Source organism: Halobacillus sp. Cin3, from assembly GCF_947311855.1.
Lineage (GTDB): Bacteria > Bacillota > Bacilli > Bacillales > Halobacillaceae > Halobacillus > Halobacillus kuroshimensis.
In genome coordinates, this window is the sequence record NZ_CAMZMV010000011.1 from 1 (window position 1) to 50,696 (window position 50,696).

Annotated in this window: 53 protein-coding genes, 2 tRNA genes and 1 rRNA gene; 52 read left to right on the plus strand and 4 right to left on the minus strand. The window is 48.2% G+C overall.

Going from position 1 to position 50,696, the window contains the following annotated elements; all coding sequences use genetic code 11:
- The first annotated feature begins 152 nt into the window (after positions 1–152).
- The 12 genes from rrf (at position 153) to rsmI (ending at position 7,983) form a co-directional block, all read left to right on the plus strand.
- Positions 153–266 (plus strand): 5S ribosomal RNA (rrf, locus tag QMA39_RS19075).
- Positions 267–406: 140 nt separating this feature from the next.
- Entirely contained in the window at positions 407–589 is a 183-nt protein-coding gene (locus QMA39_RS19080; protein ID WP_035531108.1) for a sigma factor G inhibitor Gin, read from the plus strand.
- A 361-nt stretch (positions 590–950) separates the two neighbouring features.
- Complete coding sequence (locus QMA39_RS19085; RefSeq protein WP_281659551.1) at positions 951–2,366, plus strand: aminotransferase class I/II-fold pyridoxal phosphate-dependent enzyme; 1,416 nt, start codon at positions 951–953, stop codon at positions 2,364–2,366.
- A 2-nt stretch (positions 2,367–2,368) separates the two neighbouring features.
- Positions 2,369–2,998 carry a dTMP kinase gene (tmk, locus tag QMA39_RS19090; protein WP_281659552.1) on the plus strand — a complete coding sequence of 210 codons (630 nt, stop codon included), beginning with the start codon at positions 2,369–2,371 and terminating at the stop codon, positions 2,996–2,998.
- 55 nt (positions 2,999–3,053) lie between these two features.
- On the plus strand, positions 3,054–3,383 hold the full coding sequence (locus QMA39_RS19095; RefSeq protein WP_027953503.1) for a cyclic-di-AMP receptor: 330 nt from the start codon (positions 3,054–3,056) through the stop codon (positions 3,381–3,383).
- 9 nt (positions 3,384–3,392) lie between these two features.
- Positions 3,393–3,833, plus strand: coding sequence for a YaaR family protein (locus QMA39_RS19100; RefSeq protein WP_027953502.1), 441 nt, complete (start codon positions 3,393–3,395; stop codon positions 3,831–3,833).
- A 13-nt stretch (positions 3,834–3,846) separates the two neighbouring features.
- Positions 3,847–4,833 (plus strand): DNA polymerase III subunit delta', encoded by a 987-nt coding sequence (holB, locus tag QMA39_RS19105; protein ID WP_027953501.1) that lies wholly within the window; start codon positions 3,847–3,849, stop codon positions 4,831–4,833.
- Positions 4,834–4,840: 7 nt separating this feature from the next.
- The gene (locus QMA39_RS19110) at positions 4,841–5,668 is read left to right on the plus strand and encodes a stage 0 sporulation family protein (RefSeq protein ID WP_027953500.1); all 828 of its coding nucleotides are present in this window, start codon (positions 4,841–4,843) and stop codon (positions 5,666–5,668) included.
- Between the two features lie 16 nt (positions 5,669–5,684).
- Complete coding sequence (gene yabA, locus QMA39_RS19115) at positions 5,685–6,035, plus strand: DNA replication initiation control protein YabA (RefSeq protein WP_027953499.1); 351 nt, start codon at positions 5,685–5,687, stop codon at positions 6,033–6,035.
- 74 nt (positions 6,036–6,109) lie between these two features.
- Positions 6,110–6,853: a tRNA1(Val) (adenine(37)-N6)-methyltransferase gene (locus tag QMA39_RS19120; RefSeq protein ID WP_206936269.1), complete on the plus strand. Its 744-nt coding sequence runs from the start codon at positions 6,110–6,112 to the stop codon at positions 6,851–6,853.
- Complete coding sequence (locus QMA39_RS19125; protein WP_281659553.1) at positions 6,843–7,127, plus strand: GIY-YIG nuclease family protein; 285 nt, start codon at positions 6,843–6,845, stop codon at positions 7,125–7,127. The genes QMA39_RS19120 and QMA39_RS19125 overlap by 11 nt, the downstream gene beginning before the upstream one ends.
- A complete protein-coding gene (rsmI, locus tag QMA39_RS19130; RefSeq protein WP_281659566.1) occupies positions 7,102–7,983 on the plus strand; it encodes a 16S rRNA (cytidine(1402)-2'-O)-methyltransferase in 882 nt (293 codons plus the stop codon). Before QMA39_RS19125 ends, rsmI begins: the two co-directional genes overlap by 26 nt.
- 124 nt (positions 7,984–8,107) lie before the next feature.
- On the opposite strand, the gene QMA39_RS19135 is transcribed toward rsmI, so the two are convergent.
- Positions 8,108–8,383: an AbrB/MazE/SpoVT family DNA-binding domain-containing protein gene (locus QMA39_RS19135; protein WP_027953495.1), complete on the minus strand. Its 276-nt coding sequence runs from the start codon at positions 8,381–8,383 to the stop codon at positions 8,108–8,110.
- Between the two features lie 414 nt (positions 8,384–8,797).
- Between QMA39_RS19135 and metG the strand changes: the two genes are divergently transcribed.
- From metG to QMA39_RS19270, 27 genes are all read left to right on the plus strand, one after another.
- Positions 8,798–10,753: a methionine--tRNA ligase gene (gene metG, locus QMA39_RS19140; RefSeq protein WP_027953494.1), complete on the plus strand. Its 1,956-nt coding sequence runs from the start codon at positions 8,798–8,800 to the stop codon at positions 10,751–10,753.
- Between the two features lie 72 nt (positions 10,754–10,825).
- A complete protein-coding gene (locus QMA39_RS19145; RefSeq protein WP_281659554.1) occupies positions 10,826–11,599 on the plus strand; it encodes a TatD family hydrolase in 774 nt (257 codons plus the stop codon).
- A gap of 210 nt (positions 11,600–11,809) precedes the next feature.
- Positions 11,810–13,102 carry a G5 and 3D domain-containing protein gene (locus tag QMA39_RS19150; RefSeq protein WP_206936274.1) on the plus strand — a complete coding sequence of 431 codons (1,293 nt, stop codon included), beginning with the start codon at positions 11,810–11,812 and terminating at the stop codon, positions 13,100–13,102.
- 97 nt (positions 13,103–13,199) lie between these two features.
- The gene (gene rnmV, locus QMA39_RS19155; RefSeq protein ID WP_281659555.1) at positions 13,200–13,763 is read left to right on the plus strand and encodes a ribonuclease M5; all 564 of its coding nucleotides are present in this window, start codon (positions 13,200–13,202) and stop codon (positions 13,761–13,763) included.
- Positions 13,753–14,622, plus strand: a complete 870-nt coding sequence (gene rsmA, locus QMA39_RS19160) for a 16S rRNA (adenine(1518)-N(6)/adenine(1519)-N(6))-dimethyltransferase RsmA (RefSeq protein ID WP_281659556.1) — start codon at positions 13,753–13,755, stop codon at positions 14,620–14,622. The genes rnmV and rsmA overlap by 11 nt, the downstream gene beginning before the upstream one ends.
- Before the next feature lie 60 nt (positions 14,623–14,682).
- Positions 14,683–15,555, plus strand: coding sequence for a sporulation peptidase YabG (gene yabG, locus QMA39_RS19165; protein WP_027953489.1), 873 nt, complete (start codon positions 14,683–14,685; stop codon positions 15,553–15,555).
- Between the two features lie 276 nt (positions 15,556–15,831).
- Positions 15,832–16,092, plus strand: coding sequence for a Veg family protein (locus tag QMA39_RS19170; protein ID WP_027953488.1), 261 nt, complete (start codon positions 15,832–15,834; stop codon positions 16,090–16,092).
- A 182-nt stretch (positions 16,093–16,274) separates the two neighbouring features.
- Positions 16,275–16,454, plus strand: coding sequence for a small, acid-soluble spore protein, alpha/beta type (locus QMA39_RS19175; RefSeq protein ID WP_027953487.1), 180 nt, complete (start codon positions 16,275–16,277; stop codon positions 16,452–16,454).
- A gap of 126 nt (positions 16,455–16,580) precedes the next feature.
- The gene (gene ispE / locus QMA39_RS19180; protein ID WP_027953486.1) at positions 16,581–17,447 is read left to right on the plus strand and encodes a 4-(cytidine 5'-diphospho)-2-C-methyl-D-erythritol kinase; all 867 of its coding nucleotides are present in this window, start codon (positions 16,581–16,583) and stop codon (positions 17,445–17,447) included.
- 61 nt (positions 17,448–17,508) lie between these two features.
- Positions 17,509–18,327: a pur operon repressor gene (gene purR, locus QMA39_RS19185; protein ID WP_027953485.1), complete on the plus strand. Its 819-nt coding sequence runs from the start codon at positions 17,509–17,511 to the stop codon at positions 18,325–18,327.
- A 175-nt stretch (positions 18,328–18,502) separates the two neighbouring features.
- A complete protein-coding gene (spoVG, locus tag QMA39_RS19190; protein WP_027953484.1) occupies positions 18,503–18,802 on the plus strand; it encodes a septation regulator SpoVG in 300 nt (99 codons plus the stop codon).
- 146 nt (positions 18,803–18,948) lie between these two features.
- Positions 18,949–20,328, plus strand: a complete 1,380-nt coding sequence (glmU, locus tag QMA39_RS19195) for a bifunctional UDP-N-acetylglucosamine diphosphorylase/glucosamine-1-phosphate N-acetyltransferase GlmU (protein WP_206936278.1) — start codon at positions 18,949–18,951, stop codon at positions 20,326–20,328.
- Between the two features lie 15 nt (positions 20,329–20,343).
- Positions 20,344–21,297: a ribose-phosphate diphosphokinase gene (locus QMA39_RS19200; protein ID WP_027953482.1), complete on the plus strand. Its 954-nt coding sequence runs from the start codon at positions 20,344–20,346 to the stop codon at positions 21,295–21,297.
- A gap of 79 nt (positions 21,298–21,376) precedes the next feature.
- Positions 21,377–22,033: a 50S ribosomal protein L25/general stress protein Ctc gene (locus QMA39_RS19205; RefSeq protein WP_027953481.1), complete on the plus strand. Its 657-nt coding sequence runs from the start codon at positions 21,377–21,379 to the stop codon at positions 22,031–22,033.
- A 173-nt stretch (positions 22,034–22,206) separates the two neighbouring features.
- The gene (gene pth, locus QMA39_RS19210) at positions 22,207–22,770 is read left to right on the plus strand and encodes an aminoacyl-tRNA hydrolase (protein ID WP_206936282.1); all 564 of its coding nucleotides are present in this window, start codon (positions 22,207–22,209) and stop codon (positions 22,768–22,770) included.
- 81 nt (positions 22,771–22,851) lie between these two features.
- Positions 22,852–23,082 (plus strand): anti-sigma-F factor Fin family protein, encoded by a 231-nt coding sequence (locus QMA39_RS19215; protein WP_027953479.1) that lies wholly within the window; start codon positions 22,852–22,854, stop codon positions 23,080–23,082.
- 50 nt (positions 23,083–23,132) lie between these two features.
- Positions 23,133–26,669, plus strand: coding sequence for a transcription-repair coupling factor (gene mfd, locus QMA39_RS19220; protein WP_281659557.1), 3,537 nt, complete (start codon positions 23,133–23,135; stop codon positions 26,667–26,669).
- 328 nt (positions 26,670–26,997) lie between these two features.
- Entirely contained in the window at positions 26,998–27,534 is a 537-nt protein-coding gene (gene spoVT / locus QMA39_RS19225; RefSeq protein ID WP_027953477.1) for a stage V sporulation protein T, read from the plus strand.
- Positions 27,535–27,618: 84 nt separating this feature from the next.
- Positions 27,619–29,196 carry a polysaccharide biosynthesis protein gene (locus QMA39_RS19230; RefSeq protein ID WP_281659558.1) on the plus strand — a complete coding sequence of 526 codons (1,578 nt, stop codon included), beginning with the start codon at positions 27,619–27,621 and terminating at the stop codon, positions 29,194–29,196.
- A gap of 5 nt (positions 29,197–29,201) precedes the next feature.
- Positions 29,202–30,665, plus strand: a complete 1,464-nt coding sequence (mazG, locus tag QMA39_RS19235; protein WP_281659559.1) for a nucleoside triphosphate pyrophosphohydrolase — start codon at positions 29,202–29,204, stop codon at positions 30,663–30,665.
- 3 nt (positions 30,666–30,668) lie between these two features.
- A complete protein-coding gene (locus QMA39_RS19240; RefSeq protein ID WP_027953474.1) occupies positions 30,669–30,932 on the plus strand; it encodes an RNA-binding S4 domain-containing protein in 264 nt (87 codons plus the stop codon).
- A gap of 157 nt (positions 30,933–31,089) precedes the next feature.
- Complete coding sequence (gene yabP / locus QMA39_RS19245; RefSeq protein WP_027953473.1) at positions 31,090–31,395, plus strand: sporulation protein YabP; 306 nt, start codon at positions 31,090–31,092, stop codon at positions 31,393–31,395.
- Complete coding sequence (gene yabQ, locus QMA39_RS19250) at positions 31,392–31,982, plus strand: spore cortex biosynthesis protein YabQ (protein WP_206936289.1); 591 nt, start codon at positions 31,392–31,394, stop codon at positions 31,980–31,982. The genes yabP and yabQ overlap by 4 nt, the downstream gene beginning before the upstream one ends.
- Positions 31,983–31,998: 16 nt before the next feature.
- Positions 31,999–32,382 (plus strand): septum formation initiator family protein, encoded by a 384-nt coding sequence (locus tag QMA39_RS19255; RefSeq protein WP_281659560.1) that lies wholly within the window; start codon positions 31,999–32,001, stop codon positions 32,380–32,382.
- 76 nt (positions 32,383–32,458) lie between these two features.
- A complete protein-coding gene (locus tag QMA39_RS19260; RefSeq protein ID WP_027953470.1) occupies positions 32,459–32,845 on the plus strand; it encodes a S1 domain-containing RNA-binding protein in 387 nt (128 codons plus the stop codon).
- A gap of 198 nt (positions 32,846–33,043) precedes the next feature.
- The gene (locus tag QMA39_RS19265) at positions 33,044–34,411 is read left to right on the plus strand and encodes an aspartate aminotransferase family protein (protein ID WP_348646639.1); all 1,368 of its coding nucleotides are present in this window, start codon (positions 33,044–33,046) and stop codon (positions 34,409–34,411) included.
- Positions 34,412–34,419: 8 nt separating this feature from the next.
- Positions 34,420–35,262 carry a MurR/RpiR family transcriptional regulator gene (locus tag QMA39_RS19270; protein ID WP_281659561.1) on the plus strand — a complete coding sequence of 281 codons (843 nt, stop codon included), beginning with the start codon at positions 34,420–34,422 and terminating at the stop codon, positions 35,260–35,262.
- Between the two features lie 77 nt (positions 35,263–35,339).
- On the opposite strand, the gene QMA39_RS19275 is transcribed toward QMA39_RS19270, so the two are convergent.
- Together QMA39_RS19275 and QMA39_RS19280 are read right to left on the minus strand one after the other, a co-directional pair.
- A tRNA-Glu gene (locus tag QMA39_RS19275) sits at positions 35,340–35,411 on the minus strand.
- A 24-nt stretch (positions 35,412–35,435) separates the two neighbouring features.
- Positions 35,436–35,509, minus strand: a tRNA-Met gene (locus QMA39_RS19280).
- Between the two features lie 283 nt (positions 35,510–35,792).
- On the opposite strand from QMA39_RS19280, the gene spoIIE reads away from it, so the two are divergent.
- The 13 genes from spoIIE to lysS all read left to right on the plus strand — a co-directional run bounded on the left by spoIIE (position 35,793) and on the right by lysS (position 50,483).
- Positions 35,793–38,240, plus strand: coding sequence for a stage II sporulation protein E (gene spoIIE / locus QMA39_RS19285; RefSeq protein WP_027953467.1), 2,448 nt, complete (start codon positions 35,793–35,795; stop codon positions 38,238–38,240).
- Positions 38,241–38,303: 63 nt separating this feature from the next.
- The gene (locus QMA39_RS19290) at positions 38,304–39,041 is read left to right on the plus strand and encodes a VWA domain-containing protein (RefSeq protein ID WP_206936291.1); all 738 of its coding nucleotides are present in this window, start codon (positions 38,304–38,306) and stop codon (positions 39,039–39,041) included.
- Positions 39,022–39,945: a protein kinase gene (locus QMA39_RS19295; RefSeq protein WP_281659562.1), complete on the plus strand. Its 924-nt coding sequence runs from the start codon at positions 39,022–39,024 to the stop codon at positions 39,943–39,945. Before QMA39_RS19290 ends, QMA39_RS19295 begins: the two co-directional genes overlap by 20 nt.
- A 73-nt stretch (positions 39,946–40,018) precedes the next feature.
- A complete protein-coding gene (gene tilS, locus QMA39_RS19300; protein WP_206936293.1) occupies positions 40,019–41,416 on the plus strand; it encodes a tRNA lysidine(34) synthetase TilS in 1,398 nt (465 codons plus the stop codon).
- Positions 41,417–41,427: 11 nt separating this feature from the next.
- Positions 41,428–41,967 carry a hypoxanthine phosphoribosyltransferase gene (hpt, locus tag QMA39_RS19305; protein ID WP_281659563.1) on the plus strand — a complete coding sequence of 180 codons (540 nt, stop codon included), beginning with the start codon at positions 41,428–41,430 and terminating at the stop codon, positions 41,965–41,967.
- A 117-nt stretch (positions 41,968–42,084) separates the two neighbouring features.
- Positions 42,085–44,115: an ATP-dependent zinc metalloprotease FtsH gene (gene ftsH, locus QMA39_RS19310; RefSeq protein WP_027953462.1), complete on the plus strand. Its 2,031-nt coding sequence runs from the start codon at positions 42,085–42,087 to the stop codon at positions 44,113–44,115.
- A gap of 118 nt (positions 44,116–44,233) precedes the next feature.
- Positions 44,234–45,025 (plus strand): type III pantothenate kinase, encoded by a 792-nt coding sequence (locus QMA39_RS19315; protein WP_027953461.1) that lies wholly within the window; start codon positions 44,234–44,236, stop codon positions 45,023–45,025.
- 6 nt (positions 45,026–45,031) lie between these two features.
- Positions 45,032–45,913 (plus strand): Hsp33 family molecular chaperone HslO, encoded by an 882-nt coding sequence (hslO, locus tag QMA39_RS19320; RefSeq protein ID WP_027953460.1) that lies wholly within the window; start codon positions 45,032–45,034, stop codon positions 45,911–45,913.
- A 154-nt stretch (positions 45,914–46,067) separates the two neighbouring features.
- Positions 46,068–47,000 (plus strand): cysteine synthase A, encoded by a 933-nt coding sequence (gene cysK / locus QMA39_RS19325; protein ID WP_277988145.1) that lies wholly within the window; start codon positions 46,068–46,070, stop codon positions 46,998–47,000.
- Positions 47,001–47,123: 123 nt separating this feature from the next.
- Positions 47,124–47,957 carry a dihydropteroate synthase gene (gene folP, locus QMA39_RS19330; RefSeq protein ID WP_281659564.1) on the plus strand — a complete coding sequence of 278 codons (834 nt, stop codon included), beginning with the start codon at positions 47,124–47,126 and terminating at the stop codon, positions 47,955–47,957.
- The gene (gene folB, locus QMA39_RS19335; RefSeq protein ID WP_027953457.1) at positions 47,950–48,318 is read left to right on the plus strand and encodes a dihydroneopterin aldolase; all 369 of its coding nucleotides are present in this window, start codon (positions 47,950–47,952) and stop codon (positions 48,316–48,318) included. Before folP ends, folB begins: the two co-directional genes overlap by 8 nt.
- Positions 48,311–48,808, plus strand: a complete 498-nt coding sequence (gene folK, locus QMA39_RS19340) for a 2-amino-4-hydroxy-6-hydroxymethyldihydropteridine diphosphokinase (RefSeq protein WP_206936301.1) — start codon at positions 48,311–48,313, stop codon at positions 48,806–48,808. Before folB ends, folK begins: the two co-directional genes overlap by 8 nt.
- Positions 48,809–48,992: 184 nt before the next feature.
- Positions 48,993–50,483 (plus strand): lysine--tRNA ligase, encoded by a 1,491-nt coding sequence (gene lysS, locus QMA39_RS19345; RefSeq protein WP_027953455.1) that lies wholly within the window; start codon positions 48,993–48,995, stop codon positions 50,481–50,483.
- A gap of 5 nt (positions 50,484–50,488) precedes the next feature.
- On the opposite strand, the gene QMA39_RS19350 is transcribed toward lysS, so the two are convergent.
- On the minus strand, positions 50,489–50,696 hold a 208-nt coding region (locus tag QMA39_RS19350), incomplete at its 5' end, for a hypothetical protein (RefSeq protein ID WP_281659565.1).

Sequence of the window (50,696 nt, forward strand, 5' to 3'; positions counted from 1 at the left end):
AGGTTGATAGGTCCGAGGTGGAAGCGTGGTGACACGTGGAGCTGACGGATACTAATGGATCGATGACTTATCTATATATACTTCGTGAATGATGTTTAATCAATAATGTTTCCTTATCCAGTTTTGAGGGTTCACCTCAAACTTTATATTGATGTGGTGGTGAAGGCGAAGAGGTCACACCTGTTCCCATGCCGAACACAGTAGTTAAGCTCTTCAGCGCCGATGGTAGTCGGGTTTACCCCCGTGAGAGTAGGACGCTGCCACGTCACACAAAACCTTCAGGATTGTCCTGGAGGTTTTTTTCTATCTTTTTTTAAACGTACATAGATCTTGAAAGTATAAGATTCATAGTTTTGGACATACTAAGGCTGTAGCATATAAATCGCACGGAAAGAGGGGGATAGCGATGAGTAGGAAAGATCGATGCAGCATTTGTGAGAGGGAAACCGATCAGGGATTGTATCTATTGAAAATCTATATCTGCGAAGCCTGTGAATCAGAAATAAAAGACACACCGGCGGATGATCCGAAGTATGTGCATTTCGTGAAGAAAATGGCAGAGGCACAGAAGTCCATGATTCCCTCCTGACGATTGATGACTTGTGCCAACAATGAACCTCGAGCGGTTTGTCTTTACCAGTAGAAAAAGAATTTGAATTCTCAAGCCGTGCGCCGGTAGATATCAGTCCTGCGCTTATCCGGCAGACATCGCTGGTGCTCGGAACATTACCAAAGGATCATCTAAAAAGGAAGATTCTCTGTTAAACAGAGAATCTTCCTTTTTTCTACTTCAAAATCATAAAGGAAAAGATCAGACTTGCTTCTGAGACCACTCCTGGTTCACAGAACAGCCGTCAGTAAAAAGACCTGAAGGGATCACGAAACTTCGGTGGATTGCCTGAGGAGGCGATCTCCGGTAGTGTGGAGGAGAAAGAAAGGATGGAGTGCACGTGAATATAAAATCGACGCCTCTTTATGAGGCGCTGAAAAAAAATAGAGAGAAAGAACCGATTTCTTTTCATGTTCCAGGTCATAAATATGGGCAGATATATAAGGGGGAGGATACCGGCTTTCTTGGACTGGATGCGACAGAAATCAGTGGATTGGACGATCTGCATGCTCCGGAAGGCGTCATCCGCCAGGCGCAGGAGCAAGCGGCTGATTTTTTTGGAAGTGAAGAGACGTTTTTTCTGGTGAATGGTACGACGGTTGGAAACATGGCGCTCCTCTTAACGGTCTGCGGGCCGGGAGATGAAATCATCGTACAGCGGAACTGTCATAAATCTGTCCTGAATGGTATAGAACTGGCGGGAGCAAAACCGGTATTTATTTCCCCTGAATTTGAGGAGGATACGAGTCGCTACAGCCGGGTCACACCATCGTCTATCCAAAAAGCGCTCGACCAATATCCGGAAAGCCGTGCTGTTTTTTTAACCTACCCCGATTACTTCGGCCGGGCGTATCCCTTAAGAGAGATCGCTTCCGTTGTCCACAGCCGGGATATTCCTCTGCTGATTGATGAAGCTCATGGTGTTCATTTTCATTTAGGACCTCCATTCCCGGAGCCGGCCTTAAAAGCGGGGGCCGACGCCGTCGTCCAGTCGGCCCATAAAATGGCCCCGGCGATGACGATGGCTTCATACCTGCATATAAAGAGCTGCCGCGTCTCTTCTTCCCGTCTGCGTCACTACCTGCAGATGCTTCAGTCAAGCAGTCCTTCCTATCCATTGATGGCGAGTCTTGATCTGGCAAGGGATTATTTACAGCAGTGGTCTAAAGAGGATCGGGATACGCTCGTATCTTTCATTAAGGATGTGCGGGCTGTATTTGAACATTATCCGGAGCACTGGCGTGTTCTTCCCGTCACCCCTATGGACGATACACTGAAGATTGTACTTGAGCCTGAGACGAACACAGGCTTTGATGTAGCTGATGTGTTGGAAAAGCAGGGACTGGTCCCTGAGATGGCTTCAACGGACCAGGTGCTGCTCGTGTTAGGGTTGGAGCCTTATTTTTCCTTGGCTAACTTAAAGAAACAACTGGCTTTCGTCGATAACAAATTAAAAAAGACGGAAAACCATGCTACAATAAAGCAAGATCAAATATCGTTTCCACCTATTCAAACATTGGAATGGAGTTATTCGGAGATGAGGGACAAACCGGTCGTTCTTATGGACTGGAACGAAGCGGAAGGACAGGCAGCCGCCGAAGCCATCATCCCTTATCCACCCGGAATCCCTTTGGTACTCAAAGGGGAACGTCTTTCCAGTACACATATCCAGGCCGTCCACTCTTTGGTGGAGAAGGGCGCACGTTTTCAGAACTTAGATATGGCAACAGGGGTGCGAGTGTTTAAAGGAGAATGATTGTGAAGGGATTGTTTGTAACATTTGAAGGCGGCGATGGGGCTGGAAAGTCATCCATGCTGAAAGAAATGGCCGCTGAGCTTCGGAGTGAGGGATACCCGGTCATGGAAACAAGGGAACCGGGTGGAATCCGTATTGCAGAAAAAATTAGAGAAGTCATCCTGAATCCGGATCATACAGAAATGGATGCACGGACAGAGGCACTGTTGTATGCAGCAGCCCGGAGGCAGCACCTTGTGGAAAAGGTTTTACCTGCTTTAGAGAAAGGGACCATTGTCTTGTGTGACCGTTTCGTCGATTCCAGTCTGGCCTACCAGGGTGCCGCCCGGGGGCTGGGTATGGATGAGGTCTATCAAATCAATGAATTTGCGATAGAAGACTGCATGCCGGATCTGACTCTGCTGTTTGATATAAAGCCGGAAGATGGTCTCGACCGGATTGCACAGAACAAAGGACGGGAACAGAACCGTCTCGATCTAGAACATCTTGCTTTTCATAAAAAAGTCCACAAGGCTTATGAGGAACTTGCCGCACGCAGTAAAGACCGTATTCAAGTCGTTGATGCCGGCCGGTCGTTCGACGAAGTGAAAAAGGACGCATCAAGAATTCTGCGCGCGTCCTTACCCTCATAAACCTTCCGCGATTTGTTATAATAGGAGAAAACACCCAAACAGGAGGGCTGTTCTCATGAAAATGATTATTGCGGTCGTCCAGGATAAGGACAGTAGCCGTTTAAACGATGCGTTATCCAAAAATGACTTTAAAACAACTAAACTGTCGACCACCGGTGGTTTTCTCAGGGAAGGAAATACGACATTCATGATTGGCTGTGGCGATGATCACGTCGATCATGCCCTCGATATCATCAGGGAAAATTGCAGCCAGCGCGAACAGATGGTGGCACCGATTTCTCCAATGGGGGGGAATGCCGACTCGTACATTCCGAAACCTGTGAAGGTGGAAGTCGGAGGAGCGACGGTGTTCATCTTACCTGTCGATTCCTTTTTCCAGTTTTAAGAGGGCCTTATGAAAATCAATCAGGATATAAGAGCAAATGTGGAAGGCCCAATTAAAAATACAGGAAAAATCCCACAGGGAAACCGGACGTTCGGTACGATGATCCAGACCCAGACTCAGCAGCTGCAGCAGAATCAGCTGGACCGGCTCGTGGAGACGATCACGGCCCAGGGGGAACGCGTTGCACGCTCCCGGTCCTTCAGGGATCTTGCTAAATATAAGCGTCTCATCAAGGATTTCATTAAAGAATCTGTTCAGTACGGCACAAACCTCAAGCCGTCCCAGCATTGGAGTCCGAATGGACAGACGCGCAGGCTTACGCTTATTGAAACCATTGATGAGCGGCTGCTGGAACTTACGGAAATGGTAATGGATCAGGAGAAGCGTTCGGTCGACCTGCTTGGATTGATGGGTGAAATGAAAGGTCTGCTGATTAATCTTTACACATAAGGACGGTATTTACATGCAGACGTGGCAGGACATGAAACATTTACAGCCGTTAGCGGCCCAGATGCTGGTCAACAGCTTCAAGAAAGACCGCATATCCCACGCCTATCTATTTCAGGGAGATCGCGGCACTGGAAAAAAAGAAATGAGTTTACTATTTGCGAAAAGTATTTTCTGTAAAAATAAAGACGGGGCGGAACCGTGTCAGAACTGCCGGGACTGCCACCGTATCGATTCGGGGAACCACCCCGATCTGCACTGGATAGAACCGGATGGACAGTCTATTAAGAAAGACCAGATCCTTCATCTGCAGAAGGAATTCACATACACAGGACTGGAGTCCAACCGTAAAGTCTATATCATTGTGGATGCAGAAAAAATGACCGTCAACGCGGCGAACCGCCTGCTGAAGTTCCTCGAGGAGCCGAGCCGGCAGACGACCGCGATGCTGTTAACGGAAAACGGCGCCACGATTCTGGATACCATCCGATCCAGGTGCCAGCTGCTGGCTTTTCAACCACTCCAGGCGCATATCATGGAGAAAAAATTAATTGAAGAAGGCGTTTCCAACTCAAACGCCCGCCTGCTTGCGGCTTTGACGAATAACATAACGGAAGCACTGGAGATGAATGAGGATGAGTGGTTTGCGAATGCTAGAAAATTAGTGATACAATTAATTGAAGTGCTTCAAAATAAACCAAATGAAGGACTTTTGTTTATCAACCATCAATGGATGCCTCACTTTAAGGAACGCACCCAGCTGCAGCGCGGTCTTGACGTGCTCATACTCTGGTTTCAGGATATGATCCATCAACTTTTGGACCGGGAAGATTCGATCGTTTTCATTTCAGAGAAAGAGAAATTGAACCAGTCGGTCATGAGATGGTCACGACAGTCGGCAGCCAGAGGTCTTTCCAGCATTCTTGAGGCAAAACGAAAGATAAATCAAAATGTCCATCCTAATTTAGTGATGGAACAACTTACCCTTCAACTACAGAGGTGATGATCGTATGATCGAAGTTGTAGGTGTCCGATTTAAACAAGCCGGTAAGGTCTACTACTTTGATCCAGGTGGACTGCGTATGACGACGGAAGACTACGTCATTGTGGAAACGGTCCGCGGGATCGAATTCGGAAAAGTTGTCATTGCTAATAAATCCATAGATGAAGAAGATGTGGTGTTACCTCTTAAGAAAGTGATCCGCATGGCGGATGACAAGGATAAACTCACCGTGGATGAAAACAAGGACAATGCTCAAAAAGCCTACCAGGTTTGTGTGAAAAAAATCCGTGAACATAAATTGGACATGAATCTTGTCGATGTTGAATATACATTTGATCGCAATAAAGTGATCTTTTATTTTACTGCCGATGGACGCGTCGATTTCCGGACACTCGTCAAGGATCTCGCGTCTGTTTTCAAAACGAGAATCGAGCTTAGACAGATCGGTGTCCGTGACGAAGCCAAGATGCTCGGCGGCATCGGTCCCTGCGGCAGAATGCTCTGTTGTTCTACGTTCCTCGGGGATTTCGAGCCCGTATCTATTAAAATGGCGAAGGACCAGAATCTGTCGCTCAACCCAGCCAAAATTTCAGGCCTCTGCGGCCGCTTGATGTGCTGTCTGAAGTACGAAAATGATGATTATGAAAATGCGAAAAAAGAGCTTCCGGATCTCGGTGAGAATATATCAACTTCTTATGGGAAAGGCAGAGTGGTCGGTCTCAACATGCTTGAACGCATGGTTCAGGTTGAATTCCGCGAGAAGGAACGTGTATTGGAGTATTCCCTTCAGGAACTGATTGATGAAGGAGTCCTTCAAACCGAAGCCTCAGAATAAAAGGGTGAAGTCGACCGTGAATAAGAAAGCCATTTTTGAACAAGTATCCCATTTCGAAAGCCAGATCGGCGAGTTGTATGAACAGCTTGGAGATCTGAAAAAGCAGCTGGCCTATCTATTGGAAGAGAACCAGCATTTATCGCTTGAGAATCATCATCTGCGGCAGCGGTTGGAAAAGGAAAATGAGAAACAGGAGACAACTTCCTCACCCTCGTCGAAACAGGACAAAGGCACGGTCGTCGGAGAAGGCTATGATAATCTGGCCAGACTCTATGAAGAAGGCTTTCATATTTGTAACCTGCATTTCGGCAGCCCGAGAGACGAGGATTGCTTGTTCTGTCTATCATTTTTGAATAAAAAGAAATAAATCCAGGTCCAGGCCCTTTCCTTGCTCGTTCGAGGAAGGGCTCTCTTTATATCGGAAAGAAAGGAAACAGACGGATGGTACAATTGAAAGATGATGAACGAATCGATGATTTATTAGCCAAGGAAGAACGGAGGATTATCCAAAGCCCGAGCGCTTTTGCTTTTTCGCTCGATGCTGTTCTGCTGGCCGACTTTACGTACGTACCGAAAACGAGAGGGAAGATTCTCGACTTGTGTACGGGGAACGGGGTCATTCCGTTGTTTCTATCCACACGCTCTTCTGTACCCATAACTGGAGTGGAAATTCAGGAGCGGCTGCATGATATGGCGGTTCGGAATGTTGAATTGAATGAACTTGGTGATCAGCTTCAGATGATCCATGGAGATTTGAAGGAGATGCCGGCTTATTACGGCAATAACAAGTTTGATTTGGTCACCTGCAATCCTCCTTATTTTCCAACACCCAAAACAGATGAGCATAACTTGAATGAATACCTGGCTGTCGCCCGCCATGAGATTCACTGTACTCTTGAAGATGTAGTGTCTGCATGCAGCCGGCTGGCCAAATCCGGCGGGAAAGTATCCATGGTGCACCGGCCGGACCGGCTAGTGGAGATTATCCAACGCTTCAAAGCCCACAAGCTGGAGCCGAAGCGGATGCGTCTTGTCTACCCGAAAGCAGGGAAGGAAGCAAACATCCTTTTGATTGAGGGGGTGCGGGACGGTCGTCCCGGCTTAAAAATTCTTCCGCCATTATATGCGCTTCAGGAAGATGGCGATTACACTGATGAACTGAAGGAAATCTTAAATGGACGGTAGTCATTATGTCTATATGCTTCGTTGCGGGGACGGGAGCCTTTATACCGGGTATACGAATAACCTCGAGCACCGTCTGCAGAAGCATCGGGAAGGAAAAGGAGCTAAATATACCAGAGGACGGGGACCGCTCGTACTGGAAGCGTGGCAGTGTTATGATCATAAAAGAGAAGCCCTCCAGGAGGAATACCGTTTAAAGCGGATGGCCAGAACGAAAAAAGAAATATGGATTGAACAGCGGAAGGAGGAAACTGGTGAAAATTCAAAAGAGCTTTAGTGAACATCCAACAGGTACCCTTTATATTGTGCCTACACCGATCGGGAATCTGGAGGATATGACGTACCGGGCTGTATCTACCTTAAAGAGTGCCGATATGATTGCGGCAGAAGATACCCGGAATACAAGAAAGCTGCTGAATCATTTCGATATTCACACAACATTGATCAGCTACCATGAGCATAACAAATACACCAAGGGATCTCAGCTGATCGAACAGCTGCAGGCAGGGCAGACCATTGCTCTTGTCAGCGATGCGGGGATGCCGGGGATTTCAGACCCGGGGACAGACCTTGTGGCTGAAGCGGTGGAGGATGATGTTCCAGTCGTTGTTCTTCCAGGGGCGAATGCGGCTCTTCCAGCCTTAGCCGGGTCCGGTTTACCAACGGATGAATTTTACTTTTGTGGCTTTCTGCCACGTAAAAAGAAAGACCGGGCAGCTGTATTAGGACGCTTGAAACCTTATGGAGCGACGCTGATCTTCTATGAATCCCCTCATCGTCTGAAGGAAATGCTTGCGCATATGAATGAAGAGCTCGGAGCAAGAAGGGCATCGCTCGTGCGGGAATTGTCCAAGCGTTTTGAAGAATATGTACGCGGGACCCTCTCTGAGCTCGCCCAGTGGGCAGAGGACGAGGATCTTCGTGGGGAATTCTGCATCATTGTAGAAGGATCTTCAGAAGAGGAAAAGCAGGAGGAGGCATGGTGGGCGGGGATTTCCCTGATCGATCATGTCGATCACTACATCGAGAAAGAACAGATGAAAAGTAAGCAGGCGATTAAGCAGACCGCCCTGGACAGAGAACTTCCAAAACGGGATGTTTATCAGGCTTATCACGTCATCCAGGATGAATAGAAATAAGAAAATCCCTTACTGTCAGGCCTGTCCAGTAAGGGATTTGTTTTGGAGCATATGTCAGACTGATTATCTCTCTATTCGCTAACCAGTGAGTGTCGTCGTCTTTTGTTTATCTCTTTTTTTATTTAAGGTTGTCCTGAAGTTCGTTAAGAAGCATTTGAGCGCCTTCTTTACTTAGAACAAGGTTGCCGTTGGCCAGTTTCATGTTGTCGTCTGAAACTTCACCAGTAATATGACAAGTCATATTCGGCTTGTACTTCTTGAGAACGATGCGGTCATCGTCCACGTAAATTTCTAATGCGTCTTTTTCATTGATCCCCAGTGTGCGGCGAAGTTCGATCGGAATTACAACGCGACCAAGCTCGTCCACCTTACGTACAATACCTGTAGATTTCATTTTTCTATCTCCCCTCAATCAAAAGTATGATCGTCATGTTTCGACATATGTCTCGACATAATAGTACCAACCATTCCCAGACGTGTCAATTACTAAAAAAGGTGCAGAGATTTCCATATCCCTATACTAGGTGAGGTATATAAAATGGGTGAGAGGAGTGATTTCCGCAGGCCTGATTTCCTCTTCTCCATTTATATCGGTTCCAAAAATGGATACTTTATCCACTTAGGTTATATATGTCCTATTTTACCATGGTATTTACATATGTGAAGTCTTTATATGTACGGCTTTTGACAGTTTTACATAACTTTCGGTATATTTTAATGTTAGGAATGGAAATAAAAGAAATAAATCGATAGAATGATACCATGACCTTTCATGGCGTTAGCATGATTTTTTTGAGGAGGGAACAGGATGCCAGAGGAAAAGAATACGTTCTATATTACGACACCAATCTATTACCCGAGTGGTAATCTGCATATTGGACATGCCTATACAACGGTGGCCGGCGATGCGATGGCCCGTTATAAGCGCCTGCGGGGGTACGATGTGATGTACCTGACAGGGACGGATGAGCACGGACAGAAGATCCAGCGGAAAGCCGAGGAAAAAGGGGTTTCCCCACAGGAGTACGTCGACGATATCGTCAGTGGAATCAAGCAGCTGTGGGATAAGCTGGATATTACGTATGATGATTTTATCCGTACGACACAGGACCGCCACAAAGTGGTCGTGGAGAAAATTTTCGACTATTTAATGAAAAAAGGGGATATCTACCTCGACGAATATGAAGGATGGTACTGTACATCATGCGAGTCCTTCTTCACAGAACGCCAGCTTGATGACGGGCACTGCCCGGACTGCGGCGGGGAAGTGGAAAAAGTGAAAGAGGAGTCCTACTTCTTCAAAATGAGCAACTACGTGGATCAGCTTCTTGACTTTTATGAGAAGAATCCAACGTTCATTCAGCCGGAAAGCCGGAAGAATGAAATGATCAACAACTTCATTAAACCAGGACTTGAAGATCTGGCGGTTTCCCGGACGACCTTCGATTGGGGAATCGGCGTGCCAGGTAATGAAAAACACGTCATATACGTGTGGATTGATGCCTTGAGTAACTACATTACAGCCCTCGGTTATGGTACAGATGATGATACACGCTATCAAAAATACTGGCCGGCCGACGTACAGCTGGTAGGTAAGGAAATCGTCCGTTTCCATACGATTTACTGGCCGATCATGCTGATGGCGCTGGATCTGCCGCTTCCGAAAAAAGTGTTCGCCCACGGATGGATTTTGATGAAAGACGGCAAGATGTCCAAATCAAAAGGGAATGTCGTCGACCCGGTTCAGCTTAGTGACCGCTACGGCCTTGACGCCCTCCGTTACTACCTGCTTCGCGAAGTGCCGTTCGGATCTGATGGTGTCTTCACTCCGGAAGCCTTTGTAGAGCGGACCAACTATGATCTGGCCAATGATCTAGGCAATCTGCTGAATCGTACAGTGGCCATGATCAGCAAATACTTTGATGGACAAATCCCGGCTCTTACACTCGCTGAGGATACCTTCGATGAAAGCCTGGAAAGCCTCGCCCGTGAAACGCTTGACGGCGTCGAAGAGTCGTTGGAAAATATGGAGTTCTCCGTTGCGCTTTCCACGTTGTGGAAGCTCATCAGCCGTACGAACAAATACATTGATGAAACGCAGCCATGGGTGCTAGCGAAAGATGAAGCGAAACGCGAGCGTCTCGGAAATGTCATGGCTCACCTGGCCGAAGCACTCCGTCATACCGCAGTTATGCTGCAGCCGTTCCTGACGCAGACACCGGACCGGATTTTCCAACAGCTTGGCTTGAATGAAGAGCGTTTCAAGTCATGGGAAAGCCTTGCAGAGTTCGGATTGATTCCAGCCGGAACGACTGTTCAAAAAGATGAGCCGATTTTCCCGCGTCTTGACGCAGAGGAAGAGACGCAGATCATTAAAGATATGATGAAACAGCCGGCTCCGAAGGAAGAAGAGAAAAAGGAAGCTCCAGCCGATCTTGCTGATGAAGTGACGATTGAGGACTTCGCCAAACTCGACTTCCGCGTAGCTGAAGTTTTGAAGGTCGACAAAGTGAAAAAAGCGGATAAACTGCTGAAAATTCAGCTTGATCTTGGCTTTGAGCAGCGTCAGGTTGTCTCAGGCATTGCCGAGCACTATTCACCGGAGGAACTCGTTGGTAAGAAAGTGATTTGTATTGCCAACCTGAAGCCGGTGAAGCTGCGCGGTGAATTGTCCCAGGGGATGATTCTTGCCGGTGAAGACAATGGAAAGCTTGCTCTAGCTTCTGTTGATCAGACCTTGAGCAATGGAACAAAAGTGAAATAACACATGGCTAAAAAGGGAAAGCTCTATTCAGCGCTTTCCCTTTTCCAATGAAAAAAGAAAGGCGGGACGACAATGCTTTTTGATACACATGTTCATTTGAATGCCGATCAATTTGAAGAAGACCTTGAGGAAACGATCCAAAGGGCACGGGAAGCTGGTGTGACGTATATGACGGTTGTCGGTTTTGACAGGAAGACGATTCCGAAGGCACTGGAAATTGCCGAAGCCGATGAACATATCTTTGCCGCTGTAGGGTGGCACCCGGTCGATGCGGTCGATATGACAGAGGAAGATCTGGCTTGGATTGAAGAGCTGTCTGCTCATCCGAAAGTAGTGGCTCTCGGCGAAATGGGGCTCGACTATCACTGGGACAAATCTCCGGCTGATGTACAGAAGGACGTCTTCCGGAAGCAGATCAGACTAGCTAAAAAAGTCAAGATGCCGATCATCATCCACAACCGCGAGGCAACGGAGGATATTGTGCAGATCCTGAAAGAGGAGAACGCAGCAGAAGTCGGCGGAATTATGCACTGTTACAGCGGCCCTGTGGAAACTGCTCAGGAATGTATTGATATGAATTTCCTGATCTCCCTGGGCGGACCTGTGACCTTTAAAAACGCCAAACTTCCGAAAGAAGTCGCCAAGGCTGTTGATCTCAAGCATCTGCTTGTGGAAACGGACTGTCCTTTTCTCGCCCCTCATCCAAATCGGGGCAGCCGGAACGAGCCGGCTTATGTGAAGCTTGTGGCGGAACAGGTAGCTGAGCTGAAGGGCATCTCCTATGAAGAGGTCAGTCGTGTCACAACAGAAAATGCTCTGTCCTTCTTTGGTATTTCCGATTCATAATGGAGGACTTTGGTCATAATATTACAGCTGGTTGAGAATTGTATGGGAATTGTAACATGCCTGTTATGTTATTCATCTGGGCATAAATGCATAATGGAGGAGTCAGTGATTGTCATCTGACTCCTCCATTTTATTTAAAGGGGAGTTAGTTGACATCATTTTGTCACTTGAATACAATGGTACGCGTGCTTTAGAGAGGGGGCCTTTAGGATGAATAGAAAAGAAATAGTAAAAAAAGCTGTCAGTCAAACGACTTTCTGGGCCGTATTATCTGTTATCCTGGCATCCGCCTTTTTAGTGACCGTTACCTATGAAGCCACCAAAGCTTCTGTGCAGGTGACTCAGAACGGAGAAAAAGAATTGATTCGTACCCATGCGGATACGGTGGAGGAATTAATGTCTGACCTGGACGTTGCCGTACAGCCGCATGATGAATTATCACATAAATTATCTGATTCAGTTGAATACGGGATGGATGTTGAATACATAGCATCAAAATCGGTTCACCTGGCCATTGATGGCGGGGAAAAGGAAGACTACTCTACAACGGCAGCTACTGTCGGAGAGTTTTTCAAAGAGAATGATCTGGAATTCAAGGAACACGATCAGCTGTCCCACCAATCCAGTGAGCATCTCGCTGATGGCATGAGTATTGAGGTCGCTGAAGCCTTTCAAGTTACGTTGAATGATGGCGGAGACGAGGAACATATATGGACGACGACTTCCACTGTGGAAGAATTATTGAAAGAACAGGGAATTGAACTCGATGACCTGGATGAATTGAACCTTGATGCGGATGCATGGGTGTCTGCGGATACACCGCTGGAAATCACGCGGGTGGAAAAGGTGACCGACATTGTCGAAGAAGAAACCGATTATTCTGTTGAAGTGAAAAAGGACGACTCCCTTCCAAAAGGGGAGCGCAAGGTGCTTGAGGCAGGGCAGGAAGGTCTTGTGAAGAAGACGTATGAAGTCACGATTGAAAATGGTGAAGAGGTCAGCCGCGAACTGGTAGAAGAAACGGTCGATCAGGAAAGCCGTAGGGAAATCGTAGCGCTTGGCACAAAAGTGGATGAACCCGCACCACAGCCTGTGGTGGCAGCCTCCACTTCGGATGCTGAAAAAGACACAGACTCTTCCCGCAAGGTCGTGCAGACATCTGCCAACGTTTCAAAAAGCAGTCAGGAAACAAGCCGTGAAAAAGAATCAAGTCAAACGATGCGGATGCATGCTACAGCGTACACGGCAGAGTGTGCCGGCTGTTCGGGCGTAACAGCAACGGGAATTGATTTGAATGAAAACCCTGATAAGAAAGTCGTGGCTGTTGATCCGAGCGTCATTCCACTGGGCAGCCGTGTCTGGGTGGAGGGTTATGGATATGCTGTTGCAGGAGATACGGGTGGAGCAATCAACGGGAAACGGATTGATCTTCACGTCTCTTCCAAGAGCGAAGCCTACAACTTTGGTTCAAAAACGGTACAAGTGAAAATACTGGATGAGTGAAGACAGCAGAGGAACCTTTCCTCTGCTTTTTTCCGTGTATAGACTCATGGTATGCTAGGGAGAGGTTTATAAACGGACGTGCAGGGAGGATACACCATTGAAAATTAGAGAGGTCATCGTCGTTGAAGGAAGAGACGACACGGCCAAAATTAAACGGGCCGTGGATGCAGATACCATTGAAACGAACGGCTCGGCTATTGATGAAGAGGTGCTGACACGCATCAAGCATGCGCAGGAGAAGCGAGGTATCATTATTTTTACGGACCCCGATTATCCCGGGGAGCGAATCCGGCATATCATTGCGCAGAAGATTCCGGACTGCAAGCATGCCTTCCTTCCGAAGCACCAGGCCAGAGCAAGGCAGGATAAAGGAATCGGAATAGAGCATGCTTCCATTACGGACATTCAAACGGCTTTAAGCGCTGTCTATGAGCTGATGGATGAGAAGGAAGGGGAAATTTCAAAGCAGGATCTGATTGACCTTGGTTTGATCGGAGGCCCGCATTCTGCTGATTTACGAGAAAAGATAGGCATGGATCTAAATATAGGCAAAACCAATGGAAAGCAGCTGCTCCGCCGGTTGAATATGTTTCATATCACCCGCCGACAGCTGGCTGAAAGTATAGATAGAATCAATCAGGAGGAAAGCTATGAACAATAAAGCGGTTGCGACACCATCACGTACAAAGGAAATACTCGGGAAGTATGGATTTTCGTTTAAGAAAAGCCTCGGACAGAACTTTCTTATCGACGTAAACATTCTGAAGAATATTATTGAAGAGGCTGGTATTCATGAAGAGGCGGGAGCCATTGAAATCGGGCCGGGGATCGGGGCACTTACAGAACAATTGGCCCGTCATGCCGATCGTGTCGTAGCCTTTGAAATTGATCAGCGCCTGCTTCCGATCTTGGAAGACACACTGAGTGCTTATGATAATGTGCATGTCATCAATCAGGATATTCTTCAAGCCGACGTAGAACAGGTCATTCAGGAACAGTTTAAGGAAGGACAGCCGGTCCGGGTTGTCGCCAACCTTCCTTATTACATCACGACGCCTATTCTGATGAAGCTGTTGATGAGTCGTCTGCCGATTGACAGCATTACCGTCATGATCCAAAAGGAAGTGGCCGACCGCATGGCCGCCGAGCCGAATACGAAGAGCTATGGGTCGTTGTCGATTGCTGTCCAGTACTATACAAGAGCAGCCGTGGCCCTGACTGTTCCCAAGACCGTCTTTATGCCGCAGCCGAACGTGGATTCTTCTGTCCTGCACCTGGAGATGCGTGATCAGCCGCCGGTACAGGTGGAAGACGAAGACTTTTTCTTTGATGTGGTCAAAGCGACTTTCGGGCAGCGCAGGAAAACGTTGATGAATAACTTGGCCCGTCATTTCAAGGGCCGCATGGATAAGAGTGAACTGCGTGCCCGCCTGGATGAATCCGGCATTGATCCTTCCCGCCGCGGGGAATCCCTGTCGATGGAAGAGTTTGCAGCTCTTGCGAATGAGTTGTATAAGTAAGACACAAAGCCCATCTTTTCACATACACTAATGTAGTGCTTAGAGTAAGGTGGGGAAGAAATGATATCAAATGGAGACCTCGTTACGAGGAAGTCTTATCAGCACGATGTAATTTTCCGTGTGAAGGAGAAATCCTCTTCCGTCGTCCAGTTGATGGGTGAGCATATCCGCCTCGAGGCGGACGCCCCGCTGGATGATGTGGAAGAAGTCACAGGCGCGGAGTACCACCGTAGAAAAAGCCGCGTGGAGGAGCAGGAAGCCTTTTCCTACCGCTTATTCAGACAGGATTACCGGCTGTTAAGGGAACAGCGGGAAGCGGATGCAGGAAGCGGCTACGGAACCGATGAAGAAACGAGCTACTTTCAAATCCCGCCCCGCATTCTCCATATTGATGGGGATCCGTTGTTTTTAAAAAAATGCATTGCCTTATATGAGCAGCTTGGCCTGCAGGTACACGGACAGTATCTCCATGAGAAGGAAATGCCTCACCAAGTCCTGCCTTTAATAGAAAAAGTCCATCCGGAAATCGTCGTTTTAACGGGACATGACTCGTATTCGAAAGCGAAGGGTCCGGTCAGAGAACTGGAATCGTACCGTCATTCCAAGTACTTTGTCGAAGCTGTGAGGAACATCAGGCGGAGCTACCCTAATTTCGATCAGCTGGTCGTATTTGCAGGAGCCTGCCAGTCGCATTTTGAATCGATCATCCGTGCCGGGGCCAATTTTGCGAGCTCACCATCCCGGGTGAACATCCACGCCATTGATCCTGTGTATGTAGCAGCCAGAGTGGCATATACGTCGTTCAAGGATCATATCAATATATGGGAGGTTATCCGCAACACCATCAGTGGTCAGGATGGGCTTGGCGGAATTGAGACGAAGGGACTTCTTCGGATCGGCATCCCCTATACGAAAAATCAGGAAGAATTATAGCCGTTGTTTCCAACAAACAACGGCTATTCACTTTTTGGATGGCCCGACGTGCAGTCATCCCTTGTTTTGAATCATCCGGCACTGGATTCCAGCTGATTCAACCCTGCAGAAATTCCGCAAAAAACTACATACTTTTCCTACTTATGGATAACCTAACTAAGAGTAATTATTTATATCATTCTGTTGCAATGTTTTCGATCAGTTGGTATAATTGATAACTTTATTTGACTTTGTCCATAGTCTGTGGTATTCTTATAAACAGTGAGGTGGAGTGCAGTGGCTAAAACGTTAGGTGAAATTAAGCAGTCCCTAGAAGGACAGATTGGTAAACGACTAACTTTGAAAGCAAACGGCGGGCGCCGCAAGACGATTGAGCGTTCCGGTGTTTTAGCAGAAACTTATCCTGCGGTTTTCATTGTCGAGCTTGACCAGGAAGAAAATGCATTTGAACGTGTATCATACAGCTATGCAGATGTACTTACAGAGACAGTCGAACTGACCTTTGATGACCTTAAGACTTTGGCCCTTGAGCAGTGAACCTTCCGTTTGCTGCTTTTTTATTTTGCCTTCATTACGGAAAGCCATGCGTCTGCCCTCTGCGGGCGGCTTTATTGTAGAAGTTCCTGCCAGCATTGTATAGAACTACCGGTTTTCCGGTGAGTGGTTTGGCACATACTAACGTTGTCGTAGCTGAGTGAAAGCGAAAGGAGCTGAGAACGATGGGACGTAAGCGCAGCATGATGTCCGATTCGTTTAAAGAAGAGATCGCGAAGGAACTTGGGTTTTACGACAAGGTACAGAAAGATGGCTGGGGCGGCATCTCTGGGCGCGATGCCGGCAACATGGTCAAACGGGCGATACAAATGGCAGAAGAACAAATGGTGAAAAACCGAAACTGAACGTTCCCCTTGATGCCGGGCATCAAGGGGTTTTACAGGTTTATCTGTTTTGCAGGTCCTTCTTCCTCTTCCAGGTGCGAAATATGGTACAATGCTTTCAGATAATCCAGAAGAAGAGGTGCTTATATGCAGATTTTAGAAAAAGCTCCTGCCAAGATAAATTTGTCCTTAGATGTTTTACATAAACGACCGGACGGCTTCCATGAAGTTGAAATGGTGATGACGACCGTTGATTTAGCGGATCGCATCCAGTTGACGCTTTTACGTGAACCTGTCGTAAGAGTGGAATCTGAAAGCCGCTTTGTTCCGAATGATGAACGAAACCTTGCCTACCGGGCGGCAAAGCTGATCCAGGATCGTTTCCGTGTGAAAAAAGGTGTGCATATTCATATTGAAAAAAACATTCCCGTTGCGGCTGGTCTGGCCGGGGGAAGTAGTGACGCAGCGGCTGTCCTGCGCGGAGTGAACCGGATGTGGGGCCTCGGCCTGTCTATGGATGAACTGGCCGTCCTTGGTGCTGAAATCGGTTCGGACGTGTCGTTCTGTGTTTACGGAGGAACAGCGCTTGCGACCGGTCGTGGTGAAAAAATTCAATCGCTTCCGGCTCCGCCGCCATGCTGGGTCGTTCTTTCGAAGCCGACTATCGGCGTATCAACCCAGACGGTTTATCAGAACCTGGACCTTAAAGGAGCGCTTCATCCTGATACCACGGCGATGGTCGAGTCACTGAAGGACGGAAATTACGACGGGATCTGCTCACATGTCGGCAATACACTGGAAGGTGTCACTCTCGGTCTTCATCAGGAAGTCGGCCAGATCAAGGAGCAGATGAAGCAGGCTGGTGCGGACGCTGTGCTCATGAGCGGAAGCGGACCGACGGTGTTCTGTCTTGTTGATCAGGATGCCCGTGCCCAGCGGATTTACAACAGCCTGAAAGGGTTCTGTACGGAGGTTTATATGGTAAGGATGCTTGGTTACCGGGAAACCACTTGATAAATTCCGTACATATTTGTTATATTTAACTAAAATATTCGGATTTTGAGGTGTCCTTACTATGAAAAGAAGTGAAAGGCTCGTTGCGATGACGCATTTTATCCTGGACCAGCCGAGAACGTTGATTTCCCTTCCCTACTTCTCAGAAAAGTACGGAGCGGCCAAGTCCTCCATCAGTGAAGACCTTGGCATCATTAATAAAATGTTCCAGCATGAGGGGATCGGGTATTTGGAAACGATATCCGGTGCCGCCGGAGGAGTGAAGTACATTCCTGTATTCTCGGAAGATTACAGCCGCACGTTCGTCAATCAGCTCTGTGATCGTCTTGAGGACCCGGAACGTCTGCTTCCCGGAGGGTATTTGTTTATGAGTGATATACTCGGGGACCCGGAGACGACGAGGAATATCGGCCGGATGTTCGCCTCCGCCTTCCGGGACAAAGGTGTTGACGTCGTCATGACGGTGGCAACCAAAGGGATTCCCTTAGCTTATGCCGTGGCTTCGTATTTGAACGTTCCAGTCGTCATTGCCCGCCGGGATCCTAAAATATCAGAAGGTTCCACGGTGAGCATCAACTATGTATCAGGCTCCACCCGTAAAATCCAGACCATGGTACTGACGAAGCGTTCGCTCCAGGAAGGCTCGAGAGTCTGCATCATTGATGACTTTATGAAAGCGGGCGGAACCATCAACGGCATGCGGAACCTGTTAAAAGAATTCAACGCAGAACTTGCCGGCATCGGCGTCCTCGCAGAAGCGGAAGATGAAGAGGAGGACCGGGTGGTGGAAGAATATTTATCGCTCGTCCAGATCGTCAATGCGGACGACCGCCGTTCAACCATCGAAGTCCGTCCGGGCAATCTGCTTGAAAATATCTAACCTTTTCCAAAGCTCTCATTCTTTTGTATGAGGGCTTTTTTCATGGCCGGAAAACCATCAGGGAGCCTGGAGTTCATCGAATATAAAAATTTTTTAGAAAACAGGCAGGAATTTTTCCCGTTTTGTGGAATTTGTGTTACATAAGTTCTTTTGGATAAAAAAGGTGGTGAAATTAATGGAAGTAACTGACGTAAGACTGCGACGCGTGAATACCGATGGAAGAATGCGAGCAATTGCTTCTATTACCTTGGACCAGGAATTTGTTGTCCATGACATACGGGTGATTGATGGCAACAACGGATTGTTTGTGGCGATGCCGAGCAAGCGGACTCCGGATGGAGAGTTCCGTGACATTGCACACCCGATCAATTCAGGTACACGTGGAAAGATCCAGGACGCTGTACTTGAAGCCTATCACCAGGCTGGTGAAGAGGAAGGAGCAGAGGTGGAATTCGAAGAAGCCGGGGCCTCCTGATACTTAGGAAACAACAAGAGTCTAACCGATGCGGTTAGGCTCTTTTTTCTGTTCTGGTAAAACCTTCATGCATTGTCCTATATTGTTGAAAATACCCCTGGATTAAGATATGATTCAAAGTGGATAATTAGGATGGAGGTTCTTTCATGACGAATCGATATGCCGTCGTACTGGCAGCTGGACAAGGGACACGTATGAAATCGAAACTGTACAAGGTTCTGCACCCTGTATGTGGGAAACCGATGGTTCAGCATGTCGTCGACCAGTTGAATACATTAGATCTAAGTGAATTGATTACAGTAGTAGGATTTGGAGCGGAAAAAGTTCAGGAACAGCTTGGTTCGGACAGTCATTATGTCGTCCAGAAAGAACAGCTGGGCACAGGCCACGCCGTTCAACAGGCCGATGACATCCTTGCTGATAAAGAAGGAACGACTGTTGTCGTCTGTGGTGATACGCCTCTATTGACCGCTGAAACCCTTCAGAAACTTCTCGATCATCACGAAGCGCAGAACGCAAAAGCCACCATTTTAACGGCTCACGCGGATGACCCTCATGGATATGGACGTGTCATCCGTGGCGGAAACGGCCAGGTGGAACGTATTGTAGAGCAGAAGGATGCATCAGAAGAAGAACAGGCGATTCAGGAAATCAATACAGGAACATACTGCTTTGATAATGCCCTGCTCTTTGACGCATTGAAAAATGTTTCCAATGACAACGTTCAGGGTGAGTATTACCTTCCGGATGTGGTCGAAATTCTTAAAGACCGCGGGGAAACAATCAGTGCCTATCAGACACCGGAATTCTCTGAATCCCTTGGAGTCAACGACCGTGTAGCTCTGGCAAAAGCAGAAAAATTAATGAAAGCACGCATTAACGAGAAACATATGAGAAATGGTGTCAGCTTGATCGATCCGGATCAGACGTATATCGGTCCTGATGTCACCATCGGACAGGATGTCACCATCTATCCGGGAACCGTCATTGAAGGAACGACAACGATTGAAAATGATGCTGTCGTCGGTCCTCATACGACAATCAGCAACTGTCATGTCGGAGCGGAAACGACGATCAAGCAGAGCGCGGCCTCAGACAGCCGTATTGGAAACCGTGTGCAGATCGGACCGTTCGCCCACATCCGTCCGCAGTCTGATCTCGGCAATGATGTGAAAGTCGGCAATTTTGTTGAAGTGAAAAAAGCCTCCTTCGGAGACGGAAGCAAAGCCTCCCACCTCAGCTACATCGGAGATGCGGAAGTGGGAAGCGGTGTGAACATCGGGTGCGGTACAATTACCGTCAATTACGATGGTCAGAACAAGCATTTGACGACAATCGAAGATGATGCCTTTATCGGCTGCAACTCCAATCTGATTGCACCGGTAACGGTCGGCCGGGGAGCCTATGTGGCAGCCGGATCCACCATCAATCAGGACGTACCGTCAGAGGCACTGTCTATTGCCCGTTCAAGACAGACGAACAAAGAGGGCTATGCAAATAAAATGAAATCGATCAAAAAAGATTAACGGAGGGTAACATCCATGCCAACTGGATATAAAGATTCAAAACTGAAAGTATTCTCGCTTAACTCGAACCCGGGCCTTGCGAAGGAAATAGCGGACAACATTGGAGTGGAACTTGGGAAATGTACAGTTACAAGCTTCAGTGACGGAGAGATTCAAATCAATATCGAAGAAAGTATCCGCGGCTGCGATGTGTATATCGTCCAATCGACCTGCGAGCCTGTAAACCAGCACATCATGGAACTGTTGATTATGATCGATGCTCTTAAGCGTGCATCTGCCCGTACCATCAATGTTGTTATGCCTTACTACGGCTATGCCCGCCAGGATCGTAAGGCCCGTGCCCGTGAGCCGATTACGGCCAAATTGATTGCCGATCTGCTTGAAACGGCCGGAGCTTCCCGTGTCCTGATGCTGGATCTGCACGCACCGCAGATCCAAGGTTTCTTCAACCTGCCGATCGATCACCTTGTCGGAGTACCTATTCTTTCTGATTACTTTGAAGAGAAGAATTTTGATGATGTCGTCATCGTATCCCCGGACCACGGCGGTGTAACCCGTGCCCGTAAAATGGCCGACCGTCTGAAGGCCCCGATTGCGATTATCGATAAACGCCGTCCACGACCGAACGTCGCGGAAGTGATGAACATTGTCGGAAACATCGAAGGGAAGACGGCCATTCTGATCGATGACATCATCGATACAGCAGGTACCATTACCCTCGCCGCCAATGCGCTCGTGGAAAACGGGGCCACTGAGGTTTACGCGTGCTGTACGCACCCTGTCTTATCCGGACCGGCGATTGACCGGATTGAGAACTCTAAAATTAAAGAATTGGTCGTGACCAATACCATTCCGCTCGGCGAAGAAAAAGCGAGCGGTAAGATTACGGAACTTTCCGTAGCCGGCTTGATCAGCGAAGCGATTATCCGTGTTCACGAACGCCAGTCCATCAGCATACTATTCGATTAATTTACGAAAATACGTTTAGCTCTCTGCTTTAATGGGAAACTTTTATTAATGATTGGTAAATTAATGGAGGTTGATTATTTTGGCTATTACGTTGAAAGCGAAACAAAGACAAAATCTCAAACAATCCGTCACGCGTGAACTGCGCCAGGAGGGAAGTATCCCAAGTGTTGTTTACGGAAATGACAAAGAACCGATCACGGTTGCTGTTAACAGCATAGAGTTACTTAAAACTGTTCGTGATGAAGGGAAGAATGCGATCATTTCCCTGAATATCGAAGGTAAAGATACAGTTGATGTGATGCTGCATGACTATCAGGTGGATCCATTGAAGGATGAATTGATCCATGCCGACTTTTATGTCGTGAACATGTCTCAGGAGATGGATGTGGAAGTACCGGTTCGTCTGGAAGGAGAAGCTGCCGGCAGCAAAGAAGGCGGTGTCGTTCAGCAGCCGCTTTATGACCTTGCCGTTCGTGCAAAACCTGCAGATATTCCGGAAGAAATCGTCGTGGATATCTCTGAATTGAACATCGGTGACAGCGTGATGGTCAGTGATCTGAAAGCTTCCCGTAATTATGAAATTACAGAAGATGACAATACGACCATTGTTTCCGTAACACCACCGGAGGAAATGCCGGAGGAAGAACCGGAACCGTTGGAAGTTGATGCTGATCCAGAAGCGTCCGAAGAGAAATTCGAGGACGAAAAAGCTGGAACGGATGAAGCGAAACAGTAAAACAGAATCCCATGGATCAAGGGGCGCGGCCATAAAGGCCCGCCCCTTTTCTGTGTTTAGAAACGATGGAAAAGGGGATGGTAGGAATACATCGGCCTTTCCAGCGTGTTTTGACATTATTTTTGATTCAGCTTTGCTATAATAGATGGTATTAGAGAAAAAGGGAGTTCATTATGAAATGTATTGTTGGTCTCGGCAACCCGGGAAAGAAGTATGACCGGACCCGTCATAACGCCGGGTTTATGGTGCTTGATGAATGGGCGGAACGCAACAACTGGTCATTCAGTCAAAAGAAATTCAATGGTTTATATACAATGGAGCGTATGGATGGCGAGAAAGTGGTGCTCCTGAAGCCACAGACCTATATGAATTTGTCAGGAGAGTCGCTGAGACCGCTGATGGATTATTATGATCTGGATGTGGAGGATATCCTTGTCGTTTACGATGACCTTGATCTTCCCCCCGGCAAAATCCGCCTGCGCAAAAAAGGCGGCCACGGAGGTCACAACGGCATCCGCAGTATCATCGACCATCTCGGTACGAAGGAGTTCAAACGGCTTCGTGTCGGTGTAGGACGCCCGGAAGGCTCCAAAACCGTCATCGATCATGTGCTCGGAACGTTTACAAAAGAAGAGGTTCCTCACGTCGAAGACAGCATCGATTACGCTGTGAAAGCGTGTGAAGCATGGGTCGGTCAGACCTTTGACGAAGTGATGAATACGTACAATATGAAATGATACCTGTTTACTACTGAGTTCGTATAACGGACCACAAGGACGGTAACACTATCTACCATCACCCCTTCAAGGAGGATGGACATGAAAATACGATACTTCTGCCGTCATTGTGAGAATCAGGTTGGAGAATTAGATGCAGCACACGTGGATGTTTCTCAACTAGGGTTTGATCTGTTGAATGATCAGGATCAGGAACAGATGGTTCATATGACCGCTGATGGTGGTATGAATATACGGACGATCTGTGACTCGTGTAAAGAATCATTGGACGAACATCCACATTACCATGAACTGGACCATTTTATTCAGTAAATCCCGACCCCCAGCTTCTGCTGGGGGAAAAGGTGGTGGAGGAATTCGTTATGCAAGGGATAAAGGATTATTTACATCCAAAGGAAGATGTACAGTCCGTGATTGAAGGCTTTCAATCCGGAATGAAAGAACAAATGGTGGCGGGTCTATCCGGAGCCTCCAGGAGCCTGATGATTTCTCTTCTTCAGCAATCCCTGGATCGTCCGGTTATTCTTGTCACTCATCAATTGATACAAGCACAGCAGCTGTATGACGACATGCAGGAGCTTGCAGACCCTGATCAGGTTCATTTGTATCCGGTCAATGAACTGATTGCATCGGAAATCGCTGTTGCGAGTCCTGAACTCCGCAGTCAGAGAATCGAAGCGCTCAGCCAGTGGCTGAATCAGGAAAAGGGTGTATTGATCGCACCTGTAGCTGCTTTGAAACGGATGATGCCGCCGCAATCCTATTGGGAGCGTAACCTGCTCCCTTTTCGTGTTGGAGAAGAAATCAACCTGGAGGATTACCTGGAACGGTTTATCAGTATGGGGTATGAGCGTACGGAAATGGTGGCGACCCCGGGGGAGTTCTCTCTTCGTGGGGGAATTCTGGATGTGTATCCGTTAACGGCGGAGTTTCCGTACCGGATCGAATTGTTTGATACAGAGGTGGATTCCATCCGGACCTTTGATTCAGAAACCCAGCGCTCCCATCAAAAGGTGGAGGCTGTCACCATCGGGCCGGCGACAGAACTGCTGTTGACGTCCGAGGACTTTACAAGAGCCCACCATCGTCTGGAAAACGCACTGGCTCATTCCTTGAAGAAGCTGACACAGACCGAAGCCAAGGAAACGTTGAGCCGGGTCATTGATCATGACCTGGAGCGTCTGAAGCAGCAGGAACGATTCCAGGAAATGTATAAGTACATTGAAATGTTCTATGAGGAGCCTGTCAGTCTACTAGACTACTTGTCTAAGGACGGGCTTATCGTTTTAGATGAGATGAGCCGGATACAGGAAACCGCCCACCGTCTGGATCAGGAAGAGGGTGAATGGCTGCAGAGCATGCTCGAGGCGAATCAGTCGGTACGCGATCTCCGCTTATCCTTTGACTGGCAGGATACGTGGAATAAAATGGAACACCCCCGTCTTTATTTATCTGTTTTTATGCGTCATATTGCCAATACCCAGCCTCAGAACATCGTCAATATTTCCAGTCGGCAGATGCAGCAGTTCCACGGACAGATGAATTTATTGAAAAATGAGATGGACCGCTGGGAGAAGCAGGACTACTCTGTCGTGATTCTCGCACCGGACGAAAACCGCCAGGAGAAGATCCAGGGAGTGCTGGCGGATTACGATATTGAAGCTGTTCCTGCTAAAGGGGAACCGGAACTCCCGCTTGTGAAACCGACCATTGTGATCGGCAACATCAGCAGCGGTTTTGAATGGCCGATGCACAAGGTGGCCGTTCTGACGGAAAAAGAATTGTTCAAAAAGCGGACGGCCAAGCCGAAACGCAGACAGAAAATGTCCAACGCCGAACGGATCAAAAACTATCAGGAGCTTAAAGTCGGTGATTATATTGTGCACGCCAGTCACGGAATCGGGAAATACCTCGGAATTGAAACGCTGAAAATGGGAGGAAGTCATAAGGACTTCCTGATGGTGAATTACTCGGGGAACGACAAATTGTATGTCCCGATCGATCAGATCGATATGATCCAGAAATATGTCGGTTCTGAAGGCAAGGAACCGAAAGTGTATAAACTGGGCGGCAGTGAATGGAAAAAAGTCAAAAGCCGTGTGCAGTCCTCTGTTGAAGATATTGCTGATGACTTGATCGAACTGTATGCCGAGCGTGAAGCATCCAAAGGGCATGCCTTTCAGGAAGACGGCGAAATGCAGCGTGAATTTGAAGCAGCTTTCCCGTATGAGGAAACCGAGGATCAGCTCCGCTGTATCGAAGAGATCAAGGCAGACATGGAACAGATCCGTCCGATGGACCGGCTGCTCTGCGGGGACGTCGGCTACGGGAAAACCGAAGTGGCGATCCGCGCCGCCTTCAAAGCGATTGCAGAAGGCAAACAGGTGGCTCTGCTCGTTCCGACGACGATTCTTGCGCAGCAGCATTATGAGACGCTTCAGGAGCGCTTTCAGGGCTTCGGAGTCAATGTAGGCCTTATGAGCCGCTTCCGTACGAAAAAGCAGCAGAAGGAGACGACAGACCGGTTGAGAAAAGGACTGGTTGACGTCGTCGTCGGTACCCACCGGGTTCTTTCCAAGGACGTCGAGTTCAAGGACCTTGGTCTCTTAATTGTGGATGAAGAGCAGCGTTTCGGAGTGAAGCATAAAGAGAAAATCAAACAGTTGAAGAACAATGTCGACGTTTTGACCCTTACAGCGACGCCGATCCCACGAACCCTGCACATGTCGATGCTCGGCGTTCGTGATTTGTCCGTGATTGAAACGCCGCCGGCCAACCGATTCCCGATCCAGACGTACGTACTGGAATACAACCCGATCTTCCTGAGGGAAGCAGTGGAACGGGAAATGGCAAGGGACGGTCAGGTGTTCTTCCTGTTTAACCGGGTGGAGAATATTGAACGGATGGCGCAGGAGATTGCTGAACTTGTTCCGGAAGCACGGGTAAGCTTTGCTCATGGACAGATGAATGAAACGGAACTGGAGAACGTTATGTTCTCCTTCCTCGGCGGGGAGTCTGACGTGCTTGTCAGTACGACGATCATTGAAACAGGGGTGGACATTCCAAACGTGAACACCTTGATTGTCTATGATGCGGACCGGATGGGGCTTAGTCAGCTGTATCAGCTGCGTGGACGTGTCGGACGTTCCAACCGTGTAGCCTACGCGTACTTTACGTATCAGAAGGACAAGGTGCTCACAGAAGTAGCAGAAAAAAGGCTCCAGGCGATCAAAGAATTCACCGAGCTTGGATCCGGGTTCAAGATTGCCATGCGTGACTTGTCCATCCGTGGAGCCGGTAACCTGCTCGGTTCCCAGCAGCACGGGTATATCGATTCGGTCGGCTTTGATATGTATTCCCAAATGCTCAAAGATGCGATCGAAGCGAAGCGTCAAGGCAAAAAGCCGGAAGAAGTCCAGCCTTTCCAGCCGGAGCTTGATTTGAGCGTGGATGCCTATATTCCGGATGATTACATCGCTGATGAAAAACAGAAAATCGATATGTACAAATTGTTCCAGGCGGTGGAGTCTGTCGAGGATATTCAGGACCTCAGGGATGAGCTGATCGACAGGTTCGGGGACTACCCGGGAGAAGTGGAAAATCTCTTCCGTGTCTCCAGCATCAAGCTGCAGGCGAAGCGGGCCAGGATTGAATCCGTCGCAGAGAAGAAGAAGAAAATCGAAATGGTGATGGAAGCGGAACAGAGCCGTGACATCGATGGATCCAAATTGTTCGACTTTGCCAACTCTTATGGAAGGATGGTTCAGCTCGGCACCGAGGACAGCCAGCTGAAGGTGACCTTCACATGGGACCGCAAACAGGAATTCGACCGCTACAGGCTTGTGGAAGAATTCATCGGCCGTCTGCCGGAGATGATGAGAGAAACAACAACAGCCTGATAAATATCACCCTGTGCCTGCGGGGTGGTCCGGCTTGGAGAGAAACCCTGTGTTTTTCTCCAGGCTTTTTTTATGCCTCCAGGAGTATAGATCATTCCTTATCCGCGGATGAGCGTCCAAGTTTGAAGCTGATTTTTAACAAGTTGAAAATCAGAGGGGTTCTATCCTGCTTGAGGATAGGTTTACATTATTTATGAAAAAAACCAGACCAAGGGTGTATAGGTTTTTATTGCTGACCCATACTATCGTTAATCACCCGCTTGTTCTGCTTGCTCTTCAACAGGAGAAGGAAAGGTAGTCATCACAGAAAAGGAGGCAGCATAAAAGAATGAAAGCAACTGGTATTGTACGTCGTATTGATGATCTAGGCCGTGTTGTTATTCCGAAAGAAATCCGCCGCACCCTCAGAATCCGTGAAGGAGATCCTCTGGAAATATTCGTGGACAGAGAAGGGGAAGTCATTCTGAAAAAATATTCCCCGATCAGTGAACTGGGTGATTTTGCGAAGGAATATGCGGAAGCCTTAAGTGAGTCCCTGGAATCCCCTGTTCTTATATGTGACCGGGACGAGTATATTGCTGTGGCTGGTGGAGGCAAAAAAGAATACATGAACCGGTCGATCGGATCAAAAGTGGAGGAAGTGATGGACTCGCGGTCCATGGCTTCTGAAAAGCATCCGGATCCAGTGGAATTCGTCCGCGGGCAGGAAGAAGACGTCATTTCCTATCTTATTCATCCTATCATCGCCCAGGGAGACCCCATTGGCTGTGTGATTGCGTTCAATAAAGAAGGAGCACCTCTTGAAGGCGGCGCAGATAAGGCGGTCCAGACGGCAGCAAGTTTTCTCGCCAAACAGATGGAATAACACGAAGGTCAGGCCGATGGTCTGGCCTTTTCCTATGATATAATGGAAGTTCTGAACACATACATATGAGGAGAACGTTCCAAAATGACTCGAACATCTACACCATCTATTTTAAAAGGCGCCTTCATTCTTTCTATGGCTGGTTTGATCAGCAAAGTCATCAGCGCCGGCTACCGGGTGCCCCTGCAGAATCTGACCGGGGATCTTGGGTTTTATGTATATCAGCAGGTCTATCCGATTCTCGGAATGGCCCTGGTGCTGGCTTTGTACGGTTTCCCCGGTGCGATTTCAAAATTCATATCCGATCGGGACCACACCGGCGGTCCTGCGTCCCTTCCATCTTTTTATCTGCCTGTATTCCTTCTGCTTACAGCCTTTAGTTTGGTCATCGTGGCTGCCGGCTGGATGCAGGCTCCCCGGCTGGCCCGTTGGATGGACGATCCACACCTGACACAGGCCGTCCGCACATCTTTTTGTGTCTTTCTGTTTATTCCTGTGATTTCTATTCTTCGGGGCGTTTTTCAGGGGAAAAACGATATGACTCCGACCGCTGTATCCCAGATCGTGGAGCAGGTCTTTCGAGTGGCTGTTATTATCACCACGGCTCTTGTGGTTTCCCGAAGCGGAGATTTGTACCACATCGGAACCGGAGCGGCCTATGGAAGTATGGCAGGAGCGGCAGCAGCTTCTCTTGTCCTTTTCCTTTGGATGATCAAAAAAAGGGGAGTATGGACTTTTCAGCGCTCTCCTGTCCAGGCTTCCTTCAGCAGACACATCCTTCTGTATGGAGTATTGATTTCCTTTAACTATATGCTGCTGTTGTCCCTGCAGCTTGTCGATGCCTTTACCCTTGTTCCGCAGCTGATTCAGAACGGGTATCATCCGGAAGAGGCGAAGGTTGTAAAGGGGATTTATGACCGGGGACAGCCATTGATTCAATTGGGTACCATCCTGGCTTCTTCCCTTGCTCTTGCTTTGATTCCTTCTGTGACACGTCGGCGGATGGAGGAGAATCCGGAGTTGGTCCGGTCTTCGATTGCCAGTGCTGGAAAAATCACACTCTACCTCGCCACCGGAGCGGCCGCCGGGTTGATCTTCCTTTTTCCTGATGTGAACGAGGTCTTTTTCCAGGATGCTGCTGGGAGCGGTTATTTACGCGTACTGATGCTCGTTATCATTGCCAGTTCACTGTCCATTACGACTGCTTCTGTCCTGCAGGGACTCGGGCGGATCCGTCACACAGCTGTTCTTGTCATGGCCGGGATCGGTGTGAAGGGAGCGGCTAATTTTCTATGGATACCATCGGGCGGTATTTACGGTGCTTCTCTTGCTTCATTAACCGCTGTTACTTTTGTTTTGTTTGGAAATATCGTAATCTTAAGGAAAGATCTTTCATTATGGAGATGGCGGTACCTTCCGTGGGGACCCCTGGCCCTTGCCGTTGCAGGAATGTCTGCAGGATTGTACATAAGCAGGGGAGCGGCCAAAGCTTTATTCGCCCTGGATGGCCGGCTGCCTCTTCTTCTTTATATTCTGGCCCTATCTGTCGGGGGAGCTGTAGTCTTCGTCCTGATTCTGATCAGGACCGGGGGTTTTACAAGAAAGGAGCTAGAAGCTCTTCCCTCGAGTAACCGGTTGATTCAATTATTACCGAAAGGATGAAAACGATGCAGACGATTAAAATTTTCGGACTGGGCGCCTCCGGGCTGGACCAGCTTCCGCTTGGTGTATACAGGCAGCTGACGCAGGCCGGTGTCCCGCTCACTGCAAGGACGCTGGATCATCCTGTCGTAACAGAGCTTGTCCAGGAAGGGCTCTCGATCGAAAGCTTCGATGCCGTATATGAGGAGCACGAAAGCTTCGGCAGCGTATATGAAGAAATCACCACCCGTCTTCTGGACCGGCCGGAAGACAAGATCTTCTATCTAGTTCCCGGCCACCCGATGATGGCGGAAAAAACGGTACAGCTTCTTTTAGAAAAGGAAAGAGAAGGGGAAATAAACGTAGAGATTGAAGGAGGGCAGAGCTTCCTGGATGCCACCTTCACCACCCTCGGCATCGACCCGATTGAAGGTTTCCAGCTTGTCGATGCGACCGATATCAAGCGTGAGCAGCTGGTGTATACAAGCCATCTGATTTTATGTCAGGTCTATGATGCGATGACCGCATCTGAAGTGAAATTAACGCTGCTTGAGGATCTTCCGGCTGCGCATCCGGTAACCATTGTTACAGCGGCAGGGGGAAGCGGTGAGCTTGTCCGGACGGTTCCTTTAGAAGAGCTTGACAGGAGCGTGGAGGTCGACAACCTGACAAGTGTCTATGTCCCTCCTCTAGAAAAGTCCCTTCTCAATCACCAGTTTTTCCGGCTCAGGGAAGTGATCCGGATTCTGCGGAGCCCGGAAGGATGTCCGTGGGACCGGAAGCAGACCCACGAGTCGCTGCGGAAGTATTTGATCGAGGAAACCTACGAATTCATCGACGCCGTCAACCAGGAGGACGATGATCAGATGGTGGAAGAGCTCGGGGATGTGCTTCTACAGGTGATGCTGCACAGTCAAATCGGTGAAGATGAAGGATATTTTACCATTGATGACGTAATAGTATCGATAACGGATAAAATGATCCGCCGCCATCCGCACGTCTTCGGGGAAGGTCAGGCAGACACGACGGACGAAGTGCTGACGAACTGGGATGCGATCAAAAAGCAGGAAAAGGGAGATAAATCCCCCCGCCTTTTGGACTCCGTACCGGAAAGTTTCCCAGCTCTCCTGCAGGCGGAGGAACTGCAGAAAAAGGCGGCCAAGGTCGGTTTCGACTGGGAGGATGTTGCTCCTGTTTTAGAGAAAGTGGAGGAAGAATGGCAGGAGTTTCAGGAAGCGTTAACCTCCGGGGACCGGGAGGAAATGGAGAAGGAGTTCGGAGATTGGCTGTTTGCCATTGCCAACCTCGCCCGCCATTACCGCCTGAACAGTGAAAATGCCCTGCAGCGGACCAACCGTAAATTCCGGATGAGGCTGTCGTCCATGGAAGAATCGGTGGAGGGCAGCGGCAGGAAACTGGAGGATTACGAGTTAGATGCTTTGGAAGAGTTATGGGTACAAGCGAAAGCCAAACATAAAGGAGCGGAATAAAGCATGCGTTTAGATAAATTTCTAAAAATCTCGCGGTTAATTAAGCGTCGTACGCTGGCCAAGGAAGTAGCCGATCAGGGACGGATCAGCATCAACGGCGCGCAGAGTAAAGCGGCCAGTAACGTAGCCGTCGGCGATGAGCTGACGATTCAGTTCGGTCAGAAGGTACTGACCATTGAAATTAAGGATTTGAGAGAGAACGTCAACAAAAATGAAGCGGCTTCCTTATATGAAATCAAAAAGGAAGAACCTGTGAATCAGGATTAATCTGATGAACCACCTCCCCGGGGGGAGGCAGACGGACTGTCGAGGGAATTCTCGGCAGTCTTTTTTACGTATGAGCCCTTTCGATGGGAGAGGCAGGGTCCAAGTCATAATCCTTCTCTTTTTTTCATAGTTTGTACAAGAGAAGGAGGCTGTTAAGATGGAGAGCTATGAGAAAAACCATGGGGTAAGGACTCAGCAGCAGGTCGATCATCATGTAAAAGTTTGGAACCGGAGAAATGTTGAAATATCAGGCGTCAAAGAAGTGGACAGCTTCGATAGTGAAGAATTTCTACTGCAGACGAATATGGGGTATCTCGTCATCCGCGGCCAGAACCTGCAGATGAAAAACCTGGACCTTGAATCCGGGGTGGTTTCCATAAAAGGCAAAATGCACGAAATGACTTATTTGGACGAGCACCAGGGGGAGAAAGCTAAAGGTTTGTTTAGCAAGCTGTTCAAATGACCCTCACGACGCAGTTTATGACGATCCTTTCCATGATCGGGGGAGGGATGTTCGTTGGAGCATCCCTGGATACCTTCGAACGTTTTTTTCATAAGCGCAATAAACAGAGCTGGCTCGAGCTCCTGTATCAGCTTGGTTTCTGGCTGGCTCAGGCGGCCTTTCTTTTTTACCTGCTTTATCTTGTGAATTACGGTGAGCTCCGGGTGTATGTATTTGTAGCGGTCGTATGTGGGTTTGCCGCTTATCGCGCATTATTTCAGCGCCTCTACTTACGTTCGCTTGAACTTTGGATAAAGATCTGCACGGCCGTTCTCACCTTTTTGAAAAAGACGGTGTATTATCTTGTATACATCCCTGCGAAATCCATCATTTTCCTTATTATTTCTTTACTTCTTGGCGTTTATAAGATACTTTTAAAGGGTATCATTATATTGTTTATTGTCGCTTTTTATCCAATCAAACTGCTTTTTCGATTGATTTGGCGTTTCCTGCCGAAAAACATGAAAATTTACTTAAGTGAATTAGCAGGGTTTTTGGAAAAGATGAAGAATATAATGATCAGTTGGGTAAAACGATTCAAAAAGTAAAGGAGGACGAACTTTCATGGCAAAGAGACAGCAGGAGTCGGTGGCTCGTCTGGATTCTACATACATGCAGCATTATGATGCCTATATGGACAGACATCAGCGGAAGAAAAAGCGCCTGATACGCCGTCTCGCAATGTTTGCCCTGTTAGTGTCGATCGTAGCTGGATCCATGGTGTTTTACCATGTGAAGCAGCAGTCACTTTATGCACAGAAACATGAGGAATTCGAACAGTTGAAACAGGATATGAGTGTTTTGGAAAAAGAGGAGAAGGATTTGAAGGAGGAAATTGACCTTCTGAATGATGAGGAGTACGTTCTCCAAATTGCCAGGACCAATTATTTCTTCTCTAAAGAAGGCGAAATTATCTTTAAAATGCCTGATGAGGATCCGTCTTATTGACACTCTTTTCAAAGCTTATATATAATATATAAGAAGATATATTCTTATCGAAATTTTAAGGAGGAGCATTTTTTTTATGTCAATTGAAGTAGGCAGCAAGCTGCAGGGTAAGGTAACGGGAATCACTAATTTCGGAGCGTTCGTCGAGCTGCCGGATGGCAAGACGGGTCTGGTTCACATTAGTGAAGTTGCCGACAACTACGTAAAAGACATTAATGAGCACCTGAGTCAGGGAGACCAGGTGGAAGTAAAGGTTATTAATGTCGGAGATGATGGGAAGATCGGTCTTTCCATTAAGAAAGCAAAAGAGAACCAAAACCGTCGTCCGCCAAAACCTCGTAAGCCGGCTGAATCATTCGAACAGAAGATGAACCGTTTTATCAAGGATAGCGACGAACGTTTAGCATCACTGAAGAAGCACACGGAGTCCAAACGTGGAGGTCGAGGTGCTAAAAGAGGATAGCTTGCTGTCTAGGACAATGAGTAAAAGGTGCGCATCTTTTATATAAAAGGAACCCATCCAAATGTGGATGGGTTCCTTTTTTTATTTTTCTAAAGCAGAGGCGGTTTACAAGGTTGAAATGATGGGATCATTATGAATATAATATTTCATAATTATTTGTTTATGAAATAATAATTTCAAAATGTGGAGGGGTTTGTTGTGAATAGACAGAAAGAGTATCCGGACCATAGAACGATGCAGCAGTCAGCCGAAGCCTATGCAAGAGCTGAAAAGGTCATTCCCGGCGGTGTGACCGCTAATATCAAGTATTTCGATCCACACCCCATTTTTATGAAAAAGGCGGCAGGCAGCCATCTGTATGATGCTGACGGCAACCATTATGTGGATTACCTGCTGTCCTATGGGGCGCTGATTCACGGGCATGGCCATCCTTCCATCAAAAAGGCTGTTATCCGCCAGATGGAGGAGGATGGAACGACGATTTACGGGACACCTCACGAAGGGGAGGTTGAGATGGCGGAACAGCTTTGTTCGTTATATCCAGGCATGGAACGGGTCCGGTATACCAACTCAGGACTGGAAGCCACGCTGCTCGCACTGAGAGTCGCTAAAGCCTATACGGGCCGGCCGAAAATAGCAAAGTTTGAAGGGCATTATCATGGAGGGTATGATCAAGTATTATGGAGTATCCATCCGGATGAGCAGGAAGCAGGAGATGCGGAAGAGCCGAATCCGGTTCCTGAATCGAGTGGTCTTCCAGAGTATTATCAGGATCATACCATCATTCTTCCGTTTAACGACCTGGAATCGACAGAACGGATCCTGCGCCGTCATGCCGGGGAAATATCCGCCCTTATGATGGAGCCTGTTCAGGGCGGTTACATACCGGCGGATCAGTCATTTATGGACGGCGTGCGCCGCGTGACGAAAGAGCTTGGCATTCTGCTGATTATGGATGAAGTGAAAACAGGCTTCCGCCTATCTCTTGGAGGGGCCCAGAAAACGTATGGCATCATCCCTGATTTGACGGCACTCGGGAAAGTGCTGGGCGGAGGTTTTCCTGTCGGTGCCGTCGGAGGAGCAGAGCACGTCATGGAGGTCCTGAATCCGAAGCGGAGTTATGATGTAATGTCCGGCAGTTCATCCGATCAGCCGCGTGCTCTGTTCCACAGCGGTACCTACAATGGTCATCCGACCGTACTGGCTGCCGGGATGGCGACGATCGATCTGCTTCAGCAGAGGGGCGTCATGGAAGACCTGATGACTAAGACGCACAAACTGCGCAAACACCTGGAAGACTTGTATAAGGTCATGGGAGTACCAATGAAAACGGTAGGGACGGGGAGTATTTTCAACGTGATGATGACAGATGGGGATATCCGTAACTACCGTGATCTTCAACACGTGGACATGACGTTCAGGAAGCGTGTGGATGAGCGTCTGCTTCAGCTCGGTGTGTATACGAAACCGCTCAACCGTTATTCAATGTCTACTGTGCATACGGAAGCAGACATACAATTTACTGTAGATGCACACGAAAAAGCGGTCAAGAACGTGAAAGGGTGACAGCTGCTGTGAAGAATGAACCGAATATATATGAGACGATCCGCCGGTCTCTTCCGGAGATGAGCCGCTCCCACAAAAAAGTGGCGGCCATTCTGCTGGACCGGCCGGATGAAGTTGTTTTCCTGAATGTCAGCCAGCTGGCCGCTATGGCCGAGGTTAGTGACGCGACGATCACACGGTTTGTCGTTTTTCTTGGCTTCCGGGGATTTGCAGAATTCCAGGAGGCGATCCAATCATCATTAAAGCAGCAATGGAAGACGAGTGAACGGTTAATAAAGACAGGGAACACTTCCCCTTCATTTGAATCCGTGCTCAAAGAAGACATCAGGGAAATGGAAGAGACGATGGACAGGCTGGATGAAAAGGAGCTGATGAAAGCGGTCCATGCTTTATGGAAGGCTGATAAAATATGGATTGCTGCGAACCGGAGTGCAGAAGCATTAGGGGGATTCCTTCATTACTATTTGGAAAAGGTGGTCGATGATGTCCGCATGATTCACTCCGTGGAGAGGGATGCGGATCTTCTGGCACGTCTCGGTAAACAGGATGTGGTGATCGGGATCAGTTTTCCACGGTACAGCAAAAGTACCGTCGACATCCTTGCATATGCTTGTGAGGAGGGGGTAGAAACAGTGGCGCTTACGGATACCCTTTCCTCTCCTCTTTCCGCTTATGCGGATACGGTTCTCACAGCAAAGAGCCGGATGCAATCTTATATTGATACGTTTACAGCGCCGCTCAGCGTCATTCAGGCACTGCTCGTACAGATCGGGAAGGAAAGAGAAGAAGAAACGGAAAAGCGTCTCGAGCATCTGGAATCGATCTGGGAGAAATTCGATGTGTTTTATTGAGGATCTGCAAAGAAAAAGAACATAGAAAAAACGCCTTCCAAATTGGAAGGCGTTTTTCTGGACAAGAATGTTTCCGATGACCCGTACGGGATTCGAACCCGTGATACCGCCGTGAAAGGGCGGTGTCTTAACCACTTGACCAACGGGCCAATATAACGTTTTTGAAAAAATAGTAGCGGCGGAGGGGATCGAACCCCCGACCTCACGGGTATGAACCGTACGCTCTAGCCAGCTGAGCTACACCGCCATGTGTTTGAAGTGATGTTGTCTCGCAACGTCACAAAAAATATAGTACACCATGATAGAAAAAGAGTCAACAACCAATAAAAAAATCAGACAACTCTGTTTATTTCGCTAGGGAAAGAGGGGGATTTTTGGGAGGGGATGGATGTGCCCGGCATACATTTTGTAGAATCTGATGCGGCTTCTGAGAAAAGCATCGAAGTTTTTGTTTCTGCTCTCTTGTTGTTTTGACAAAATGCTTCTTCTTCATGTGGTTTAATAGGTTTCACAAAGAAGGAGTGATAAACATGTTAGAAACAGTTTCGAAGCAGGAAAATCGTCAATCAGCTGTCCGAAGTTCGAGAATGGTTCAAGGCTTCCAAAGAGCTTCTTTCCGTACAGTTTCGTTTATGGCCGACAAAGGAGTCTTCCACATGGTCCTCGCCCTGCTGCTTGGACGAGCTATTATTCTATCATCCATGGCCCCTTTCGGTGTCGCTTTCCTGTCGGTGATCTGGTGGATGAAGCGTCCGCTCGTCATACCCGTAACGATCATGATGGCGGCAGGGGCTTCTACATACAGCTACGCGCATGCGGGTTTTATTGTAGGGGCGTCGACGGCTTTTTTGCTCTTAAGCCTGGGGCTGCGCAAAACAAGTCACCCCCAGAAGTGGCTCCCGGCTTTGGCATTAATGGCAAGCTTGATTCCCCGCACCGTCAGCCTCGCTTTACTGGACCGCTGGCAGCTCTATGAAATTACATTGATGGCTGCCGAAGGAATACTGAGCTTCATCCTTGTCCTTATCTTTATGCAGAGCATTCCGATTTTAACACCCCAGAGGTTTCAGCCTACGTTGAAAAACGAAGAGATTGTCTGCCTCATTATATTACTCGCTTCCGTTTTGACAGGATTGATCGGGTGGCAGATCCAGGGCGTAGCCGTCGTGGATGTATTTGCCCGGTACCTTGTCATTCTGCTCGCCTATATTGCCGGGGCTGCCATCGGTTCAACCGTTGGAGTCGTCACAGGTCTGGTGCTGAGTTTATCGAATATGGATCATATTTATCAAATGAGTCTGCTGGCTTTTTCCGGCCTGCTTGGCGGGCTCTTGAAGGAGGGGAAAAAAGCAGGAGTCAGTGCCGGTCTGGTGGTCGGCACCCTTTTAATCGGTTTTTATATGGGCAGTGACACAGAACTGCCGGCTTCCTTATGGGCAACGGCCTGGGCCGTGGCGTTGTTTGTTCTCACGCCGAACTCCTGGGTGAAACAGTTGTCCAAGTATGTTCCGGGCACAGATGAACATTTTTCGGAACAGCAGAAATACTTACAAAAAGTCCGGGATGTCACGGCTGTAAGGGTCGGGAAATTTTCGGACGTTTTTCAGGCTTTATCAAGAAGTTTCACATATCTGGAGTCTCCAAAGGAGGAAAGCGGTGAAGCGGAGGAGATCGATTACTTCTTGAGCCATGTCACAGAAAAGACCTGTCAGTCCTGTTTTATGAAGGAAAAGTGCTGGGTGCGGAACTTTGATGACACCCATAATTTGATGACTGATTTGATGCATGAACTGGATGAGAAAGGAGAGGCGGGCAGGGGCCTGCGAAAAAGTGTGGATCAGCACTGCGTCAAGCCGCAGAAGCTGATTGATACGATGAATCACGAGTTGTCTTTTTATCATGCCAACCGGCAGTTGAAACGGCAGGTGCTGGAGAGCCGGCGCTTCGTGGCGGAACAGCTGCAGGGGGTTTCGGAGGTGATGGATAATTTCGCTCAGGAAATCGTGAAAGAACGCGAGCACCACGAAAAAAAGGAGCATGTCATTTATCGTGCTCTTGAACGAATGGGGATGGTAATTCAGAAACTCGAAATCTATTCACTGGATGAAGGGAACATGGACCTTGAACTGATTGTAGAAATTGATAATTACCGCGGAGAAGGAGCGAAAATTATTGCACCGGTATTGTCTGACATTCTGGGAGAGACGATTGTCGTAACGATGGAGGAAATCTCTCCTTATCCGCAGGGCAGGTGTTACCTTTCGTTTGGCTCCGCCAAACATTACGCCATTGAATCCGGAGTGGCGCATGCAGCCAAAGGGGGCGGGTTTGTATCCGGAGATAGTTTTACGATGATGGAACTGGGCAGAGGGAAATATGCCCTGGCGATCAGTGATGGAATGGGTAACGGGGAACGTGCTCATGAAGAAAGTATGGAAACGCTGCGTCTGCTCAAGCAGATTTTACAGTCCGGCATCCAGGAATCAGCAGCGATCCAATCGATTAACTCCATCCTGTCGCTTCGTACGAATGATGAAATTTTTTCAACATTGGATTTAGCTGTGATTGATCTGCATCAGGCGACATCCAAGTTTATTAAAGTCGGGAGCACCCCGAGTTTTATAAAAAGAGGAGATAAAATCCACACCGTCGAAGCCGGGAATCTGCCAATGGGCATTATCCCGGACGTGGATGTAGATGTAAGGAGTGAACAGCTGAAAGCCGGGGACTTCCTCATTATGATGAGCGACGGCATACTGGAAGCACCGCGTCAGATTGAAAACGTGGAAATGTGGATCAAACGGAAGATCCGCGAAATATCGAGTCAGGATCCACAGGTGATGGCTGATCTGCTCCTGGAAGAAGTGATCCGTACCCATTCGGGTGACATTGTCGATGATATGACGATCATCGTAGCGAGAATCGATCATTATCTCCCGGAGTGGGCGTCCATTCCTTCAGAGAAAAAAGAGGCCTGACCGCGTATAGAACCCCTCCTTTTCGGCGAAGATGGAAGCAACGAAACAGGAGGGAGCATCATTATGAAAACAGGGCGACTGAAGCAGATACTGTTGTTAACCGATGGATGTTCAAATCACGGGGAGGACCCCGCCGCAGTGGCAGCACTGGCAAGAAGCCAGGGGATAACGGTGAACGTGATTGGTGTTCTCGACGACCGGCAGAACAGCAGGCCGCAGGGGCTTGATGAAGTAGAAGCGATTGCCGAGGCAGGCGGGGGCATCAGTCAGATCGTGTATCAAAAAAGTCTGTCCCAGACCGTGCAGATGGTGACGAAACAGGCGATGACCCAGACGATACAGGGTATCGTCAATAAAGAGCTGCAGGAGATTCTGGGAAAAAATCAATCGCTGGAGGAACTTCCTCCTGAGCAGCGGGGAGAAGTTGTGGAAGTCGTTGATGAGCTTGGGGAAAGCAGTGCTCTGGAGGTGCTGGTGCTCGTGGACGTGAGTGCAAGCATGCATCATAAGCTTCCTACAGTGAAAGATGCTCTTTTTGATTTGTCCTTAAGCCTCAATGCACGATCAGGGTCCAATCAGTTCAGTGTCTACACCTTCCCGGATCCGAAACATACGATCCTGCAGATGGTGGACTGGACACCGGAACTGGGAGCGGTCAACCGTTTGTTTTCTAAATTGAACAGCGGCGGCTACACACCGACAGGCCCTGCTCTTCGAGAGGCCCTGTATGCTTTTGCTGCCAAATCAGCCCCTTCCCACTTGGAAGATGGAGAAGATCCTTATGAAGAAACAGGCTGGTAACTTCTCACCGGGCCATCAGGTCCTCGGCAGGTGGAACAAGCACCCATACATCATCATGGAAAAACTCGGTTCAGGAGCGTGCGGCACCGTTTATAAATGCCGCTCGACACGGGGGGAGACGTATGCGCTCAAAATGGGAACCGACAGCTCCAGGATGATGCTTGAGGTGAACATGCTAAAGAAATTCAGCAAGGTCCAAGGGGAAAAACTTGGGCCTTCTTTTGTTGATGTGGATGACTACCGGATGTCCGGGGGGCATCAGCTGCCTTTTTATGTGATGGAATACATAGAAGGAAAGCCCCTGCCTCAGTTTCTGGCGGGGAAGTCGAAAGAATGGGTCGGTATTTGCGCAGCTCAAATTATGGGTGATATTGCCAAGCTTCACGAAGCTGGGTATGTGTTCGGCGATTTGAAAACAGACAATCTACTTGTTTCCGGTTCGCGTGTCCGGCTTATTGACGTCGGGGGTGTGACAGCAGCAGGCAGGGCGATAAAGGAATACACGGAGTTCTATGACCGCGGGTACTGGGGGATGGGTTCCAGGAAGGCCGAACCTTCCTACGATCTATTCGCGATTACGATGATTATGCTGGAAACCGCAGGGGCGGGGCGTTTTGAAAGGGGGTCTTCCCCGAGAAAGACGCTGGAACAGAAACTGGCAGCTGCTCCTGTACTCAAACCATACCGGAAAATCATCCAAAATGGCTGGAAGGGAAAGTACAAGGATGCTTCGGAAATGGAAAAAGATATGGCTGGTGTGCTGCTGTACAAAACACCGTCTTCAACACGTGTCCATTTCCGCGCAGATCAGAAGAAAAAGAGCACCGATTCCGGGGAGTTAACGGCCATCACCTTATTGTCCGTACTGCTTATGGGAGGGTCCTTGATTACTTTTTTCTTGTAACAGCTATTCTTTTGCAGATGGTGAGAAGAGTGATACGATAGGGGAAGATAGAGATAGACAGGAGGAACGTCTGATGGATCACGTTGTCCATTCGTTCATCTCAAAACATCAGTTAATTCAACCGGGACAGACGGTCCTTGCTGCTGTATCCGGAGGGCCGGATTCAACAGCCCTTCTCCATATGCTGACCCAGCTGAGAGAAAAGGTTCCGTTTCACCTCACAGCTGTATCCGTGGATCACGGACTGCGGGGGGAAGAGGCACGGGAAGACCTGGCCTTTGTTCAGACGCTTGCGGATCAATGGGATGTCGAATTTCATGGAACCTCTGTCGATACAGGTTCGTATAAGGAATCATCGGGAAAAGGGACGCAGGAAGCGGCCCGCGATCTCCGTTATCGTTTCTTTGAAGAGCAGATGTATGCCCGGCAGGCGGATGTCCTCGTCATGGGGCATCACGGAGACGACCAGGCAGAGACGCTCATGATGCAGATGGTCCGTTCCGCCAGGCCTGAAGCGGTTCAGGGAATCCCTTTGCGGAGACCGTTTGCCTGCGGTGAAATCGTACGGCCGCTGCTATGTGTCTCCAAGGAACAGCTTCTCCATTATTTGAATGACCGTTCTCTTCCAAGCCGCCATGATCCCTCCAATGATCGGACCGACTACACGCGCAACGCGTTCCGTCACAGGGTGATGCCTTTTTTGAAGGAGCAGAATCCCCGGCTTCATGAGCATGTGCAGGCATTCAGTGAAAGGGCAGCGGAAGAGCGTTCCTACATAAACGAACAGGCTCAGAAGGTGTTGGAATATGTTCATTTTTCGGAGGATGTTGAGAAATTCGTACAATTTTCAAAACAAACCTTCAAAACATTTCCGCTTGCTTTACAAAGGACAGCCTTTCATCTAATATTGAACTATCTGTATGTGAAGCAAAACGAAGACATTTCCTATCTTCATGAAGAAATGTTCATGAACCTGTTAAGGGACGAGAAACCGAACCGTTCCCTTGATTTTCCCGGAGGGTTGAAAGTGGTCCGCGCTTACGATGAGATCACCTTCACATTCGCGGATGAAAACGAGGATTCGTCCTTTCGTTTAATTCTGCACCCCGGGGCCTCTGTCTCCCTTCCGGATGGTTCGTCCGTGGAAGCGGAATGGAGCTGGTGCCCGGAAGAGCCCGATGCCTTCACCTATGTATGTGAGGACTATCACGTAAACCTTCCGCTCATCGTCCGCTCCAGACAGCCCGGAGACCGTATGGAAGTAAGAGGGATGAAGGGGTCAAAAAAAGTAAAAGATATTTTTATTGATCAGAAAATCCCTGCCCGCACCCGCGGGACACTGCCGGTCGTTACCGATCAGACAGGGGAAATTCTCTGGCTTGGCGGCCTGAAAAAAGGCGGCAGGCAGAGAGGCAGGTCTTCAACAGGTCCATGGCTTCGGTTACATTATAAAAACAAAGCAGACGCGTAGGAGGAGCAATCATGCACAACGAAATTGAAAAGGTCTTGATTTCCGAAGAGGAGATCCAGCAGAAATGCAAAGAGATGGGAGCCCGTTTATCCGAGGAGTATAAGGATCGATTTCCTTTGGCTATCGGAGTGCTGAAAGGGGCAACTCCTTTTATGACAGACCTTTTGAAACGGATGGAGACGCATTTGGAAATGGACTTTATGGATGTGTCCAGCTATCACGGTGGAATGGAGTCCTCCGGTGAGGTCAAGATTGTCAAGGACCTTGATACAAAAGTAGAGGGCCGGGATATCCTGATCATTGAAGACATTATTGACAGTGGCCGCACGCTTGCCTATCTTGTCGACTTGTTTAAATATAGAAAGGCGAATTCGATTAAGATCGTCACCCTTCTTGATAAACCGACGGGACGCAGCGCTGATGTAATAGCAGACGTTGTCGGCTTTGAAATACCGGATGAGTTCGTTGTCGGGTATGGTCTGGATTATCAGGAGAAGTATCGGAATCTTCCTTATGTAGGGGTGTTGAAACCTGAAGTATATGGCGGATAGTCCCAGATACTCCGTAAGTGGTTTCAAACGGTTCGTTTCAAGGGTAATTAGTTGTGTCGTCCGTTTTTGTTATGGTAGTATTTACTATAGTTTTTCTCGTTTGGGAGGAGGTAGGCAATGAACCGGATCTTTCGTAATACCATATTTTACTTACTTATCTTCCTCGTTGTTATCGGCGTGGTCGGTTTATTCCGAGGTCAAGGTGATCCGCAGCAAGAGTTAAATGTAAATCAGTTTTACGATAAATTAAACAGCGGTGCCATCGAAGAGATGACAATTCAGCCTGTTAATGGAGTGATTCGAATCACTGGTCAGCTGGAAGGTGCAGAAGAAGGGGAAGAAGCCTTCACCGCACAGATTACAGCGAACGACCAGACACTTTCCAACATTACCGAGACGGCTCAGGAGCAGTCGATCTTAAATGTTGAACAGGAAGAGCAGCCGAGCGCATGGGTGACATTCCTGACATCCATTATTCCGTTTGTCATTATCTTCATTCTCTTCTTCTTCCTGCTTAACCAGGCTCAGGGCGGCGGAAGCCGTGTCATGAACTTCGGTAAGAGCAAGGCGAAGATGTACACCGAAGAGAAGAAAAAAGTACGTTTTAAAGACGTCGCTGGTGCAGATGAAGAGAAGCAGGAGCTTGTGGAAGTAGTTGACTTCCTTAAAGACCCGCGTAAATTCTCTGCTGTTGGTGCACGTATTCCAAAAGGTGTCCTTCTTGTAGGACCACCAGGTACAGGTAAAACATTGCTGGCCCGTGCCGTTGCCGGGGAAGCGGGAGTTCCGTTCTTCTCCATCAGTGGTTCGGACTTCGTTGAAATGTTTGTCGGTGTCGGGGCTTCCCGTGTCCGTGACCTGTTTGAAAACGCCAAAAAGAATGCCCCTGGTATTATCTTTATCGATGAGATCGATGCTGTTGGACGTCAGCGTGGCGCAGGTCTTGGCGGCGGTCACGATGAGCGTGAGCAGACATTGAACCAGCTCCTTGTTGAGATGGACGGTTTCGGAGTCAATGAAGGGATCATCATCATTGCTGCGACCAACAGACCGGACATTCTTGACCCGGCCCTTCTTCGTCCCGGCCGTTTTGACAGACAGATTACTGTCGATCGCCCGGATGTCAAAGGCCGTGAAGCTGTTCTCGCCGTTCATGCGAAGAACAAGCCGCTGTCTGAAAATGTCGATTTGAAGACGATCGCTCTCCGTACACCAGGATTCTCTGGCGCAGACTTGGAGAACCTGTTGAACGAATCAGCTCTTGTAGCTGCCCGTGGAGACAAGAAAAGTGTCGACATGGATGATGTTGATGAAGCTATCGACCGGGTTATTGCAGGCCCGGCTAAGAAGAGCCGTGTCATTTCCAAGAAAGAGCGCGACATCGTGGCCAACCACGAAAGTGGACATACGGTCATCGGTATGGTGCTTGATGATGCTGACATGGTTCATAAAGTAACGATTGTCCCACGAGGTCAGGCCGGCGGTTATGCGGTCATGCTTCCAAAAGAAGATCGTTACTTTATGACAAAACCTGAACTGTTCGACAAAATCACGGGTCTTCTGGGCGGCCGTGTAGCTGAAGAAATCATCTTCGGTGAAGTGAGTACCGGTGCCCACAACGACTTCCAGCGTGCAACAAGCATTGCACGTAAAATGGTTACTGAATACGGCATGAGTGAAAAACTCGGACCGCTTCAGTTCGGATCCAATTCCGGAGGTCAGGTCTTCCTGGGCCGTGACATTCAGAATGAGCAGAACTACAGTGACCAGATCGCTTACGAAATCGATCAGGAAGTGAAGAACTTTATCCAGTACTGTTATGATCGTGCGAAGACGATTCTGACAGAAAACAGAGATAAATTAGAGCTGATTGCCAAAACATTGCTGGAAGTAGAAACTCTGGATGCTACTCAAATCCGTTCCTTGTTTGACAAAGGACGTCTTCCAACAGATGAAGAGCTTGAAGCCCTTGCTAGAGAACACAATGCTAAAATCAAGAACAATACTTCTTCCGGAAGTGACGAAGATGTACGCGTCAACATCCAATCGAAAGATGAAGAAGTCTCTGAAGAGGAACAGGATACCGAAGATTCCTCAACAAATAAAGAAGAAGAGAGCGGGTCAGATTCTGACGATCGTCGTTCTTAATTCAACGAAAAAACCACACCAGCTCCGGCGGTGTGGTTTTTCGTGTCTCATTACAGCAGACGGTTCGGCTCTTGTGGTATGATGGTAGCCGAAGGAAATGACACAGGAGGCTGTTTGTATGAATTTTGTCCTTGATGTGGGAAATACCAATACTGTCTTAGGCGTATTTGAGAATGGTGCGTTAAAGTATCAATGGAGAATTAAGACAGATCGACATAAAACAGAAGATGAGTTCGGAATGCTGATCAAATCCCTTTTTGATCATGAAGGTCTGGCATTTGAAGATATGGACGGGGTTATCATCTCTTCCGTAGTTCCGCCCATAATGTTTGCACTTGACCGAATGTCTCGTTATTATTTTAAAAAGCAGCCCATGATTATCGGAGAAAATAATGTCGACCATGGTCTGCCCATGAAATATCCGAACCCTGACGAAATAGGGGCGGACAGGGTAGTGAATGCTGTCGGAGCCATTGATGAGTACCCGCTTCCTTTGGTCATTATTGATTTCGGAACAGCGACAACCTACTGCTACATCAATGCAGAAGGTGAGTATCTGGGAGGTGCTATTGCGCCTGGAGTCAACATATCCATGGAAGCCCTCTATGCCAAAGCAGCTAAACTGCCGAAGATTGAAATTAAAAGTCCGGAGCATGTCATCGGACAAAGTACTGTAGAAGCGATGCAGTCCGGAGCATTTTACGGATACGTTGGACAAGTGGATGAAGTGGTGCGAAGGATGAAGGAAACTTCCGACCATACGCCCACAGTCATTGCTACCGGAGGCTTAGCGAACTTAATTGCCGGCCAGTCCAGGACCATTGATCATGTAGATCCCTATCTTACATTGAAGGGGCTGCATAAGATATATCAGCGCAACAAAGAGAAAAAAGCATTTAAAGGAGAATGATGATTCATGTCAGATTATTTAGTGCGGGCGATGGCATTTGATGGACAAGTGAGAGCGTACGCTGTTCAGTCCACCAACACCGTCGAAGAAGCAAGACGCAGACAGGATACGTGGGCGACAACATCAGCCGCTCTGGGTAGAACTTTGACGATCAGCTCTATGATGGGAGCTATGCTTAAAGGAGAAGACAAAATCACAGTGAAGGTTGAAGGCGGCGGGCCGGTGGGTGCCATTGTCGTGGATGCCAACGCTAACGGGGAAGTTCGCGGCTATGCGAAGAATCCTCATGTCGACTTCGAATCCAATGCCCAAGGAAAGCTGGACGTATCACGTGCGGTCGGTACGTCCGGGACATTGAGTATTGTGAAGGATCTTGGGATGAGAGATCATTTTACTGGTCAGGTTCCGATTGTGTCCGGGGAAATCAGTGAGGACTTCACGTATTACTTCGCGAACTCTGAACAGGTCCCTTCCGCTGTAGGGGCAGGTGTACTGGTGGATACAGATCACAGCATCCTTGCTTCCGGAGGCTTTATCATTCAAATGATGCCGGGCGCTGATGACAAGACGACGACAGAAATTGAGAAACGTCTCTCTGATATGCGTCCCATTTCTACACTTGTGCAGGAAGGAAAAACACCGGAGCAGATTCTTTACACCGTTCTAGGGGAAGAAAATGTCCAGCTGTTGGACACAAAGCCTGTGAATTTCCAATGCCATTGTTCACGTGAACGGGTCGAGATGGCCATTTCCAGCCTTGGTGATGAGGAAATTGAACGCATGATTGAAGAGGATAACGGTGCGGAAGCGAAGTGTCACTTCTGCAACGAAGATTATCAATTCTCTGCTCATGATCTGGAAGAACTGAAATCTCAGAGCACCAGCTGATTTTTTTCATCATAGCCAGCCGATAAGGATATAAATAAAAGACGGGACTTTCGTTCCGTCTTTTTCTATTCTTTTAGCATGAATTGTTTGACAATTGTGGTGGATTTCAGTAAGTTAAAGTTAAATCCTATTTAAATACTTGGTTTTAGGAGTGATGGTGTTGAGAATCGTAAATAACGTAAGTGAACTTGTAGGACAGACTCCGCTGGTAAAACTGAACGGCAGTGCTGACGAAGACAGTGCAGACATTTACCTTAAACTGGAGTACATGAATCCAGGGAGTTCTGTGAAGGATCGTATTGCCCTTTCTATGGTGGAAGAAGCGGAGAAAGACGGCCGGTTGAACGAGGGCGACACGATTGTGGAACCAACGAGTGGAAACACGGGAATTGGTCTGGCTATGATTGCTGCAGCCAAAGGCTATAAAGCGATTCTCGTCATGCCTGATACGATGAGTCAGGAACGTCGGAACCTTCTGCGTGCCTACGGAGCGGAACTGGTTCTTACACCAGGAAGCGATGGTATGAAAGGAGCGATTAAGAAGGCGGCCGAGCTTCATGAAAAGCATGGCTACTTCATGCCTCAGCAGTTTAACAATGAAGCGAACCCTCTCATCCACGAAAAGACCACAGGACCTGAAATCATCGAGCAGATGGGTGATCAACTGGACGCTTTTGTTGCTGGTATTGGAACAGGGGGAACAATTACCGGTGCTGGAAAAGTGCTGAAGGAAAAGTACCCTGACATGAAGATCTATGCAATTGAGCCGGAAGAATCCCCGGTATTATCCGGCGGAAATCCCGGACCACACAAAATCCAGGGGATCGGCGCCGGCTTTGTACCAGGAATCCTGAACACAGAAATCTACGATGAAGTCGTAACGGTTTCTAAAGAAGATTCCTTTACTGCTGCCCGCGAAGCAGCGCGTAAAGATGGAATCCTTGGAGGGATTTCTTCCGGTTCAGCGATCCACGTAGCGAAACAAGTAGCTAAGCAGCTTGGAAAAGGTAAAAAAGTGGTGGCGGTCATTCCTAGTAATGGGGAAAGATATCTATCCACTCCCCTTTACCAATTTGATGAAGAATAAAAGTCTAACGCACTCCTTTTAACAGGGGGTGCGTTTTTTCCGTAGGACAGGAATTCCTGTCATGATAGAACTTATGAAATGTTGTAAGATAGGGGAAGAATAATAAAGAAATGAGGGGAATACATGTCCTTATACTTACACACGCGCGTGAAAACCTATGATTTAACAAAACAGACCCTCGTTATGGGCATTTTAAACGTCACTCCTGATTCCTTTTCGGATGGCGGGCTGTACACAGATGTTGATCGGGCTGTCCAGCAGGCAGAAGCTATGGTGGAAGCAGGAGCCCACATCATTGACATCGGTGGTGAATCAACACGTCCAGGCCATGACCCTGTACCGGCGGAGGAGGAGTTGAAAAGGGTCCTTCCAACGATAGAGGCGGTAAGTCAGGCTGTTGATGTACCAATCTCCATTGATACGTACAAGTCGGAAGTGGCTGCCAGGGCTGTCCAGCATGGCGCCTCCATCATTAACGATGTTTGGGGGGCTGTAAAGGATCCGGCTACAGCTGATGTCGCTGCCCGGAATGACGTTCCACTTGTTTTGACACACAACCGGAAGGATCGGAATTACACTTCGTTAATGGATGATGTCAAAAAGGATCTAACAGAAATGGTGAACCGTGTGAAGGCACGGGGAGTGAAGGATGAGCAGATCATTCTTGATCCGGGTATCGGTTTTGCCAAGAGCCAGCAGGATAACCTTGTGGTCATGCGTCACCTCGGCGAGCTTCGTGACCTCGGTTATCCGATTCTTCTCGGTACTTCAAGGAAGTCTTTTATCGGTACGGTGCTGGATCTTCCTAAAGAGGAACGAATGGAAGGGACAGGCGCAACGGTGTGCTACGGGGTGGCCCAGGGAGTGGAAATGGTAAGGGTGCATGATGTGGGGCCCGTGGTCCGTATGACTAAAATGATGGATGCTATGATTGGAAAGGGTGGAGGAAATGGATAAAATCTACGTTAATCAAATGGAATTCTGGGGCTATCACGGCCTTTTTCCCGAAGAAAACAAACTGGGGCAGCGTTTTTATGTAGATCTTGAATTGGAGCTGGACTTAAAACCGGCTTCCCAATCTGACGATATGACAAAGTCCATTGATTATGGGGCGATTTATGAAACAACAAAAAAGATTGTAGAGGGGAAGGCCTATAAGCTTGTGGAGTCTGTAGCTGAGCAGATATCCATGGAGTTGTTCTCCTCCTTCCCGCTTTTGGAAGGTTGTCTTGTAAAAGTATTCAAACCGGACCCGCCCATCCCCGGACATTATCAATCCGTAGCAATTGAGATATACCGGAGCCGGTCTGATGAATAAAGCTTATATCGCACTCGGATCCAACCTTGCTGAACGGGAACAGTACCTTCGTGATGCCATTGCTTTACTGGATGAAAATGAAGACGTTCAAGTAGAGGGGAGATCGGGAGTGTATGAAACGAGTCCGGTGGGTTACACAGACCAGGGGGATTTCTTGAATATGGTGATCACCGTGGAGACATCCCTTCCTCCTGAAGATCTGTTGGCAGCCTGTCAGGCGATTGAAGATGGTCTTGGAAGAAAAAGATTAGTGAAATGGGGGCCGCGGACCATTGATCTCGACATCCTTTTGTATAACGAAGAAAACAGAGCAGCTGCCGAATTGACGATCCCCCACCCCCACATGCATGAACGGGCGTTTGTTATCGTCCCTCTGGCCGATGTAGATCCACAGGCCTACCTTCCCCATCTGCAGAAGCAGGCGGTCGAACTGCTTCATGAACTTCCGGATGCAGAAAGGGAAAGCGTTACGTTATGGGGGCACCTGTGAACAAAAAGCCATGAAGCAGCAAGGCCCTCGGCCGGGAAGCGGAGTCAAGGTTCCCGTGAGCGTTGACACACCCATAAGACTTTTTTATACTAAACCATAGTTAGATGCTGCCAGCCCTTTGCTGGCAGTTTTTGTTATTGTGGCGGCACAGTACAAGGAAAAGACGAGGAATGGAGTGATAGCAGTGTCAGAAGAACTGAATGAATATATGCAGGTGCGCAGAGACAAGATGAATGCTCACCGTGAACAAGGTCTGGATCCGTTCGGCGACCGTTTCGACCGGACCCACTATGCGGACCAGCTAAAAGAACAATACGATACCTATACAAAAGAAGAGTTGGAAGAAAAGCAGTTCCCGGCGACCGTAGCCGGCCGAATCATGACCAAGCGCGGGAAAGGGAAAGCTGGCTTCACGCACATCCAGGATGTCACAGGACAGATCCAGTTGTACGTCCGTAAAGATGAAATCGGAGAAGAAGCCTATGACAACCTCTTTAAAACAGCAGATCTCGGGGATATTGTCGGAGTAACCGGAGTGATGTTCAAAACAAACGTCGGAGAACTTTCTGTAAAAGCGGAGGAATTCCAGCTGCTTACGAAATCCCTGCGCCCGTTACCTGAAAAGTTCCACGGACTCCAAGATGTAGAACAGCGCTATCGTCAGCGTTACCTTGATTTAATTACGAACCCTGACAGCAGAGACACGTTTGTTCTGCGCAGTAAAATCATCCAATCCATGCGCCGCTACCTGGACGGTTTAGGATTCCTTGAAGTGGAAACACCATTAATGCACGGCATTCCGGGAGGAGCTTCCGCCCGTCCGTTCATCACCCATCACAACGCGCTTGATATGCAGTTGTACATGCGCATAGCCATCGAGCTTCATTTGAAGCGCCTCATTGTAGGCGGTATGGAAAAGGTATATGAAATCGGACGTGTCTTCCGTAATGAAGGCGTATCTACGCGTCACAACCCTGAATTTACGATGATCGAATTGTATGAAGCGTATGCAGATTATAAGGACATTATGGCGTTGACGGAGAACATGGTCGCTCATATCGCTAAAGAGGTCCTCGGTACAACTACGGTCATGTATGACGATCAGGAGATTAACCTGGAACCAAACTGGACCCGTCTGCATATGGTGGATGCAATCAAGGAATATACAGGCGTCGATTTCTGGAAGCACATGAGTAATGATGAAGCTAAAGCTCTTGCTGAAGAACACGGCATTGAAATTAAAGACACAATGACATTCGGTCATATTGTCAACGAGTTCTTTGAGCAGCGTGTCGAAGAAAAGCTTGTCCAGCCAACCTTCATTTATGGACATCCGATAGAGATTTCTCCACTTGCCAAGAAGAACCCCGAAGATGAGCGGTTCACAGATCGTTTTGAGTTGTTCATCGTTGGACGTGAACATGCCAATGCCTTCTCTGAGCTGAACGATCCTATCGATCAGCGCGAAAGGTTTGAAGCTCAGCTTAAAGAGCGCGAAGAAGGAAATGATGAAGCCCATATGATGGATGAGGATTTCCTGGAAGCTCTTGAGTATGGCATGCCGCCGACAGGTGGATTGGGAATCGGCGTAGACCGCCTCGTTATGCTGTTAACCAATTCAGCCTCTATCCGCGACGTCCTGCTGTTCCCGCAAATGCGACATCGTGAATCCTGATCCAGCTATCCTCCGCCGGTTATAAAGGCGGAGGATTTCTTTTTATAGCAAAATGATAAGATATTTTGAAAAAAACTATTGCGCTGGACTGTTATCCGTGATAAATTATTACTTGTCGCTTTAAGAGAGCGGCGCGGTGTTGAAAAACGCCAAAACAAATCATGAAAAAAGTTGTTGACACAAACGGCTTCCCATGATAAATTAGTATTTGTC

Coding starts and splice junctions, on each gene's coding strand:
- QMA39_RS19200 (WP_027953482.1), top strand. CDS start 20,344: ATGCCAACTGGATATAAAGATTCAAAACTGAAAGTATTCTCGCTTAAC.
- QMA39_RS19260 (WP_027953470.1), top strand. CDS start 32,459: ATGTCAATTGAAGTAGGCAGCAAGCTGCAGGGTAAGGTAACGGGAATC.
- QMA39_RS19110 (WP_027953500.1), top strand. CDS start 4,841: ATGATCGAAGTTGTAGGTGTCCGATTTAAACAAGCCGGTAAGGTCTAC.
- QMA39_RS19080 (WP_035531108.1), top strand. CDS start 407: ATGAGTAGGAAAGATCGATGCAGCATTTGTGAGAGGGAAACCGATCAG.
- QMA39_RS19255 (WP_281659560.1), top strand. CDS start 31,999: ATGGCAAAGAGACAGCAGGAGTCGGTGGCTCGTCTGGATTCTACATAC.
- spoIIE (WP_027953467.1), top strand. CDS start 35,793: ATGTTAGAAACAGTTTCGAAGCAGGAAAATCGTCAATCAGCTGTCCGA.
- QMA39_RS19100 (WP_027953502.1), top strand. CDS start 3,393: ATGAAAATCAATCAGGATATAAGAGCAAATGTGGAAGGCCCAATTAAA.
- QMA39_RS19145 (WP_281659554.1), top strand. CDS start 10,826: ATGCTTTTTGATACACATGTTCATTTGAATGCCGATCAATTTGAAGAA.
- QMA39_RS19150 (WP_206936274.1), top strand. CDS start 11,810: ATGAATAGAAAAGAAATAGTAAAAAAAGCTGTCAGTCAAACGACTTTC.
- folK (WP_206936301.1), top strand. CDS start 48,311: ATGAATAAAGCTTATATCGCACTCGGATCCAACCTTGCTGAACGGGAA.
- metG (WP_027953494.1), top strand. CDS start 8,798: ATGCCAGAGGAAAAGAATACGTTCTATATTACGACACCAATCTATTAC.
- mazG (WP_281659559.1), top strand. CDS start 29,202: ATGCAGACGATTAAAATTTTCGGACTGGGCGCCTCCGGGCTGGACCAG.
- cysK (WP_277988145.1), top strand. CDS start 46,068: ATGGTGTTGAGAATCGTAAATAACGTAAGTGAACTTGTAGGACAGACT.
- hslO (WP_027953460.1), top strand. CDS start 45,032: ATGTCAGATTATTTAGTGCGGGCGATGGCATTTGATGGACAAGTGAGA.
- mfd (WP_281659557.1), top strand. CDS start 23,133: ATGCAAGGGATAAAGGATTATTTACATCCAAAGGAAGATGTACAGTCC.
- yabG (WP_027953489.1), top strand. CDS start 14,683: ATGATATCAAATGGAGACCTCGTTACGAGGAAGTCTTATCAGCACGAT.
- QMA39_RS19290 (WP_206936291.1), top strand. CDS start 38,304: ATGAAAACAGGGCGACTGAAGCAGATACTGTTGTTAACCGATGGATGT.
- ispE (WP_027953486.1), top strand. CDS start 16,581: ATGCAGATTTTAGAAAAAGCTCCTGCCAAGATAAATTTGTCCTTAGAT.
- QMA39_RS19230 (WP_281659558.1), top strand. CDS start 27,619: ATGACTCGAACATCTACACCATCTATTTTAAAAGGCGCCTTCATTCTT.
- spoVG (WP_027953484.1), top strand. CDS start 18,503: ATGGAAGTAACTGACGTAAGACTGCGACGCGTGAATACCGATGGAAGA.
- QMA39_RS19295 (WP_281659562.1), top strand. CDS start 39,022: ATGAAGAAACAGGCTGGTAACTTCTCACCGGGCCATCAGGTCCTCGGC.
- QMA39_RS19135 (WP_027953495.1), bottom strand. CDS start 8,383: ATGAAATCTACAGGTATTGTACGTAAGGTGGACGAGCTTGGTCGCGTT.
- yabQ (WP_206936289.1), top strand. CDS start 31,392: ATGACCCTCACGACGCAGTTTATGACGATCCTTTCCATGATCGGGGGA.
- QMA39_RS19175 (WP_027953487.1), top strand. CDS start 16,275: ATGGGACGTAAGCGCAGCATGATGTCCGATTCGTTTAAAGAAGAGATC.
- spoVT (WP_027953477.1), top strand. CDS start 26,998: ATGAAAGCAACTGGTATTGTACGTCGTATTGATGATCTAGGCCGTGTT.
- yabP (WP_027953473.1), top strand. CDS start 31,090: ATGGAGAGCTATGAGAAAAACCATGGGGTAAGGACTCAGCAGCAGGTC.
- holB (WP_027953501.1), top strand. CDS start 3,847: ATGCAGACGTGGCAGGACATGAAACATTTACAGCCGTTAGCGGCCCAG.
- glmU (WP_206936278.1), top strand. CDS start 18,949: ATGACGAATCGATATGCCGTCGTACTGGCAGCTGGACAAGGGACACGT.
- tilS (WP_206936293.1), top strand. CDS start 40,019: ATGGATCACGTTGTCCATTCGTTCATCTCAAAACATCAGTTAATTCAA.
- folB (WP_027953457.1), top strand. CDS start 47,950: ATGGATAAAATCTACGTTAATCAAATGGAATTCTGGGGCTATCACGGC.
- QMA39_RS19095 (WP_027953503.1), top strand. CDS start 3,054: ATGAAAATGATTATTGCGGTCGTCCAGGATAAGGACAGTAGCCGTTTA.
- folP (WP_281659564.1), top strand. CDS start 47,124: ATGTCCTTATACTTACACACGCGCGTGAAAACCTATGATTTAACAAAA.
- rsmA (WP_281659556.1), top strand. CDS start 13,753: ATGAACAATAAAGCGGTTGCGACACCATCACGTACAAAGGAAATACTC.
- QMA39_RS19120 (WP_206936269.1), top strand. CDS start 6,110: ATGGTACAATTGAAAGATGATGAACGAATCGATGATTTATTAGCCAAG.
- QMA39_RS19125 (WP_281659553.1), top strand. CDS start 6,843: ATGGACGGTAGTCATTATGTCTATATGCTTCGTTGCGGGGACGGGAGC.
- pth (WP_206936282.1), top strand. CDS start 22,207: ATGAAATGTATTGTTGGTCTCGGCAACCCGGGAAAGAAGTATGACCGG.
- purR (WP_027953485.1), top strand. CDS start 17,509: ATGAAAAGAAGTGAAAGGCTCGTTGCGATGACGCATTTTATCCTGGAC.
- QMA39_RS19315 (WP_027953461.1), top strand. CDS start 44,234: ATGAATTTTGTCCTTGATGTGGGAAATACCAATACTGTCTTAGGCGTA.
- QMA39_RS19215 (WP_027953479.1), top strand. CDS start 22,852: ATGAAAATACGATACTTCTGCCGTCATTGTGAGAATCAGGTTGGAGAA.
- hpt (WP_281659563.1), top strand. CDS start 41,428: ATGCACAACGAAATTGAAAAGGTCTTGATTTCCGAAGAGGAGATCCAG.
- ftsH (WP_027953462.1), top strand. CDS start 42,085: ATGAACCGGATCTTTCGTAATACCATATTTTACTTACTTATCTTCCTC.
- QMA39_RS19240 (WP_027953474.1), top strand. CDS start 30,669: ATGCGTTTAGATAAATTTCTAAAAATCTCGCGGTTAATTAAGCGTCGT.